Below are 55,576 nucleotides of genomic sequence, written 5' to 3' on the forward strand. Positions count from 1 at the left end.
ACCCGGGCCCCCCCCCCGCCGGGGGGGGGGGGGGGGGGGGGCGCCGCCGGGGGGGGGGGGGGGGGGGGGGGGGGGGGGGCGGGCCCCCCCCCCCCCCCCCCGCCCCGGCCGTGCCACGGCCGGAAGGTGATGCACATGGACTCGATCACGACCATGGTCAGCGTTCTGGTAGGCGCGTTTCCGGGCGGCCTCGACGAGGAGGCCTACCTGGCGGTGCCTAGGCCCCGAGTACCCGGGTCGTGTACTCGTTCTGGAGCACACGACTCGGGTCCACCCGGTCCCGTACCGCCAGGAAGTCGTCGAACCGCGGGTACACCTCACGCAGCGACGCCGCGTCCCGATAGTGCAGCTTGCCCCAGTGCGGCCGCCCGCCAAGCGACGCCGCCACCTTCTCGAACGCCCGGAAGTACGGCTCATAGGGTGCGCCCACGTACTGGTGGATGGCGAGGTAGGCCGATTCCCGCCCGTACCCGTGCGACAGCCAGATGTCGTCCGGCGCCGTGAACCGGATCTCCACCGGGAACTGCACCATGAACGGCATCGACGCCACGATGTGCTGCAGCGCGGCCAGCGCCTCGGGCAGCGCCTCGCGGGGCACGCCGTACTCCATCTCGGTGAATTTGACCCGCCGCGGCGTGCAGAAGACCCGGTCGGAACGGGCCGTGTAGGTGCGCTCGGTGAGCGCCCGGGCCGAGACCGCCTGCACCGTGGGCACCATCGCCGGGATGGCCCGGCCGAGCCGGCAGGCCCCGGCGTAGACCGTGTTGGACAGGAACTCGTCGTCCAGCCAGGCGCGGAACGGGCTCAGCGGCGCGTCGTCAAGCGGCACCTTGTTGTTCGTCTTGGCCTGGACCCGGTCGGTGTACGGGTACCAGTAGAACTCGAAGTGGTCGTTCCCGGCGATCCGCTCGTCCAGGCTGCCGAGCACGTCGGTGAGCAGCTCCGGTGCCTCGTGCGCCCGGAGCACGAACGCGTCCACGCAGCGCAGCGTCACCTCGGTGATCACCCCGAGCGCCCCGATCCCCACCCGGGCCGCGTGGAACAGGTCCGGATCGTCCGACGCCGAGCACCGCACGACCGCGCCCGACCCCGTGACAAGCGTCAACCCCTCCACGAACGTGGAGAGGCAGCCATATCCGGCGCCGGTCCCGTGCGTACCCGTGGAGATCGCTCCGGCGATTGTCTGCACGTTGATGTCGCCGAGGTTCGGCATGGCCAGGCCGTGCTTCGCCAACTCCTCGTTGAGCAGGAACAGATCGGTGCCGGCCTGCACGGTGACCAGCCGGGCCGCCCGGTCGACCGAGATCAGGCCGGTCATCTTCCGCAGGTCGACCTGGATGTCGTCGGCAAGCGCGGCGGCGGTGAACGAGTGGCCGGTGCCGACGGGCTTGACGCGCCGCCCTTCCGTGGCGGCATCCTGAACCAGTGCGGAGACCTCGTCGGTGCTGCTCGGCATCGCTACCCGAAGCGGCGTGACCTGCTGGTTACCTGCCCAGTTCGACCAGGGACGAGTCAGTGCCGGTGCGGTGCGGGTCAAGGCAGCCCCCCAGTGTCACGCTTAACGTGAGTTGAATTCATATCAGCACCAGGACGGAGAGTAAACACCTTGCGGCTTCTCGCTCGTTAAGCCGAGTAACCTTTGTTTTCTCTCTGCCGAAAGGGAGTTGCGACGCGTGTCGACAACAGCTGTCACCGCCGGACCCCTACGCCGTGTGCCCGTTCAGGGACGCAGCGTAGCGCGGGTTCAGCGCATGCTCGACGCCTGTGCCGAGCTTGTCGACGAGGTCGGATACGAGGGACTGACCACGACCCTGCTCGCCGAGCGCGCCGAGGTGGCCATCGGCTCGGTCTATCAGTTCTTCCCCGACAAGCGGGCCATTGTGCAGGCGCTCGCCCTGCGCAACATGGAGGCCTACCTCGATCGCCTGTCCACCCGGTTCGCCGCCGGGAACCTCGCCCAGTGGTGGGACGGGGTGGACGCCGCGATAGACGAATTCATCGGCATGCACCGCACCGTCGCCGGGTTCCGCACGCTGCACTTCGGCGACGTCGTCGATGTGCACCTGCTTGACGAGGAACGCGACAACAACGTGGTCATCGCCAACCGGATCGCCGAGGTGCTGCACGGGCAGTTCCAGGTCGCGGACACGCCCAAGCTGCGGTTCGCGCTGGAGATCGCGGTCACCACCGCCGACTCCCTGATCAAGCTGGCCTTCCGCCGCGATTCGGACGGCGACCCGCAGATCATCCAGGAGTCCAAGACGCTGATCAAGGACTACCTGCAGTCCCACGTCGGCATTTAACGACCTCAACGACACAATCAGGCGGGGGTACGACCACAGCCGCACCCCCGTCGTCCAAGACCTATCCCAGGAACGCGTGCCCCTCACCGCGATAGGTCGGCACCGTCGCGGTCACCGCGTCTCCTTCGACGAGGTGCAGTTCATTGACGTGTTCACACAGCTCACCGGCCTTGGCGTGGCGGAACCAGACCCGGTCGCCAGGGCTCAGTGAGTCGGCCGCCGGGCCGGTCAGCGGCGTCTGCACCTCGCCCGGCCCCTCGGTCCCGACGTAGTTGAGACCCTCCGGCAGCCACGGCCGGGGCAGCCGGCTCTTCTCCGCGGGCCCGGACGCCACCCAGCCGCCGCCGAGCACTGTCGCGATGCCGTCCGCGGGCCGCCGAACCACGGACAGGCCGAAGAACGCGGCCGGCTCCGGCTGCCACGCGCGGTACGCGTCGAAGAGCGTCGGGCCGTAGAGCCCGGATCCGGCGGTCACCTCGGTGACGGACGGGTCCTGCGCGGTGGCGGCCACGCTGCCGGTGCCGCCACCGTTGACGTACTCGAGGTCGGTCAGCGCGCGCACGGCCGACACCGCGGCCACCCGCCGGGGCAGCAGCTCCGCGCCGGACCGCTTCTGCATGGCCCGGATGATCGCGCCCCGGGCGGCCTGCCGTGGCGGTGCGTCACCCAGCCCGGCGATCTGCGCCTCGTAGGCCATCAGCCCGACCAGCCGGAAGCCCTTGCGCCGTGCCACGTGCTCGGCGAACCGGCCTGCCTGCGTGGCGGAGTGCACAGGCGAGCGCCGCACACCCACGTGCAGCCGCCCGCCGAGCGGCCGCCACGACGCGTCCAGGTCCAGGCAGAGGCGGATCTCCTCGCGCTGGTCCGGACCGGCGACCGCGTCCATCAGGTCCAGCTGCGCCGGGCTGTCCGCCATGATCGAGATCGCGGCCGCCAGCTTCGGGTCCGCGCCCAGCTCGGCGATCGACGGCCGGCTGACCGTCGGATAGGCGACCAGCACGTCGTCGCTCACACCGGAGCGGACCAGCCAGATCGCCTCGGGCAGCGTGTACGCCATCACGCCGGACCAGCCGGGCCGGGCCAGCGCCCGCTCCAGCAGCGCCCGGCAGCGCACTGATTTCGCGGCGACCCGGATGGGTTTGCCGCCGGCGCGCGCGGTCAGCGCGTCCGCGTTGGCGTCGAAGGCGGCCAGATCGACCACGCCGATCGGCGGGTCCAGGTGCGCGGTGGCGCGGTCGAGTCGCGCGCGCAGCGCTTCACGGTCCGAGGGGGGCACGTGCGTACGGTAGCGGTGTCCGACGGACAATGCGAGTCTCCTTCACGTATGGCTGACCCTCCGACGGGAGAACTCGGGGTATCGATCAGGGGAAACTGGGGGCGAGGGGTGACCTGCCCCGCGACTAGAGTGTTCTGCCGGGGGCGCCCAGCGAGGGGCCGGCACGCGGAGGTACGGCCATCGAGACTCAAGCGGGCGGACAGGTCGACCTGTCCGGGATGAAAGCGCTCCGATCGGTCATGCGCATCAGGCCGTTCCGGCGGCTGTGGATCGTGCTCGCGTTCGCCTCGCTCGGCGACTGGCTCGGCCTACTGGCCACCGCGATCTTCGCGTCCGCGCAGGTCACCGGCTCGGCGGCGAAGGGCCTGGTGTTCGGCTCCACGATCGCGGTGCGACTGCTCCCGGCGCTTGTGCTCGGCCCGGTGGCAGGCGTGCTTGCCGACCGGTTCGACCGCCGTCTCACCATGGTCGTCTGCGACATCCTCCGGTTCCTGCTCTTCCTGTCCATCCCGCTGACCGCGCTTGTGGTGGACAACCCCGGCCTGATCGTCACCTGGGCCGCGATCGCCACCTTCCTGATCGAGTCGATCACGCTGATCTGGATCCCGGCCAAGGAGGCCGCGGTCCCGAACCTGATCCCCCGCGCCCGGCTGGAGATCTCCAACCAGCTGTCGTTGATCACCACCTACGGGATCACCCCGGTGATCGCGGCGCTCAGCCTCTCCGGCCTGGACGCGTTCGTCCGCTCCGGCATCGTCCCGCAGCCGCCCTCGTGGGGTGAACCGGCCCAGCTGGCGCTCTACTTCAACGCGTTCACCCGCCTCGCCATCGCGATCGTGGTCTTCTTCGGCATCAAGGAGATCAGCGGCCGCGGCGACCGCCGTGACGAGGCGCGCGAGCAGGGCATGTTCGGCCAGTTCGTGGACGGCTGGAAGTACGTCGGCAAGACCCCGATGGTCCGCGGCCTGGTGCTCGGCATCCTCGGCGCATTCGGCGGTGGCGGCATCGTGATCGGCACCGCCCGCTTCTTCACCGCCTCGCTCGGCGCCGGCGACGCCGCGTTCTACCTGCTCTTCGGCACGCTCTTCATCGGCCTCGGCGCCGGCATCGGCCTCGGCCCGGTGATCATCCGCGACCTGTCCCGGCGCCGCTGGTTCGGCATGAGCATCGTGCTTGCCGCCGGGTCCGTGATGTTCCTGGCGTTCGCGATCCACCTGGCGATGGCGATCCTCGGCGCGCTGATGGTCGGCGCGGGCGCGGGCATGGCGTTCCTGGCCGGCACCACGCTGCTCGGCGGCGAGATCGGCGACGACGTGCGCGGCCGGGTCTTCGCCGTGGTCAACACCGGCACCCGCATGATCCTGATGCTCGCCATCGCGCTCTCCGGCGTGATCGTCGGCGCCGGCGGCTCCCGCCGGGTGGACATCGCCGGCCTGAGCGTCTCGTTCTCCTCCACCCGCGCGCTGCTGCTGATCGCGGGCGCGGTCGGCATCGTGGCCGGGATCAGCGCGTTCCGGCAGATGGACGACAAGCGCGGCGTGCCGGTGCTCGCCGACCTGTGGGGCTCGATGCGCGGGCGCCCGCTCTCCGCTGCCGAACCCCGGCACGCGGCCGGGCTCTTCGTGGTCTTCGAGGGCGGCGAGGGCGCGGGCAAGTCCACGCAGGTCAAGCAGCTCGCCGAGGCACTGCGCGCGCACGGGCGTACCGTGGTGGTCACCCGCGAGCCCGGTGCCACCGACATCGGCGCGGAGATCCGCAACCTGGTGCTGCACGGCTCGCCGCCGTCCCCGCGCGCGGAGGCGCTGCTCTACGCGGCCGACCGCGCCCACCACGTCGCCACAGTGGTCCGGCCGGCGCTTGCCCGCGGCGAGGTGGTGATCAGCGACAGATACATCGACTCGTCGCTTGCGTACCAGGGCGCGGGCCGTACCCTCCCTGTTGAAGAGATCTCCTGGCTTTCCTCCTGGGCCACCGGCGGGCTCAAGCCAGACCTGGTCGTGTTGCTCGACGTGGACCCGCAGGTGGGCCTGGCCCGCGCGGTCGGCCGCGGCGACGGCACGGACCGGCTGGAGAGCGAGGCGCTGGCCTTCCACGAGCGCGTGCGGTACGCCTTCCTCGACCTCGCCGCCGCCGACCCCCGCCGCTACCTGGTGCTCGACGCCTCCCACCCGCCTGACGAACTGGCCGGGGACGTCGTGGCCCGGGTGCTCGGAATGACCCGGGAATCCGACGATCTGGAGAGGACCGCCGCCTGATGGACGTCTTCGCGGCGCTTGTGGGCCAGGACGCGGCCACCGTGACATTCCGGCGTGCGGCCGCCGAGGCGGACGCGCTGGTCAGAGCCGGCCGGGGTCTGGGCGTGGAAGAGAACGCGCAGCCCGGTGCCCGTACCGGCGCGATGACCCACGCCTGGATCGTCACCGGCCCGCCCGGCTCCGGCCGGCTGGAGGCCGCGCGCGCGTTCGCGGCCGCGCTGCAGTGCCGGACCGGCGTCGGCTGCGGTGAGTGCCCCGGCTGCCACACCACGCTTGCCGGCAGCAACGCGGACGTGCGGATGGTGGTGCCGGAAGGACTGTCCATCGCGGTCGCGGACATGCGGGCGCTTGTGATGCGCGCCGGCACCGCCCCGTCCGGCGGACGCTGGCAGGTGGTCGTCGTCTCGGACGCGGACCGGCTCACCGAGGGCGCGGGAAACGCGCTGCTCAAGGCGATCGAGGAGCCCTCACCGCGGACCGTCTTCCTGCTCTGCACACCGTCCACCCACCCGGACGACATCTCGGTCACCATCCGCTCGCGCTGCCGCGTGGTGCCGCTGGTCCAGGCGCGGCCGGAGGCGCTGGCCGCCGCGCTCACCGAGGGCCAGGGCGTCGCGCCGGACGTGGCAGTGTGGGCCGCCGCGGCCGCGCAGGGCGACGTCGAGCTGGCCCGGCGGCTGGCCGGCGACCCGGAGGTGCGCAAGCGGCGCGAGGCGGTGCTCACCGTGCCCCGCAAGCTCACAAGCGTGGGTGCCTGCTTCGACGCCGCGTCCGCGCTTATCGAGTCCGCCGAGGCGGAGGCGGCCGCGCTGGTCGTCGCGATGGACGGCACCGAGCGCGCCGACCTGGAGCGCGCGCTCGGCGCGGGCGGCACCGGCCGCGGCGCCGCCGGGGCGATGCGCGGCGCGGCCGGCCAGCTGAAGGAGCTGGAGAAGCGGCAGAAGTCGCGGGCCACCAGGGCACAGCGGGACGCGCTGGACCGGGCGCTTGTCGACCTGGCCGGCTTCTACCGGGACGTGCTGGCCGCCCAGTTCGGCGCGCCGGTCCGCCCGGTACACGGCGACACCGAGGCGAACGCGAAGGCCGCGGCCGCGAAGTGGACCGCGGAGAGCACGCTGCGCCGCCTGGAGGCCGTGCTCAGCTGCCGCGAGGCGATCACGCTCAACGTCAAGCCGCGGATCGCGGTGGAGGCGATGATGCTGTCACTCTGGCGCGGATGAATAGATGTATGGTTTTCGATGTGATGGGATTTGCGATTCGCGCTAGCCCTGCGGGGTTGGGGATTACATCGGCGGCCGTTCACAGGTAATGTGCTCACCCGTAACGGAGGGCGCACATTCGGTGAGGGAGCCGTGAATGCCCCGCGAAATCGACGAGGCGTGGGTCGACGAGGCCATCGCGCGCTATCGCCGAATTCAGGCCGCACAGGCTGAGTTCGACCGGGCCGCGCAGGCGGTCGCCGTGACCGTCCGCTCCTCGGACGGCACGGTGGAGGTCGACGTCACCGCGGCCGGTGACATCACGGACGTGCGGGTGCTCGGCGCGCTGCACGGCCGCACCAACCGGGACCTGTCCGCCGCGCTCACCGGTGCGGTCACCGCCGCCACCGAGGCGGCGCGCTGGGCCAGGGAGAAACTCCGCGCCGAGGCCTTCGTGGACTACCCGTCCCTGACCGACTGAGCGGTCTCATCCGTTCCACGACTGAGGGAGCCACCGATGGAGAGCATGCGCGAGGCCGCCGACCGGCTCGACGACGCCGCCTCGACCCTCGACTCGGCGTACCGGAAACTCGTCGATGTGGAGACCGCCACCTGGATCAGCGTTGACGCGCCCGGCCGCCTGGGCGAGCTGCACCGCTCGCTGAGCACCCAGTGGACCCGCGTGGTGGAGGGGCACGCCCGTGAGGCCGCCTCCACCGCCGCCCGCCTCGCCGGAGCGGCCGAGTCGTTGCGCATCGCGGCGTCCGCCTACGCCGAGGCGGACCAGGTCGCCGCCGTCCGTTTCCGTTGATCCCATTACAACCGATTTATCGAGGCATTTCCTGAGATGGACCAGCTGGACGCCTTAGCCGAACCCGCCGCGGACCTGCTCCGGCGGGTCGACGACGCCCTCCACGCCCACGGCGCTCCCACCGAGCACCCGCTCTGGCCACTGCTGCGCCGCCTCGGCGCGCTCACCCTGCCGTCCGTCGAGGCGATCGTCGCGCTGCGCCCCGCCCCGCTGCTCGCCGCCGGCACGTCCCTGCGCCAGGTCGGCCGGGAGTACGCGGACGCCCGCGCCGCAATCGGCACACCCCGCGACTGGGAAGGCGCGGGCGCACAGGCCTTCGAGCGCTACCGGGCCGGACTCGCCGACCACCTGGCCGGTGGCGGCGCCAGCCTGGCCGGCCACCTGCACGCCACCGCGGACTACACGGCCGCGCTCGGCGCCTGGATCGCCGCGTCCCGTACCGGCCTCGCCTCGGTCCTCGCCGCGTCGCTGGCCTCCGCCGAGGCGGTCACGCTTGTCACGGCCTGCCCCGCCGCGTCGCCCGACCGCGAGCTGGAGGTGGCGACCGCAGCCGCAGAGATCGCCGCCCGGGTGCTGGCCGTCGTCGCGGACGTCGTCGAGACCGGCGAGTCACTTCACGCGGAGTGGACCGACCGCCTGGCCGGCATCGGCTACCACGAGCCCGGCGACGAGCCACCGTCCCCACCGGACAGCGGCATCCTGCGGGCCCGTTACTGATTCGCTGCGCGCGCCCGTGCGACGGATCGGGCCCGCCCGGCCTAGCGTGGTCCCATGGCGAAGACCGTGCAGAATCAGGCGAGCGTGCCCGACTTCCTGGCCGCCGTAACCGACGCCCGCCGCCGCGAGGACGCAGAGACCGCCTGCGCCCTGATGGCCGATGTCACAGGTGTCAGCCCGTCCATGTGGGGCACCGGCATCATCGGCTTCGGCGCCTACCGCTACGAATACGCCTCCGGCCGCAGCGGCGACTGGCCCGCCGTCGCCTTCTCCCCACGCCGCGCCGCGCTCACGTTCTACCTGATGCCCGGCTTCGACGGCTACGACGAGCTGCTGGCCCGCCTCGGCCCGCACTCCACAGGCAAGTCCTGCCTCTACATCAAACGCCTGGCCGACGTCGACAGCGAGGCGCTGCGCGACCTCATCACCGCCGCCTTCCACCACGTCAACGGCCGCACCCTCACCTCCGAGCCCCAATAGCCCCCGAAACCTCAGCCCCCGCAGATCGCCTCGCCGGTCGCGGAATCGAGCACGACGAACGAGCGCCGCTCGCCGGGCTCGAGTGGCCGCGGCGCGATCGGCCGGGCCGGCAATCCGTCGCTGTCACCGCATGCCCGGATCGGTCCGGAGACGGGGTGTCCGGACGCGGGCCGTGCGGGCTGCCCGAACGGCGGCAGGTACCCGGCCAGGAGCGAGAGGGCGATCAGCAGCGTGACCCGCGTGGTGGTGGCGGGGCGCGTCTCCCGGAGCGTGGAAGGTCTGTCGAGGTCGATGTCCGGCACAGCGCTGATGGTAAGCGCTGTATCGACGCGGGATGCCGGGCTGCGGCGAGGCCGAAGGGCGGGAAAGAAGGCGGCGGCGTCGCGGGCGGGGTGGCTGGTGCCAAGATCCGCTCCGGCCGTGACACCGCCGCCGTTTCCTGCACCCCCCGCAGGTCCTGTGAACACCCGTCCAACCGTCCGGGCGCGTGGTCGGTCACGGGCGCGGGCACTGTCCTGACTGGACAGACGCCGGAGGATGCCTGAACGTATCGACTGGGACAAATTGACGCGAGATTCGGCACTCCCCGATGCCCGGCCAACAACGTAGGGTGAGGGGATGGGGATGCTGTGTGCGGTGAGTTTCAACCGTTATGGGCGCCTGTATTACCTCGATCCGGGCGATTTGCGACCCGTCGTGGGCGATAAGGTGCTGGTGCCCACCGACGACGGGCCTGAGGTCGCCGAGTGCATCTGGGCGGCCCAGTGGGTGACCGAGGAGACCGACGGCTTCCCCCGGCTGGCCGGCCTGGCCACCGAGACGGACCTCCAACGCGACGAGAATCAGCGCCGTCGCAAGGCCGAGGCCAAGGTCGCCGCGAAGCGCCTGATCCGCGAGCACAACCTCCCGATGAAGGTCGTGGCGATCGACCACGTCCTGGAGTCGACGGGTGGCAACGGCGGCGCCCGCACCACCATCTACTTCACCGCGCCGCACCGCGTCGACTTCCGCTCCCTGGTCCGCGACCTCGGCGCCACCCTGCACTGCCGCGTCGAGCTTCGCCAGCTCTCCGCCCGCGACTCGGCCCGCGTCCAGGGCGGCATCGGCTCCTGCGGCCGTGACCTGTGCTGCGCCACCTTCCTCACGGACTTCGAGCCGGTGACCATCCGCATGGCCAAGGACCAGGAGCTCCCCCTCAATCCCCTGCGCATCTCCGGCGCCTGCGGCCGCCTCATGTGTTGCCTCAAATATGAACATCCTCTATATCAGAAGTTCCAGGCCACCGCCCCCGCCGTCGGCTCGCGCGTCACCACCGACCACGGCGACGGCAAGGTCGTCGGCCACAGCGTCCCCCGCGACGAGGTCACCGTCCGCCTCGACTCCGACGGTTCCCGCTGCTCCTGCTCCCGCGCCTCCGTCTGCGGCCCCCGCCAGGCCCACGACGCCACGTACCCGCAAGGCTCCTGAGGGCTTTCCGCTTCGGATAGTGATCAACTTCACTGGTAATATGCTGTTGATGCTATATTCTTCCGGTGGAGATTGACTGGTCCAGATCCTTCGACGCCTGGCTCGACGAACTCGAGCAGAGGGCGGCGCGCGGGCTCGGCAGGGCTCAGGAGCAACTCGATCTCGTTACCTCCCAGTTGGAATACCTCCAAGATCTGAAGGAAGTGCCGACCGAGGAGACCCCGACCCTCAAACGCGTGCGCCAGTCCCGCAGGCATGAGGTCTGGCGGCTGTCTCATCCCTATCGAGAGGACATCGCGATTCGCTTGATCGTCTGGTTCCCGCCCGAGGCGCCGCCGGTCATCGTGCTGTTCGCCAACAACAAGGCGATCATGGGTGACATCTTCTACGACAGCGTGGGCAGTCGAGCTGACCAGGTGATATCGGCTTTTCTGAAGGCGACGGACGGAGGCAGGGGATGAACGATCAGCAGCCGGATGCCCTGGTGGGGACCGAGGCGGCGCAGGCGCGGCTGGCACGGCTCAAGGCCCGGCGTGGTGCGTCCGAGCGAGTCGGCCGCATCCGCGGCGAGATGGCCGAGGCCGATCGTCAGTACGCCGAGAACCTTGCCTCCATCCGGAAGGCCGCCGACCTCACGCAGGTCGAGTTGGCCAAGCTCATGGGCGTCGCCCAGTCGGAGATCAGCCGCATCGAAAGCCGCCCCGACATGCTGCTGTCGACTCTCGCCGGCTATCTGGCAGCCGCCGGGGATCGGCCGCGGGTCGTGGTCACCATCGCGGGTCAGGATGTGGAGATAGACCTGTCCTCGCTGATCCGCCTGGAACGGCCTAGATCCTGATCGGCTGCTCTTCGGCGAGGTGGGGGCGGAGAGGAGTGGTGGGCTCGATCCAGGGGGAGTGGGCGGGGGCGTTGGGTGTGGCGGTCCAGCGGCGGTTCACCCTGCGGAGAGCGATGGGGTAGACGGTCAGGGTGCCGTCGGGGGCGATGTGCAGGCGGAGGAAGGACTTGGAGTCGTCGATGCTCTGGCCGGCGAAGAGTTCGTTCAGGTTGACTGTGAAGAGGCTCGCGATGACCAGGTAGAGCGCGAGCAGTTCGGTACCGGCGAAGCCCGCTATCGGGCCGTAGATGACGGCGGCGGTGACGACCTGCCACTCCCAGGTGGCGAGCGGGCTGTTCAGCCAGAGCCAGGTGCCGAGCGCGCCCAGGGCCACGTGCGCCAGGCCGTGCGCGATGCCGATCAGCCAGTGCTTGGCGTACCCCCGCAGACCGATCTTGGGGGGTTTCGAGAACGCGATCGTGGCGGCGAGGATGAAGGCGAGCATCAGGCCGAGCGGGAGCGTCAGGAGCTGTGGCGATGATTCCTCGCCGTGCACGGCGCCGCTCATGGTGAGCATGAGCAGGGTGTGCACGATGCCGATGAAGGTGGCGAAGCCCGGGTTCCGGTGCGGCAGACGCCAGAAGATCCCCCAGGTGTACGCCCGGGACTCCTTCACAGTCGGGAAACGCCCCTTGATCGCGTAGTCGCGGGGGGTGCTTGCATGCCGGACCAGCGTGTCACGCGGCGGCACCGTGATCGTCTCCGGCAGCGAGTGGGTGGCGACCAGGTAGGCGCCGCCGCCACCGCAGGTGATCAGCTCGCGGTCCGCGCCGGAGTAGCGCGCGTAGTGGTGCAGGTCGCCGCTGAGCATCAGGCGCACCTGCGCGCCGGTCGGGGCCAGCACCTTGCGCACGAAGTAGTCGACGGAGTCGTAGGCGCCCGGCCGGTCGGCGGCCTTGACCCAGGTGGGGGCCGGTACCGCGAGGATGATCCGGTCGTCCGGGTGGATGCGCTCCGCGATCTGCTGGAAGTACTCGAGCTGCGGGTCGTCGATGTAGGAGCCGGCCTGCTCGTCCAGCCCGAGCAGCCACCAGCCGTGCGGCAGCTTGACCGCGAAGTAGGAGCGGCGCTGCTCGGTCCGCCACCCGCCGAACTCCGCGTCGCGCTTGCGGGCGAAGAGCCGCAGGAACGCGGTCAGCCCGTCGTACCAGTCGTGGTTGCCCGGCACCGCGAACAGCGTCGGCTGTTCCCCCTCGGCCGGCGGGGCCGGCATCGCGGCCTCGTAGGGTCCCTTCGACCGGTTCTCGTACGCTTCGCCGCTTGCCGTCGGATAGACCTGGTCGCCGCCCATCACCAGCAGCCGCCCGCGTGGCAGCGGGTGGTCCACACCGTCCGGCCGCAACTCCGGCTGCGCCAGCAGGTAGGCGATCGAATAGGTGGAGTCGAACCCGTCACCCAGGTCCGCCACATAGTCCAGCCACAGCTCGTCGCCGGCGCTGTGGTCGTGGTCGGGCACCGGGCCGAGCGCGATCTGCAGTTCCCGTTTGTCCAGATAAGCCCCGAACAAGAACGCCAGCAGGGTACGCAGACCCGCGTTGATCAGCAGTAGCGGCGCGAGCCAGGGCACCGGCGCCTGCGGCGTGAAGCCGAGCTCGCGCGGATCGAGGGAAGCCGGGCGCGGCCTGATGCGCGGCTGCGCCTCGGCCGGCACCTCAGTGGGATCGACGGTCACGTATCAGAACTTAACCACGGTCAGCGCGCGCCGACGAACGCCCCGAGCGCCTGCACCGTGCGCCTGCGGATCGTCACCGGCCGTGCGTCACCCTCGGCCGGCGCGCCGTCCACAAGCTCACCGGCCAGCCAGGCGGCCAGCCCGCCGAGCACGAGTGTCAGCATCTCGAACACCACCACGCCCGCACCCGCGGCCCGCTGCGGATCGCCGACCCGGACCAGCCAGATCACCGCGAACATCGCCAGTACGCCACCGTTGATCAGCCCGTGCGCGGTGGCGAACCGCCGCGCACGCGTACCGGCCTGCAGGAACATGAGGTCGGCGATCCCGGCCAGCCCGGCGATCGCGGCGCCGAACAGCCCGCCGACCACCTGCCAGTACCCGGCCAGCGCCAGCAGCGACGGCCCGCCCATCAGGTGGAAGAGATCGAAGATGACGGCCGTCACGAACAGGCCCATCGGCACCATGAAGAGCATCAGGTGAACCGGGTTCCCCGAGACCTTCAGCCGGCTTTCCACGATCGTCACCCGCTCCCAGATCGACCTACGCGCAGTCGGTACCCGAGGCCGCATATACCAAAACTCGGGTACCGGTGTGACGCGCCACGCCTACATAGTGCACCTTCGGTGTCACTCCATGCTGCACGGACGCCCGTGTCCAGGCGGGCCGGGACCGCCGCTACCGCCGGTGCCCTGCCGGCCGCGCCCGCCGGGGAGATCTTCGGTTACCCGCCAGGGCTCTGGACCGGTCCACGGCGGAACCGGAAGGAAGGCCGCCCGCGGCCGACCGGGGCCCGCGGGAGCGTGCGGGCCGGACCACCCGCAGAGCGGGAAAATTGTTTACCGGTTTTCGGCTGCTGCGATCCAGGCCTCGTCGGCGGTGCGTTTGCGTTCCAGACCGTCGCGGCCGTCGTAGCGGAGGAAGGTGGGGAGCGCGGCGGCCAGCGCGACGGTGCCGAGCACGCACAGCACGCCGCCGGAGACGATCGAGCCGCCGACGCCGGTGACCTTGGCGACCAGGCCGGCGCGGGTGCCGCCGAGCAGCGGGCCGACCGAGTAGGAGATCATCTCGATGCCGGCGAGGCGGCCGCGCAGATGGTCCGGGATGGTCTGGCTCCAGATCGTCATCCGGAACAGGCCGGAGATCATGTCGGCCGCGCCGGCGAACGCGAGGGCCGCCACCACAAGCCACAACGAGTTCGCCAGGCCGGCGGCGACGATGCCGAGGCCCCAGCCGCCGGCGGCAAGCACCACCATCAGGCCGTGCCGGTGCACCTTCCCGGTCCAGCCGGAGGTGAGCGTGGCAAGCATCGATCCGATCGCGGGCGCGGCGTAGAGCAGGCCGAGCACCTTGGGGCCACCGAGGTCGTCCGCGAGGAACGGGTAGAGCGCGGACGGCATGCCGAAGAACATCGCGTTGATGTCGATCAGGTAGGTGCCGAGCAGTTCCGGGCGGCTGCGCGCGTAACGCAGGCCGTCGACGACGGACCTGATCGACGGGCGGTCCGCGGCGGGCGGCGGGGGCACGGCCTTGACCAGCCAGAGACAGATCAGCGAGACCACGAACGTGGCCAGGTCGATCGCGTAGACCCAGTGCAGGTCCACGGTGGCGATCAGGATGCCGGCCAGGCCGGGGCCGGCGAGCTGGCGCACCTGGCCGCTCAGCGAGTTCAGCGCGGTGGCGGCGGCGATCTTCTCAAGCGGCACCACGCGCGGGATCAGGCCCTCCATGGCCGGGCGCTGGATGCCTTCGAACGCGGCGGTCAGGCCGGCGACCAGGTAGAGCACCCACAGGTTGGCCTCCGGCTGCAGCGAGTTGATTAGCAGCACCAGCGCGAGCGAGGAGAGCGCGACCTCGCCGATAAGCACGAGTTTGCGCCTGTCGACGTAGTCGGCGAGTGCACCGCCGACGAACGACATCAGGATCAGCGGCACCAGCTCGCAGAGGCCGAGCAGCCCGACAAGCAGCGGATCATGGGTGATCTGGGCGACCTGGTAGGGGATCGTGACGAAGCTGATGAACGACCCGAGACCTGACACCGTGGAGCCGGTGAAGATCAGCCGGAAGTCCCGGGAGATCCGCAGCGGGGATAGATCCATCACGTTCCGGCATCATGCCCGATCCTCAGCGACCGGGCACGCGGTTTTTCACTTCATCACGAAGCGGCCGGTCCGTTCGAATTCGACCAGGTCATCGATGGTACGGGTGACTGTGCCCGGGATCGGGAACGGCGGCGCGGCGAGGTCCACCCACCTCGCGTCAAGGCTCTCGTCCGTCACGCGCTGCAGTTCCCCGTCCCACTCGTCGACCCGGAACCCGGTGACGAGGTGCTGGTAGGTGTGCCCCCACATGTTCGTGAACGTGTAGTCCGGGCCGGAGTACAGCGCGTAGGGCGTGATCGCCCGCGCGTTCAGCCCGGTCTCCTCCTGCACCTCACGCACGGCGCACTGCTCGATCGACTCGCCCAGCTCCATCGCACCGGCCGGCAACGCCCAGTGACCGTTGTCCGACCGCTGGATCAGCAGCACCCGGCCCTGATCGTCGCGCAGCACCGCGCGCGCGGCGATGAACATCAGGACCCGGTCCCCGGCCAGCTCACGAATCTGGCCCATATACGAGTCCGCCCACGGAATGCTGACCATGACCGAAGTTTTTCACAACGGCCGAGGGCTTCCGCACTGTGACCCCGGCCACTTAGTTTGAGTCACATGCGTAGCACGATGATGTCAGCGCCGTTGCTCGTCTCCCGCCTCCTGGAGCACGGCAGCACAGTGCACGGGACCGCCGACATCGCCACCTGGACAGGCGCCGGCTCGCGCCGGAAGAGCTATGCCCAGGTGGGTACGGAAGCCGCCCGGCTGGCCCACGCGCTGCGCGACGAACTCGGCGTCACAGGCGATCAGCGCGTCGCCACGGTCATGTGGAACAACGCGGAACACCTGATCGCCTACTTCGCGGTCCCGAGCATGGGCGCGGTCCTGCACACGCTCAACCCGCGGCTCTTCCCCGATCAGCTGATCTACATCGCGAACCATGCCGGGGACCGGGTGATCCTGGTCGACGACACGCTGGTCCCGCTCCTGGCCGCAGTGCTGCCCTCGCTGAAGACTGTCGAGCACGTGGTGGTCAACGGCTCCACCTCCGGCGTACCGGAGGGGCCGTGGCAGGTGCATTCCTGGGAGACGCTGCTTGCGGGGCGCCCCACGACGTTCGAGTGGCCCGATCTGGACGAGAACGATGCGGCCGCGCTCTGCTACACGTCCGGGACCACAGGCAACCCCAGGGGCGTGGCCTACTCGCACCGCTCCATCTGGCTGCACTCGATGCAGATCTGCACGCCGGAGGGCTTCGGGCTCACCTCCCGCGACAGGTACCTCGCGATCGTGCCGATGTTCCACGCGATGTCCTGGGGGCTGCCGTACGCGGCGTTCATGTCCGGCGCGTCGCTGATCATGCCGGACCGGTTCATGGCCGGCGCCGCGATCGCCCCGATGATCGCCACCGAGCGCCCGACAAAGGCCGCGGCCGTGCCCACCATCTGGACCGACCTGCTCACCTTCCTGGACGCCAACGAGACCGACACGTCCTCGCTGTCCGAGGTGATCGTGGGCGGCTCCGCCTGCCCACCCGCGCTCATGCACGCGTTCCAGGAGCGGTACGGCATCCAGATCGTGCACGCCTGGGGCATGACCGAGATGTCGCCGCTCGGCTCCGTCTCCCGCCCGCCGGCCGGCGTCACCGGCGACGACGAGTGGGCCTACCGCTACTCGCAGGGCCGGGTGCCCGCCGGCGTCGCGGCCCGGATCGTCGGGCCGCTCGGCGAGGTCATGCCGGCTGACGGCGAGTCCGTCGGTGAGCTGGAGGTACGCGGCCCGTGGGTCACCGCCGGCTACTTCAGCGACGACGAGACCGACCCGGACAAGTTCCGGGGCGGCTGGCTGCGTACCGGCGACGTCGGCACACTCTCCGCGGACGGCTTCCTCAGGCTCACCGACCGCGCCAAGGACGTGATCAAGTCCGGCGGCGAGTGGATCTCCTCGGTCGAGCTGGAGAACCTGCTCATGGCCCACCCCGCGGTCCTTGAGGCATGCGTGGTCGGCGTACCCGACGACCGCTGGGGTGAGCGCCCGTTCGCCACAGTCGTGCTCCGCGAGGGCGCCACGGCCGAGGCCGCGCAACTCCGCGACTTCCTGTCCGAGCGGGTCGCGAAGTGGCAGCTGCCGGAGCGGTGGGCGTTCATCCCCGCGGTCCCGAAGACGTCGGTCGGCAAGTTCGACAAGAAGCAGGTGCGCTCGTCGTACGCCACCGGCTCGCTGACGGTCCTGGAGATCGACTAGGCGTGCTGGCGGTCGTGCGGCCCGGCCGCGATCGCCTCGACCATCTTCTCGCAGAACGCCGGGAGGTCGTCCGGGTTGCGGCTGGTCACAAGTCCCCGGTCGACGTAGACCTCCTCGTCGACCCAGGTCGCACCCGCGTTCGCCAGGTCCGTGCGCAGGCTCGGCCAGGACGTCAGGATGCGCCCGTCCACCACGCCGGCGTCGATGAGCGTCCACGGCCCGTGACAGATCGCGGCCACCGGCTTCTGCGCGTCGAAGAACGACCGCACGAACCGCACCGCGTCCGCGTCCGTCCGCAGAAAGTCCGGGTTCGCGACGCCGCCCGGCAGCACAAGCGCATCGAAGTCCTTCTCGCCGGCCTCCGCCACGACCTCATCCACCGGGTACGTCTTCGACTTGTCCATGTGCTCCATCGCCTGGATCTCACCAGACTTGATCGACACCAGCACCGGCGTGCCACCCGCGTCGATCACCGCCTGCCGCGGCTGGGTGTACTCGACCTCTTCGAAGCCGTCAGTCGCCAGAAACGCGACCCGCTTCCCCTCCAGCACTGCACTCATGATCAGTTCGCCCCTTCCAGGTCCGGTGTCTCGCTCGCCCACCGGGTTCCCACCTACCCCGACCCGAAACCATCCCGACCCTGACCTGCCGCAACGCGCCGGTGGGGATTCGGGTGGAGGTGGTCTCGGCGCGTGACGTATATTGTGTGGGCGTTGCCGCCTTAGCTCAGTCGGTAGAGCGTGTTACTCGTAATAACAAGGTCGACGGTTCGATTCCGTCAGGCGGCTCGGTAACGTCAAGCCCCTGGTCACCTCGGTGACCAGGGGCTTGTTCGTTCGATATCCAAGCGCGCCCTCCCGGAGGCGCTTGACCACCGCGGTGTTCGCCTCGTCGTTCTGCGCAGCGCCAAGGATCTTCGGATCAACCGGCCGCGGCCCTTCCCGCTCTCGGTGGGCAGCGTGACGCGATCAGGAAGTAACGGCTGGAGATACACCCCTAGCGCCGGTAGCTCGCCCATTCGCTGGTCCAGACCGCGAGGTCATGCACCCACTTCTCAGCGCTCTGCCGGGACTTGGCCACCCACTTCGCGGCGTTCCTCGTCGCGAACTCGTCCAAGGCTTCCTGACCGGTCGACCAAGCGGGGAACCGGGCCAACCAGTTTTCCGCCTGTTCAGCGGTGTGGCCGCTACCGACCAGCCACTGCACCAGCAGTGCCAGCTCGACCCACGATGCCGCCCTTGTCGTGTAGGCCCAATCGACGATCCGCAGGCCGCTCGCGGCGATGATCAGGTTGGACGGATTGAGGTCGGAGTGGACGAGCATCTCGCCGGCCATCGCCGGGTGGAAGAACCCGAGCCGGGACTTGGCGCTGTGCCACTCGCCGGCCGGCGCGGGCGTCCGCTGAAGGTCTGTCAGCGCCCGCTCGAGCAGGTCGAGGTCGGGGCTGCCGGGCGACAGGTCGGGGTGGGCTCCGTCGAGGTGCTCGGTACCCACAAGCAGCCAGCCTTCCACTTCAAAGGAGCATGTGACCGCGGGCGGATATCGAAGGATTGCCGCCACTGACTCGTTCGCCTTCAACTCATAGCGCAGTGACCGGACGCCCAGATCGGTGGAAGCCGCCTTGATGAAAGCCCGGCCGTTCGGCCCGGTGACGGCCGCAGCGATCTCCGCGTGGTCTCCATCCGGAGCCGGGATCACGCTGTAGTCGCCCGCCATCCATTCGGAGATCTTCCTGGTCGCGGCTTCAGGCAGAACGTTCCAGTCACTGCGCACGTACTCACTCCTCGGCTAGGCGAATTACCGGCCCGGTTTCGGCGGGCGGTAGCTCTCCGCGTTCTGGCGCAGCTCAGCAGCGAGGAGCCCGGCCAATTCGTCCCACTGTCCGGCGGTCAGCCACCAGCCCGGATGCTCCAACGTAGCGATCACGGGAGCCATCCGACCGGGCGCCTCGCATCGCGCAGGGCCTCCACGCGTGCCAGGACCACGCGCTCGGCATATGCCATGCTGCCGTCGGGGCCGACCTCGGTGCCGACGATGCGTACCCATTCCAGCCGAGGGTGGTGCTGGCCGATCTCCCGCACGATCAGTACCAATGGTGAGACGCCTGAAACACCGAACAGGTCGGCCGGCCGGAGCTCCACCGTGTCACCAGGCGCTACCGGCATCACGACGGATTCGCCTTCCGTGGTCCTAGCGTCCGCGCCGAGAGTCGGCCCGCCTGGCATTCGTCGTACCAGATCACGCCACGCACTTCCCTGCTCGTCAGGGGCGCGGCAGCAGCGCGGCACTGCGCAGCTACCGCCGCACCCGGTCTGGGAGTACGGCGACCCGAGATGGAAATACGGCATCGCTGCACCGTCGGGGGCGCGGCGAATGGATGCGACCTTCTCAGTGGAGGAATCAACTGCCGCGCCATACATAGCCTTACCGCCGCCCACGATGATCAATAGGGGTTTGGCGTCCGGGACGTGTCCGGTTCGTACAGGTCTCTGTCCGCTCGTTTCCGGACATGCGGCGGACAGCCGCGCTCCCTGCACGGCCGAGGCTCGTAGGCTATGTCCGTGACTACAGACACGCTGCTCGTCATGACCGCAGCCCCCACCGGTGAGGACGCACGCACACTCGCCCGCTCTGCGGTGGAAGCGCGACTCGCGGCGTCTGCCCAGATCGTCGGCCCGGTCGAGACCGTCTTCTGGCACCTCGGCGAATTGGGAGGCGGCGAAGAGTGGCAGGTACTTCTACGCGTAACTGTGGAGGGCTACGCCGCTCTGGAGGAGCACCTGGTCAATGAACACCCGTGGGACAACCCAGAGGTCACAGCTCTCCCATTCACGCACGCAGCTCCGGCGTACGTGGCGTGGATCCAGCGGGCGACAACGGCACATCAGGCCTAGTGGCCGCGAGCTGCGCCTTGAGCCCTTTGCCGGATGTTCCAGGGAGGCGATCAGCAACTGCCGCGAGCCTCAGCCATGGCCGTGTCGATGCCACACCGTCGGCAAGCCCGAGCGCCTGACTCGCGAGCGTCTCCGCGTGCTCCGGTTCGCCGGCGTCCACGTATGCGTCAGCGAGCCACGACATGTAGAGGGCCTTGTCCCGTGCCTCGGTGTCCGGCATCGCGGAGAGGGTGCCCTCCAGCGCGCTGATCGCGCGGACCGGCCGTCGCAGGACGGACCAGCACCGACCGCGCATGATCTCGACCTCGGTCGCGTTTACCCAGGCCGACCAATCCGGCTCGTCGGCTCCGGCATCGACGACCGCCGCCGCTGCGTCGTCCATCATGCTGAGCGCGGCGTCGCACTCACCTCCCACCGCCATGGCCCAGGCACATCGCTCCACGAGGAGCGCTCGGACGCTGGCGGGCGTCTCCCCACCAATCGCCTCGCATGACGCTCGGGCCACTTCAGTGGCTGGCCGACGAAGGGCGAGGAGTTGGTAGGCCAGCAAGGCGAGGGCGTTGCCGGTCAGCGACGTGTCGTGCGCCTGTTCGGCGGCGGCCAGGCTCAGACGGTAGAGCCGCTCCGCCTCGGTCTGCCAGCCCGCGTCGAAGGCAGCCCATCCGGCCTGCTGCGCCTGCTCGGCGAGGATGCGCAGCAGCTGTTGGCCGGTGGTACCGGTGTAGTTGCCATGTTCGATCAGGGATTCGGTCGCGCCGACCTCACCGAGATACAGCTGGTACGTGCCGGCGCCACCGACGTAATCATCCAGGCGCCGCAGCCGGACGGTGCGTCGGCGTAGCCGCGTGATGTCGCCTTGGCCGACACGACCGGTGCGGTGGGCCGCGGGGCCGGGAGCGAGACCGCCGGCCATCGCAGCGAGTCCCAACTGCACGGCCTGGCGGCGAGGGACTGTGACGGTCTGAGCCAGTCGAATCAGCTCGCCACTAGCGCCGAGCGCATCGTCCAGCAGCCTCACCGTCTCCTCCGTCGGGGACGCCTTGCCCGTCTCGAAATCACTGATCTGCGTCTTGGAGCTAAGCGCTCGCCGGCCGAGGTCTCGCAGGGGGAGGCCACGCTGCTGGCGGAGATTGCGCAAGCGGGCGCGCCATTCCTCGTCAATGTCCACAGTCCGTCGCACGGCAGCCTCCCCGGTTGACGACTGAGCGCGGCAAGCCAGCATGCATCAATCTGCCGCTGATTCGCAGGCTACAGCGCGTGAGGAACCGGCGAGGGGACGTACCCGATCGGGTACGGTCCGTTCAAAGGCCCCGAGGTCAAGCAGTGCGGCCCCGCTGACCTCACTCTGCTTACGGGCGTCCCGGAACGGTCGTGCTGTGGGAGACCATGAAGCGTCGTCAGGAGGCCTTCTTCGCGGCGGCGTTGGTGGTCTTCTTGGCTTCTGCGGTGGTCTTCTTCGCGGCTGTGGACTTTGCTGCGGCGGCCCTCTTCGCTGGAGCCTTCTTGGCCGGGGTCGCCTTCTCCGCCGACTTTCGGGCGGCCGTCTTCTTCGCGGCGGCGGCGGGGGCGGCCTTCTTCGTACCCTCGCTGCTCTTCGGGTCTTTGCCGGTCTCTTCGCCGCGGGCGGCGCGGGCGCGTTCGACTGAGGCGCGGAGGGCGGCCATCAGGTCGGTGGCGGCGGGGGCGGCTTCCGCTTCCTCCTCGGGGGCGACCACCTCGCGGCCCTCGACCTTCGCGTCGATGACCTCCTGGAGGGCGGCCCGGTAGTTGTCGCTGTAGGCCTTCGGGTTGAAGTCGGCGGCCATCGAGTCGATCAGGGAGGAGGCCATGGCGAGTTCGGCGGGGCGGATCTCGATGTCGTCGTCGAGGAAGCCGAAGCCGGGTTTGCGCACCTCGTCCGGCCAGAGCATGGTGTTGAGGAGCAGTACGTCGTCGTGGACGCGCAGGGTGGCGAGTTGTTCCCGTTGGCGCAGCGCGACCTTGACGATCGCCACCCGGTCCGCGTCGCCGAGTGCCTCGCGGAGCAGTACGTAGGGCTTGGTGGCGGTGCCGTCCGGCTCCAGGTAGTAGGACTTGGCGTAGAGGATCGCGTCGACCTGGTCGGCCGGGACGAACTCCAGGACCTCGATCGCGCGGGACGTGGAGAGTGGCAGCTCCGCGAAGTCGTCGTCGGTGAGGACGACCATCTCGCCGCCGCCGATGTCGTAGCCCTTGGCGATGTCGTCGAAGGAGACCTCTTCGCCGTCGACCGAGCAGACGCGCTTGTACTTGATCCGGCCGCCGTCGTCCCGGTGGACCTGGTGGAACCGGATGTCCTTTTCCTCGGTGGCCGAGAACAGCCGCACCGCGATCGACACCAGGCCGAACGAGACGGCGCCCTTCCAGATAGCCCGCATGGTCCGCTCCCTAGCCTTGACCAGCCGGAACCCCCGCCCGACATTTGGCCCGGTAACTACGAGGATCGCACTGATCTCGACCTTCCGCGAGGTTTTGGGCCGAGCGCCTTTATTGCCATGGGGGTCGGAGCCGCAGCCCGGCCTTCACGGCGATAGAGGCGCTAGGCTGCTGAAATGGCGGCCGGGCCACGCCCGATGCTGGCCACGTCGGGCGAGCTGCCCGCCGGCGCCGGCTGGGCTTACGAGTTCAAGTGGGACGGCGTCCGCGCGCTCGCGGATGCGTCAGGCGGCGCGCTGCGCCTGGCCGCCCGGTCCGGCGCGAACATCACTGTCGCCTACCCGGAGTTGGCGCCGCTCGGCACGCTGCTCGACGACGCGCTGCTGGATGGCGAGATCGTGGTGCTGCACGAGGGGCGGCCGTCGTTTCAGCTGCTCGCGGAGCGGATGCATGTGCGCGATCCGGTGCGCGCGGCCCGCCTCGCGGTGACCCGGCCGATCACCTATCTGGTGTTCGACCTGCTTCGGCACGACGGCGTGGACCTGACCGGGCTCTCCTACGAGGACCGGCGTGACCGTCTGGAGTCGGTGCTTGCCGACGGGCCGCGCTGGAACGTGTCGCCGCGGTTCCTGGACGGGCCCGGCACCCAGTCGGCCGCGGAGGAGAACCGGCTGGAGGGCGTGGTGGCCAAGCGGCGCGCCTCGGTCTACCAGCCGGGTACCCGCTCGCCGGACTGGATCAAGGTCAAGATGGATCTGACGGGCGATTTCGTGATCGGCGGCTGGCGGCCGGGGGTGCGGAAGATCGGCGGGCTGCTGGTAGGTGTGCCGGGCCCGGACGGGTTGCTCGGTTTCCGGGGGCGGGTCGGCGGCGGGATCAGCGCGGCCACGGAGGCGTCCCTGCTGGCGGTGCTTGAGCCGTTGCGGTCCGGCGCATGCCCGTTCGACACGGTCACCCGCGACGATGCCCGGGGCGCGATCTGGGTACGCCCGACGCAGGTGGTCGAGGTCAAGTACGGCCAGCGAACCCTCGACGGCCGCCTGCTTTTTCCACGATATTTGCGTTTAAGGCCGGATAAATCGCCCGAGGAGGTGACAGACGATGCCTAGCCGCATGCTTGTCGAGGTGGACGGCCGCGAGGTGGAACTCTCCAACCTCGACAAGGTGCTCTACCCGTCCGCCGGCTTCACCAAGGCCGAGGTGATCGACTACTACACCCGGGTGGCGCCCGCGCTGCTCCCGCACCTCCGCGGCCGCCCGCTGACCCGGATCCGCTATCCCAACGGCGTCGCCGGCCAGGGTTTCTTCGAGAAGAACGCGCCGTCCGGCAAGCCCGGCTGGGTGCGCACAGAGACGCTGCCGGTGCCGAACTCCACGCACGGCCGAGAGACGATCGACTTCGTGGTAGTGGACGACCTGCCGACGCTTGTCTGGATCGCCAACATCGCCTCGCTGGAGCTGCACACGCCGCAGTGGCGGATCGGCGCCGACCCGGACCTGCTTGTGGTCGACCTGGACCCGGGCGAGCCGGCCGGGTTGCGCGAGTGCGCCGCGGTCGCGGTGCTTGTGCGCGACCGCCTCGGCGACGACGGCATCGCCTGCTACCCGAAGACCTCCGGGAAGAAGGGCATGCAGCTGTGCTGCCCGGTCGCCGGAACCCAGAATTCAGAGATCATTAGCGGGTACGCGAAGCGCGTCGCCGAGGAGCTCGCGCGCACGGTGCCGGGCGGCATCACGGCGAAGATGGCGAAGCAGCTGCGCCCCGGCAAGATCTTCATCGACTGGAGTCAGAACGCGGCGTTCAAGACCACTGTCGCGCCGTACTCGCTGCGGGCCCTGTCGTTGCCGACCGCGTCCGCGCCGCTGAGCTGGGGCGAGGTGGAGTCGTTCGCCATCGGGTCGGCGACCGCGCATCAGCTGTCCCCGTCCGAGGTGCTCGCCCGCCTCGAATCCGACGGTGACCTGCTGGCGGCGCTGCTGTCGCCGGGCCCGGAGGTGCCGGCCAGGTAGCGGTGGACCAGGTCCACAAGCTCGTTCTCCACGGTCTCGACCGGGACGGTCCGCGGGCTCGCCATCAACTTGTGCACGTTGATCTCCACGGTGAACAGGATCAGCCCGGCCGCGACGTCGAGATTGCCGACGCCGACGTCCGGGTGCCGGGCGAGCAGGTCGCGCAGCTGTTCGACGCGGGTCCGCTCGTGCCTGTCGATCGCCTCGACCAGGTCCCGGGAGACCGGCACCTCCTCAATCATGATCCGGAGCAGCTGCGGGTCGTCGTCGTGGTTGTCGATCGCGGTGCGGACCAGCGCCCGGACCGTGTTCCGCAGGCTGCCGGGGGTGAGGTCGAGCTGGTCGGGGTGGGTCCAGGTGCCGCGGTCGATGTGCCGGACCAGCAGCGCGGCCAGAATCGCGTCCTTGTTCGGGAAGTACTGGTACAGCGAGCCGATCGAGATCCGGGCGCGCTCGGCGATGCGGTTCGTGGTGCCGGCGGCGTACCCGTGCTCCGCGAAAATGTGAGCAGCCGCGGCGAGGATGCGCTCGCGGGTGAGCTCGGCGCGCACCTGGCGGGGCTTGCGACGTGGGTCGAGGCGGCGGTCGGCCGACGGCATGCGATGTCTCCCCGGTGCGGCGGAAAGCGAGTAGTCAGAAAGCTGAGCGATTATTCATAATACTCTCCTGAGCTGCTGAAACTCTATCGGGAGTGCTGACATGAATCGAGTCTCCACAGTCGCCGGCATCGAATCGATCATCGGTAGGCCGGTCGACGTGGTGATGCGGAAGCAGGTCGGCGCGCTCGACGAGGGCTGCCGGCGCGTGCTTGCCGCGGCGCCGCTGGCCGGTCTGGGCTACCTCGACGCCGAGGGCCGGCCGCACACCACTGTCGTCGGCGGCCGGCCCGGGTTCGCCGAGGTGGAGTCGCCGCGGCGGATATCGCTGCCCGCCGGCCCGCTCCCGCCGGTCGGCAGCGGAGTGTCGTTCGTGTTCCTGCTGCCCGGCGTCCGTGAGGTGCTGCGGCTCAACGGCACCGTGGCCGGTACGTCCGGCCGGCTCGTCGTCGACCTGGAACAGGTCTACGTGCACTGTGCCCGCGCGGTCGGGCGCTCCGGACTCTGGGAGACGCCCCGCCCCGCACCGCCCCGCCCCGGCGGCACCCCGGACGGGCCGCTTGCCGAGGCCCGGGTCGCCGCGTTCCTGGCGGCCACGCCGTTCCTGTTCGTCTCGTCCTGGGACGCGGACGGCGGCAGCGACACCAGCCCGCGCGGCGACAACCCGGGTTTCCTCCGGGTCCTCGACGGCCGGACGCTTGTGATGCCGGACCGGCGCGGCAACAAGCGGGCCGACACGTTCCACAATCTCCTCACCGACGACCGGCTGTCGATTGTCGCGCTGGTGCCAGGCCGTCTGGAGGCGCTGCACCTCAGCGGCCGTGCCGAGATCACCGACGATCCGGGCCTGCTGGCGACGATGGCGATCGGGGCGCAGGTCCCGCACGCGGCCGTCGTGTTCACCGTCTCCGAAGCGATCGTGCGGACGAACGAGGCCGTCGGCGCCGCGCAGGCCTGGGACCGGACGCGACACGTCGACCTGACAGCCGTGCCGGACCTCAACGCGCTGGCCACGGTCCACCTCGCCGGCAACATGCCGCAGAGCGCCGGGGGCCGGCTCATGCGGGCGGTCGCCCGGTGGCTCGACAGGTACCCGCGCTTCACCCGCCCGCTCACCGCGGCGCTGTTCAGCAGGGAGCTCAAGCGCGAGGGCTACGAGCCGGACCGGCAGCCGCCGCCCGCGCCCGGCCGGCCGGTCCGGGTCGCCGAGGTGATCCGCGAGACCGCCGACGCGACCACGCTGGTCCTGGAGGACCCGGCGGGCACGCCGTTCGACTTCCTGCCGGGCCAGTTCTTCACGCTTGTGCTCGACATCGGCGGCCGGACCGTGCGCCGGGCCTACTCGGCGTCGTCCGCGCCGGGGTCGGCGCGCGTCACGCTCACGGTCAAGCGCACGGCGGACGGGTACGCCTCCGCCCACGTGCGGGACGCGGTCCGGGCCGGCGACGAGCTACGCGTCCTCGGCCCGTCGGGTTCGTTCCACGTCGACGGTGCGCCCGCGGAACTCGTGCTGCTTGCGGCCGGCAGCGGCATCACGCCGATGATGAGCATCATCCGGTCCACGCTCGCCGGCGACGGCCGGATCACGCTGTTCTACGGCAACCGCACCGAGGCCGACATCATCTTCCGGGCCGCGCTCGACGAGTTGGCGCGGGAGCACCCGGGCCGGCTGACCGTGCGGCATCTGCTGTCCCGCCCGGGGCCCACCTGGACCGGGCGGCGGGGGCGGCTCGACCGGGAGACCGTCCGGGAAGCGCTTGCCGACGGCGCGCACTACTACGCCTGCGGCCCGGCCGGCATGCTGGCCGGCATCCGCGAGGTGCTCGACGAGGCCGCGGTGCCGTCCGGCCGCCGCCACGAGGAGACGTTCACCGGCGGCGCGGTGGCGGCCGGGGACGGCGTCGCGCAGAAGATGACGGTAGGCGACCTCGGCACCGTCACCGTCGCCGCCGGGCAGACGCTGCTCGACGCCGGCCTGGAGGCGGCGCTGCCCATGCCGTACTCGTGCACGGTGGGCAGTTGCGGCGAGTGCCGGGTGCGGCTGCGCGCCGGCGAGGTGAGGACGGCCGAGCCGAACTGCCTGAGCCGGGCCGACCGGGATGCGGGCTACGTGCTCGCCTGTGTCACGCAGCCCCGCACCGAGGTCGTCATAGAGATTTAGAACTCCGGCAGCTTCGGGCCGAGGATGTCGTCCGCGTCCGTGATCGTGTACGCGTACCCCTGTTCGGCCAGGAACCGCTGCCGGTGCGCCGCGTACTCCGTGTCGATCGTGTCCCGGGACACCACCGTGTAGAAGTGCGCCTGCCGCCCGTCCGCCTTCGGCCGCAGCACCCGGCCCAGCCGCTGCGCCTCCTCCTGCCGCGACCCGAACGTGCCGGACACCTGGATCGCCACCGCCGCCTCCGGGAGGTCGATCGAGAAGTTGCCGACCTTCGAGATGACAAGCGTGGAGATCTCGCCGGCCCGGAACGCGTCGAACAGCCGCTCGCGCTCCTTGTTTGTGGTCGAGCCCTGCACGATCGGCGCGTCAAGGAACTCGCCGAGCTGGTGCAACTGGTCGATGTAGCCGCCGATCACCAGCTTCTGATCGTCCGGGTGGCGGTCCAGCAGCGCCTTCACCACCGGCAGCTTGGTCCGGGCGGTCGCGGCCATCCGGTACCGCTCCTCCGCCTCCGCGGTGGCATAACTCATCCGCTCCGCGTCGGTGAGCGTGACCCGGACCTCCATGCACTCGGCCGGTGCGATCCAGCCCTGTGCCTCGATGTCCTTCCACGGCGCGTCGTACCGCTTCGGGCCGATCAGCGAGAACACGTCGCCCTCGCGGCCGTCCTCGCGCACCAGCGTGGCGGTCAGGCCGAGGCGACGGCGCGCCTGCAGGTCCGCGGTGAACCTGAAGATCGGCGCCGGGAGCAGGTGCACCTCGTCGTAGACGACCAGGCCCCAGTCGCGCGCGGAGAACAGGTCCAGGTGGGTGAACGCGCCGTTCCGCCGGGAGGTCAGCACCTGGTACGTCGCGATCGTGACCGGCCGGATCTCCTTGCGCTCGCCGCTGTACTCGCCGATCTCCTCCTCGGTGAGCGAGGTGCGCGCGATCAGCTCCCGCTTCCACTGCCGGCCGGCGACCGTGTTCGTCACCAGGATCAGCGTGGTCGCCTTCGCCTCCGCCATCGCGGCCGCACCGACAAGCGTCTTCCCGGCGCCACAGGGCAGCACCACCACGCCGGAGCCGCCGGCCCAGAACGTGTCGACCGCCTCCCGCTGGTACGACCGCAGCGTCCAGCCGTCCTGCGCGAGGTCGATCTGGTGCGCCTCGCCGTCCACGTACCCGGCGAGGTCCTCGGCCGGCCAGCCCAGCTTGAGCAGCGCCTGCTTCAGCCGCCCGCGCTCGGACGGGTGCACCGCGATGGTGTCGTCGTCGACCTTCTCGCCGAGCATGCCGGCCATCTTCTTCGACTTCGCGACCTCGATCAGCACCATCCGGTCCAGCGCGTGCAGCACCAGGCCGTGCTGGGGGTGGTTCATCAGCTGCAGCCGGCCGTACCGGTCCATGGTCTCGGCCACGTCCACAAGCAGCGCGTGCGGTACTGGGTAGCGGGAGAAGCGGATCAGCGCGTCCACCACCGCCTCCGCGTCGTGCCCGGCCGCCCGCGCGTTCCACAGGCCGAGCGGGGTCAGCCGGTACGTGTGCACGTGCTCCGGGGACCGCTCCAGCTCGGCGAACGGCGCGATGGCGATCCGGCACGCCTGCGCGTCCTTGTGATCGACCTCCAGCAGCAGGGTCTTGTCCGATTGCACGATGAGTGGTCCGTCAGGCACGTCCGTGACTCCCTCCAGGCGACCATCCAGTCTGTCACGCGATCAGCGCATGCGGGCAATTCACCGTGTCCCGTTGGTCACGTAGCTGTCACCCTCGATGTGGGTGCTCACCTAGCGGGCGGGGGTAGGCATGCGTCCTTCCGACGACGATTCCCGGGTGTCCAGGGCGACTGTGGTGGGCTACGCCACGCTCGGCCTGCTGCTGATCGGCTGGTTCCTGTACGGCCTCTTCATCGAACGTCAGGGCCTGGTGGAGTCGATTGGCGAGTCGCTCGGCTCCGCCGTCACCGCGCTGCTCACCCTCTCGATCATCGGTTCGGTCCGGGGCGGCTGACGGTCAGGACGGGAGGACCGCGGCGGTGATCCGGTGCAGCGCCATCGTGTGCAACATCTCGGTCCGCTCGTCCTCCGCACGCAGATAGCCCGCGCCGATCGACACCGGGCGGACCAGCCGCGTGGCGGTGGCGCCGTGCGCGTCCACGTAGCCGACCCAGACCAGCGCCTTGTCCCGGACCGCCTGCTGCAGCACGGCCAGCGCCAGCGTGTGCTCCTGCCCGTCGCCGTCCCGCACGGTCGCCGGCGCCCGCCGGGCCGCACGGGCTGCCGCATCGCCGCGCCGGATCTGCTCGATGATGCCGAGCAGCCGTGGCCGGGTCAGCCGGGACGCGATAAGCGAGTCCGACGCCTGCGCGCTGCCCAGCGGCACCCGGGCGGCCGCGCGCTTCGACTTCGGCCGGTTCAGCACTGTGGCGCCGGACGCGTCCTCCGGCACCGGCGCGTACCCGGCCTCGCGCAGCGCGGGCAGCAGACGCCCGGGCGCGTACGGGCTGCACAGCACGGTCGGGGCGAGCCGGCGCAGCGCCAACTGGACCAGCCGCTTGTCCGCCAGCGCCTCGGCCAGCAGCGACTCGTCATCGCTGCGCAGATAGGCCCCGGCGGTCCCCACCCGCAGCCCGCCGTGCTTACGCGCCACGTCGTCCACCAGGTACGTCAACGCCTGCGGCACCGGCGTCCGGGACCGCCGCTTGAACAGCGTGTGCAACTCGTCCGCGGAGTAGCCCGCGTCAAGCGCCCGCCGCACGCTCGCGGTGGTCAGCCGGTAGACGCTCGCACCGCCCGCCGACTCCGGGTCCGCCACCGCGTCCAGCTCCGCGGCCAGCGCCGGCTCCGGCGGGCCCGGCACCACCACCGACAGGTCCGCCTGGATCAGCACGTGGTCGACCGGCGCGGGCAGCAGGCCGTCAAGCGCGCGAACCGCCTCCGGGTCGCCCGGCGCCCGGTCCGCCTCCGCGCGCAGGCCCAGCGGGTCGTCCGCCATCGCCGCGTCCCGGGCCGCCGCGGACGTCTCCTCCTCGACAAGCAGCCGGCCGAACGTGGTCAGCGCGCCCAGCCCGGTCACGCCCAGCGCCGCGGCCTCGGCAAGCGCCAGATGCGCCGCACCCTCCCAGCCCCGGGTCCGCCGCGGCGAGCGCCACACCATGATCGACAAGATCTCGTCCCCGGTCGGCGCCGCGCCCGGCTCCAGACCGGCAAGCACCTCCATCACGACCCGCCGGTTCGTGGGCGCGCCCGGGCGATCGCCGTCCGGGGAGAGCGCGTTGAGCGGTTTGTCCCGGTCGTCGCGCTGGCCCGGCTGGATAACCTGGCGGGGCATGGCCAGCCAGGCGCCGGCCAGGTTCGCCCAGCGCTGCGCGAGCGACATGGCCCGCCACAGGTCGTAGGACACGGTCGGCAGCCAGATCTGCTCACCGGCCGGGCCACCCACCCGGCGGCTCTTCGCGGTCGCGGCCTCCGAATCGCCGAGCAGGCCGGCCGCGTACGCCACCTCCAGCAGCAGGATCGACGTGCCCTCGTCCACTGCTGCCGACTTGGCCAGTCGACGGATCTCCCGCACGCCCAGGCCACCGGCGCGCAGCACGGCCGGCGGCTCGGCCGCGACCGCGTCAAGCAGCGCCTCCACGCGGCGTACCGTCTCCATCGCCTGACCCGCGCCCGCGGAATCCGCCGCCTTGAGATCGCGGCCGATCGGCGTGATCGCCGGAGGCCGGGCGCGCAGCACGCCGAGCGGGCCGGTGTCCCGCCGCAGCAGCAGGCCGATCTCCCGGGGCAGCTCCACGGTCTCCGCGGACACCGGCACCAGCAGTCCCTGCTCCACCAGACGGCGGACCGGGCCACCCGGCTCGTCCGTACCCTCGTCGTCCAGGTCCGTGTCCGGAATGCCGATCGCGGAGCCCGGCGTCACACCGGCCAGCGCGGCCGCGGACACCGTACCCACCGGCGGGCCCTCGGCCAGCCGGTCAAGCACCGCGCGGGCGGACGGCGACGCGGCCAGCACGGCCCGCCGCAGCTTCGCCGGGTCCGCACAGAGCGCCTCGGTACGCGGGTTCAGCTCCGCGGCCGGGTGACCCAGACCCGCCGGGTACGGCGAGGACACGTCGTCAAGCGCGGGCGTCAGCTCCAGCGCGTCGTCCGGGCCGTAGAGCAGGAACAACGCGCGCAGCTCGGCCAGCGCGCCCGGAACCTCGGGCAGGTCCGGAGCCATCGCCAGGATCGCGGCGGCCGAGGTACGCCCGTCCGCGTCCCGGGTCAGCCGCGCCGCGTCCAGGATGAGCAGCGTGAACTGGGTGAGACCTTCCAGCGCCCGGGCCGTGGACACGCGGGACTGCGCGCGGGCGGCAAGCGCGGACACGTCGACGGGAACGGGCACGGTGAGATCCGGACGGCGGCGCAGCAGGTCGCTCAGCTCTTCGTCCGTACGGGAGCGCAGGTGATCCGCGAGTGAGGTGGTCATCGTCCTTCAACGCTATCCGGCCGCGCCCGGCGCAGGAGATCCATGGGACGATGATCCCCGGACGAGGCCCTCGGTGGGAACATCTTCGCGGGCCATATCGACAGGCGGAGGAGCAGCACATGGCACAGCGGCCGGCGAATGAGCAGCCTCAGGAGAAGGTGCGTTCCAAGGAGGTTAAGCCCGGGCACCTCGCGGTGTCCGAGTTCGCCTCCGACCGCCCGGGTGCGAACTCTCCGTTCGGTGACGACCAGACGCTCCCGCTGCCGGTCGAGCGCCTCACGTACCACCGCAGCGACTCCGGGCACTGAGGTGCTCGCGGTCGGCTTCGACCTGGACATGACGCTCATCGACTCCCGGCCCGGCATCGCGGCGAACTACCGGGAGCTGTCCGCGCGCACGGGCGTCCCGGTCGACGCCGACCTCGCGGTCAGCCGGCTCGGCCCGCCGCTGCGCACCGAGCTGGCCAACTGGTTCCCGCCGGACGCGGTCGAGGACGCGGTCACCACGTTCCGCGCGCTCTACCCCGACCACGCGGTCACCCCGAGCCTGCCGATGCCCGGCGCGCTCGACGCGCTGCACGCGGTGCGCGCCCGGGGCGGACGTGTGGTAGTGGTCACATCCAAGCTCGGCCGACTGGCCCGGCTGCACGTCGAGCACCTCGGCCTGCCGGTCGACGAGATCGCCGGCGACCTGTTCGCCGAGGGCAAGGCGACCGCCCTGATCGAGCACGGCGTGCGCGTCTACGTGGGCGACCACACCGCCGACATGGTGGCGGCGACCACGGCCGGCGTGCCCGGCGTCGCGGTCGCCACCGGCCCGTGCGCGCCGGACGAGCTGACCGCGGCCGGAGCGGTCACTGTGCTCACCGGACTCGCGGAATTCCCCGGCTGGTTGGCCGATCATCTCGACCGTTGAGTGACAGCGGGGCGGCCGGGATTGCGGTTGGTCCGTAACCGTGCGGTCAGTAGCCTTGTGGGCACAGGGCGGCACACGGCCGCCCGTTGTCCAACGGAGTTGAGGTCCGCGGTGCCTACGGGTCGAGTGAAGTGGTACGACGCGCAGAAGGGCTACGGCTTCGTCACAAGTGATGAAGGCGGCGATGTGTTCCTGCCCAAGGGCGCGCTCCCCGCTGGCGTCACCGAGCTCCAGGGTGGGCAGAAGATCGAGTTCGGTGTCGTTGACAGTCGCAAGGGCGCCCAGGCGATGGGCGTCACACTGCTCGAGGCCCCGCCCTCCGTCGCCCAGTTGCGGCGCCGCCCCGCCGAGGAGCTGCACGGCCTCATCGAAGACATGATCAAGGTGCTGGAGGCGAAGATCCAGCCGGACCTGCGCCGCGGCCGCTTCCCGGACAAGCGGAGCGCGCAGAAGGTCGCCCAGGTCGTGCACGCGGTCGCCCGCGAGCTGGAGATCTGACCCTGTTCCACATGGAAAGGGCCCCCGTCGTGGGGGCCCTTTCTCATGCCTCAGTGTCGTGCGGTGCGGCTCCACGCGCCCCGGCGCTTCGAGCGATCAGGGCGCCGTGAGCGTCGGCACGCTCGGCGTGAACCCCGCCGCCGCGGCCCGCCCGAGCAGCGCGTTGATCGCCTCGTAACCCTCGTCGCCCAGATCCGCGGTGAACTCGTTGACGTACAGCCCGATGTGCTGCTGCGCCACCGCCGGATCCATCTCCTGCGCGTGCGCCATCACATAGTCGTGGCTGGCCGCCGGATCGGCCCACGCCTGCCGCACCGACTCCCGGATCCACGCGGTCGCCGCCACCGGATCGACGGTCCCGCGCCGCGCCAGGATCGCGCCGAGCGGAATGGGCAGCCCGGTGTCCGACTCCCACCACTCACCCAGGTCGACAAGCGACCGCAGCCCGTGGTTCTGATACGTGAACCGCGCCTCGTGGATCACCAGGCCCGCGTCCCACCGCCCCGCGGCCACCCCCGGCATGATCTCGTGGAACGGCACGACCTCCACCTTCGCCGGCTGCCGCTCACCGGCCCAGAGCCGGAACAGCAGGTAGGCCGTCGTCCGGTCACCCGGCACCGCCACTGTCGCGCCGGTCAGGTCCGCCCGGTCGTCGTTCACCAGCAGCAGCGGCCCGCACCCACGGCCGAGCGCCCCGCCGCACGGCAGCAACTCATAGGTGTCGAGGAGCCACGGCAGCGCCGCATACGACACCTTGACCAGGTCGAAATCGCCACGCTCCGCCGCGGTGTTCGTCACGTCCACGTCCGCGAACGTCACCTCGAGCGGCGGTGCGTCCGCTACCAGACCGTGGGCCAGCGCATGAAAGACGAACGTGTCGTTCGGACACGGCGAATACGCCACAGACAGCGGGTTCATCCTGCCACCGTAACCATCCGCAGCCCCGGCCACGATGTGGCCTTCATCCTGCTCTTCCCACTCCCGCGGTGGTCCGGCCCGCATGCTCCCGCGGGCCGCGGCCCCGCGGTGGTCAAGAAAAACCGCGGCACCTCCCGACCGCCCGGCCGGCGCGACGCCCTCGGCCGGTCGGAGAAGCGCCTCGGCGGGTCGGGAAAGTCCCCTCGGGCCGTCCACCGGGCCGTGTCGCTGGTGCACGGTCTCGACGGAATCGGAGAAGCCGCCCTGTGGCGACCGTCGGGCTGCGCGGTCGCCTGCACAAATCAGGCGGGTGACGGCTGGTCCTCGGGCTCGGCGGTCAGGGTGACGGCTGGTCGCCGGTCTCGCCGGGCTCGGCGGTCAGGGTGACGGCTGGTCGCCGGTCTCGCCGGGCTCGGCGGTCGGAGTGACGGCTGGTCGCCGGTCTCGCCGGTCAGGGTTGCGGCTGGTAGTCGGGGTCGGCGGTCAGGGCTGCGGCTGGTCGCCGGGCTCGGCGGTCAGGGTGGCGAAGGTGGTGGTGAGCGCGGTCAAGGCGGCGGGAAGGTTCCAGGCGGCACGGTCGCGGGGGCCGACCGGGTTGGAGATCGTGCGCAGCTCCGCGAAGGCGATGCCGGCGGCCCGGGCGGCGACGGCCACGCCGTAGCCCTCCATCGCCTCGACCAGCGCGGACGGGTGCCGACCGGCGAGCGCGGCGGCGCGGTCGGCGGTGCCGGTGACGGTGTTCACGGTGAGCACGTCGCCGGAGAGCGCACCGGGAAGCGAGTCCTGAAGCAGCGTGGTCAGCCCGTCGTCCGTGATCACCACGCTGCCGCCGAAACCGAGTTCCTCGATCGGCAGGTAGCCGTCCGGCGAATCCGCCCCGAGATCCGCCGCGATGCTGCGGGTCGCGATCACCGTGTCGCCCACGGCGGCCCGTCCGTCGAACGCCCCGCCGATCCCGGCGGAGATCACCGAGGCGTAGGGCCGTCCCGCCGCCTCGGCCAACGCCAGTAGACGCGCGGTACCGGCCGCAGCCTCCGCCGACCCGACACCGACCACGGCCACCAAGATCTGCGTGTCGACGCCGTCCGCCAGATGCCCGCCGGCAGTCGCGTATTCAGCGTCTGCCTGCAGCCCTGCGTCAGCGTGCTGCCCGGCGTCAGCGTGCTGCCCGGCGTCAGCGTGCTGCCTCCCGGCGTCAGCAGGCTGCCCGGCTGCAGCGGGCTGCGCCACATCAGCCTGATGTCCAGCGGCAGCGGGGTGGGGGAGGCCGGCGCGGACGGCGGCGGCCTCCGGCTCGACGGCGGTTACGACAAGCAGTGGGCCTAGCAGCGGGAGCGGCACCTGTTCATCATCCCCTGTCCGGGCCGTCCGGGCCCGGAGCGCGGCTCTGGCCGGACGGGCGGTAGACGTGGAAGCCGGGCGGCGGCTCCCGTTGATCATCGACCCGGGTCGGCGGGTTGTCGATCCGGGTGGGCGGCAGGTCGGGGTCGTGCGCCCGGTCCGCGCGCAGCGGCGGGTTCAGGTCGCGCGGACGTTCCGAGGCGCCGGACGGGTCAAGGTCGCGTGGACGCTCGGAGGAGCGCACCGGGTTCAGGTCGCGTGGCCCGGCCGGGCCCCCGGGGGAAGCGGACGGCGCGGACACGGTCGGCACGGCGGCCTCCTGACCGCGCTTCCAAGGCTGCCACCAGCGCGGCCTCCCGGCACCGGTCACCGCAACGCCGCCGGCCCCGCCCGCAACGCCGCCGCCCGCGCCCGCAACGCCGCCGCCCGCGCCCGCAACGCCGCCGCCCGCGCCCGCAACGCCGCCGCCCGCACCGCCGGTCGCCCTAGCACCGCCGGCAGTACCGCCGGCCGTTCCTGCGGTGCCGCCGCCGACCCCGCCCACGCCCGGACCGCCCGGGACGCCGGGTGGGCCGGAGCCCGCGGTCCGGGTGCCGCCCGCGTGCTCGGCGCGCGTGTCCGCGCTGCCGCTCCGGTAGGGCGACGGCCGGCGCACGGGTGGCGCCCACGGGTCGGACGGCGTCAGGTCCTCCGGTGCGCGGCGCGGAACGGGCCGCTGAGCGGCTTCCGGCGCGCGTCCCGGACCGGGCGGTGCGAGCGCCTCGTCCGGGCCGTCTGCGGGGCTCTCCGGCGTACCCTCGAAGGGTTTTGCGGAAAGTTCAGGCGTGCCGAGAGGCGCGGCAGGCATGCCGGTGAGTCGTTCGCCGCGGAGGCGGGTGACGGTCCAGGCGGCGCGGCCCGCGGAGAGCACGGCGAAGATTGCGGGTACGGCGAGGCCGGAGCGCAGGCCGAGCGGGATGAGCGCTATCGCGCCGCCGCCGACCCAGGCCAGCATCAGGATCGTCTCGGAGTGGGCGAACGCGCTGGCCCGCATCCGTTCGGAGATGCGCTCCTGGATGGTGGCGTCCACGGTGAGCTTGGCGATGCCGGACATCGCGGCGGTGACAAGCGCGAGCAACGCCAGCATGCCGAGCGTCGGCCGGATGACTGTGAGCACGGCGAGCCCGGCCACGATGACCAGGCCGGTGGACTGCAGCCAGAGCGGGCGGTGGATGCGCAGCCGGGTGCCGGCGGCGGTAGCCAGGAACGCGCCGATGCCGAGCGCGGCGCCGATGGTGGCGAGCGCGGCCTGGTCGGTGACGGTCCGGCCGAGGAGTTCGGGGACGAGGTCGTCGCCCTTGATCGCGAACGCGGAGAAGAGCAGCAGGAAGCCGTAGACCGCGCGCAGCGAGGCGGCGCCGACAAGTGAGGCGGTGACGAGCGTGCCCTCAAGCGCGCGCGGGCCGCGCCGGCGTACGCCGAACAGGGCGGTGATCGGCCGGGGGACGGACTCCGGCGGCTCCGAGTCGGCCTTGGGCGGCAGCCGGAGCGCGATGATCATGCCGACCACGAAGATCACGGCGGCCACCCGCATCGGCCACTGCGGTCCGGCCCAGACCGCGGCCAGGCCGATCGGGAGCACGATCGCGCCGGCGATGGTGCCGAAGATGCTGCCCCGCGCGCCGGCCTGGGAGAGGCTCAGCCCGGCCGGCAGCAGCCGGGGCACCGCGGCGGAGCGCGCCACGCCGTACGCCCGGGAGAGCGCGAGCACGCCGAACGCGGCCGGGTAGAGCGCGATGCCGTCCAGGTTGTCGGAGATCGTCCAGGCCAGGAATGCCCGGCCGAGCATTGTGGTGGCGAGCGCGTACCGCCGGCCGTGCCGGAAGTGGTCGAGCAACGGCCCGACGACCGGGGCGAGCAGCGCGAACGGCACCATGGTGATCAGCAGGTAGAGCGCGACCTTGCCGCGCGCCTCGCCGAGCGGTACCGCGAAGAAGATCGTGCCGGCCAGCCCGAGCGTGACGAGCGTGTCGCCGGCGATTGACGCGGCGTGCAGGTCCATCAGGCGGATCATGCCGGTCTCGCCACCGGCGCCTCTGGCCCGGACCACGCCGGCATGACGGCCTGCCCACCGGGTGCCGGTGAGCACGCCGTGGAAGAAGAGCCGGACAGTCCGGATCATCAACCCGAGGAATTGCATGCCTCCCATCCTGGCCCATCCGGACCAACTCCGCCCCACGCGGCCGGGCCCGGAACGGGGTCAAGTGGTAGGGATGCCGATGGGTAGGCAACAATGGACGGGTGAGCAGGATCGCCGCCCGGGCCGCAAAACTCGACCAGGTCTGTGCCGAGGCCATCGACATCGCGCGCGACGCGATCACGGATGTGGATGCATCCGAGGTGGGCGAGCACCTGGAGGTGATCGCCGAAGGGGACCGGCTCGTCACCCATCTCTTCGACTGCCATCTGGCCGGCTATCGCGGCTGGAGGTGGGCGGTCACGGTGACGCGCGTCTCGCGCAGCAAGCACGTGACGGTCTGCGAGACCGTGCTGCTCCCGGGTCCGGACGCGTTGATGGCCCCCGGCTGGCTCCCGTGGAACGAGCGCCTTCAGCCCGGCGATCTCGGCGTCGGCGACCTGATGCCGACCTCGCCGGACGACGACCGGCTGGCCCCGGGCTACGTCGAGTCGGACGATCCGGCGGTCGAGGAGGCCAACTGGGAGCTGGGCCTGGGCCGGCCGCGGGTGATGTCCCGGTTCGGCAGGCAGGACACCGCCCAGCGGTGGTACGAGGGCGACCAGGGCCCGGAGGCGCCGATCTCGGTGGCGGCCCCGCGTGCGGCGCGCTGCGGCTCGTGCGGGTTCTACCTGCCGCTGGCCGGCGCGCTGCGTCAGGCGTTCGGCGTCTGCGGCAACCTCTACGCGCCGGACGACGGCCGTGCGGTGAGCATCGACCACGGCTGCGGCGCGCACTCGGAGACGCTGCAGGACGCGGACGCGCACGTCGAGGAGCTGCCGACGATCTACGACGACAGTGAGGTCGAGGCGGTGGCGGTAAGCCGCGCGCCGGGCTCGGTCGAGGGCGACGAGCCCGCCGAGCCGTACGGTCACGGCTGAGTCTTACGCCGCCTGCTCCGGTGGGCGTCGTGCCGCATCATCGTGGCCGTGCCCGGGAAGCCGAGCAGGAACCCGGCGAGGCAGATCCACAGCCAGTCGGCGCGGCCGGTGGAGTCAAGCCAGTCGCGGAAGAAGAGCATCAGGACCAGGCCGGTGACGGCCCAGGCGATGGTGCCGCCGAGCGCGAACGGGACCATCGGCGGGTCGATCGGTCGGGGGCGGGGCCGCTTTTCGGGCTCGCCGGGAACCCCGTCACCCGGCGTCATGTCGGACGTCGGCAGCGGAACTGGGGATCGGGCCACTCTTCAAGAGTACGTCCAGCGTGACAGCCGCCAGGTCAGCGGTACGTATCAGAAACATTTGTGACCTTATGCGGACTCACTGTGTTTGGGACCATGACCCACTCAAGTCCCGAACATCACCAGTGAGGTACCCATGGCCGGTTCACCGGCGGAGACGACGACGCCCGCCAGCGGCTTCGACCGATTCTTCGAGATCACCGCGCGCGGCTCAACGCTGAGTCGCGAGATACGCGGTGGTTTCGCCACCTTCTTCACGATGGCCTACATCGTGGTGCTCAACCCCCTGATCCTCGGCGCGGCGGTGGACGGCGACGGCGCCTCACTTGCCATCCCGGCGATCGCCGCAGTCACCGCTCTGGTCGCCGGCCTGATGACGATCCTGATGGGTGTGGTGGCGCGCTTCCCCCTCGCGCTGGCCGCCGGTCTGGGCGTGAACGCGCTTGTCGCCTACGAGATCGCCCCGCAGATGACCTGGGCCGACGCGATGGGCCTGGTCGTCATCGAGGGCGTGATCATCGCCATCCTGGTGCTTACCGGTTTCCGGCAGGCGGTGTTCCGCGCCGTGCCGACCGAGTTGAAGACCGCGATCGGCGTCGGCATCGGCCTGTTCCTGGCGCTGATCGGCTTCGTCGACGCGGGCTTCGCCCGGGGCTCGGCCGGCTCGCCGCCGCTGCTGCTCGGCATCGGCGGTCAGCTGGTCACCTGGCCGGTGCTGGTCTTCGTGATCGGTCTGCTGATCACGCTGGTGCTGATGGTCCGCAAGGTCAAGGGCGCGATCCTGATCGGCATCCTGGGCGCGACGGTGCTGGCGCTGATCGTGGAGGCGGTCGCGAAGGTCGGCCCGGCGGGCGGCCCGGCCGGCAACCCGCACGGCTGGTCGCTCAACGTGCCGACGCTCGACAAGGACTGGTCGATCGCGCCGGACCTGTCGCTGCTCGGCAACTTCAACGTGTTCGACTCGTGGGGCCGGGCCGGCGTGCTGGTCTGCCTGATGTTCGTCTTCACGCTGCTGCTGACGGACTTCTTCGACACGATGGGCACGATGGTCGCGGTCGGCCAGGAGGGTGACCTGCTCGACGAGGACGGCAACCCGCCGCGTACCCGCGAGATCCTGCTCGTCGACTCGATCGCGGCGGCCGCCGGTGGCGTGGCGAGCACCTCGAGCAACACGTCCTACATCGAGAGCGCGGCGGGCGTGGGCGAGGGCGCGCGTACCGGTGTGGCGAGCCTTGTGACCGGCGCGTTGTTCCTGGTGGCGGTGCTGGTGTCGCCGCTTGTGCAGATCGTGCCGTTCGAGGCGGCGTCCGCGGCGCTCGTCGTGGTCGGCTTCCTGATGATGACCGCGGTCCGCACGATCGACTGGACCGACTGGGAGATCGCGATCCCGGCGTTCCTGACAATCGTGCTGATGCCGTTCACCTACTCGATCTCGAACGGCATCGGCGCCGGCGTGATCACGTACGTGCTGCTCAAGGTGGTGTCCGGCAAGGCCAGGGCGGTGCACCCGCTGCTGTACGGCGTGGCCGCCCTCTTCGTCCTGTACTTCCTTCGCGGTCCGATCGAGGCCGCGATCCTCTGATGAGCGGGCGCCGGGGGGTACGGTTCTCCGAACCCTCCGGCGTTCACTCACGCGGAGCGCGGTGAGGGCGATCATATTCGTAGTAGTTAGCCAGGCTTATTAGCTAGGCTAAGGAACGTGACGGAGCGGGACTGTGATGGTGGAGCGCACGACAGCGCTGCAACAGGCCCTGGGGCTGCGCGAAGCGATCACCCGGCTCAACCGGCGACTGCGCCAGGCGCGGCCCGTCGGGGACCTGACCATGGCGCAACTGTCCGCGCTGACCAGCCTGGAGCTGGCCGGGGCGCTCAGTCCGCGCGAGCTCGCGGACGTCGAGCGGGTGCAGCCACCGACGATGACCAAGATCATCGCGAAGCTGGAGGACCGGGGCATGGTGCGCCGCGATCCTCATCCCACCGACGGCCGGCAGGTCATCCTGCGAACGACCGAGCAGGGTCGGCTGGCATACGACCAGGTGCAACGGGCGCACAACGAGTGGCTCGCTGACCACCTCGCCGTGTTGTCGCCGGAGGATCTGGAGACCCTCAGGCGAGCTGCCGAGATCATGCACCGGGTCGCCAGGGCCGCCTGAGACACGCCTCGTCACACCGGCAGCACCACCACGCCGCGAGACGAGGGAGGCGCACGAACCCGTGCGGGCAACTCTGAACACCACATTCCGGTCCCTGGCCGTCCGTAACTACCGGCTGTTCGCCACCGGGCAGCTGGTGAAGCTGATCGGCGTCTGGATGATGTTCACGGCCCAGGACTGGCTGGTCCTGGACCTCTCCGGCAACTCCGGATCCGCGCTCGGCATCGTCACCGCGCTCCAGTTCCTGCCGGTCCTGCTGCTCACGCTCTACGCCGGGAAGCTCGCCGACAGGTACGACAAGCGCCACATCCTGATCGGCGCGAACGCCGCCTACGCGGTCCTCGCGGTCGTCTTCGCGATCCTTGTCGCGTCCGGCGCGGTCGAGCTGTGGCACGTCTTCGTCTTCGCCGGCCTGCTCGGCACCGCCAACGCGATCGAGACGCCGGTCCGCCAGTCGTTCGTCTCCGAGCTGGTCGGCATGACGCTGCTGCCGAACGCGCTCTCGCTCTCCGCGGCCACGTTCAACATCGCCCGGGTCAGCGGTCCCGCACTGGCCGGCCTGGCGATCGCGACGCTCGGCATCGGGCCGGTCTTCCTGATCAGCACGGTGCTGGCCATCTCGCCGGTCTTCTCGTACCTGCGGATGAACGCCGGCGCGCTGGTCCGTACCGGGCTCACCACCGGCAAGAACGCCAAGGGCAGCGTGCTCGACGGCCTCCGCTACGTGTGGACCCGCGGCGACCTGCTGCTGGTGATCGTGGTGATGGCCGTGGTCGCGATGATCGGCTTCAACTTCCCGGTGACGCTTGCCGTGCTGGCCAAGGTGTCGTTCGGCGCCGGAGCGGCCTCGTTCGGGCTGCTCACCACCGCGCTCGCGCTCGGTGCGCTGGGCGGGGCACTGGCCGGGAGCGCCCGGACCGCGCGGCCGTCGATCTACTCAGTGCTGCTGCCGGGTGTGGCGTTCGCGGCGCTCGAGGTGCTGGTCGGCTTCGCACCCACCTTCTGGGCGGCCGCGCTCCTGCTCGTACCCACCGGTTTCTTCATGATCTTCTTTGCGCAGGCCGCGAACCAGCGCGTGCAGCTCGGCACGGACGCGGCCTACCGCGGGCGGGTGATGGCGCTCTACGTGCTTGTCTTCCTCGGCACCACGCCGATCGGGGCGCCGCTGGCTGGCTGGTGGTCGGAGCTGTTCGGCCCGGCCGTGAGCATCGCGCTCGGCGGCGCGGTCTCGCTTGTCGCGGCGCTGGCAGCCCTGGCCTGGCAGCTGCGCCGGTCCGGCGAGCGGCTGCGGCTCACCTGGCGCCCGATACCCCGGCTGTCGGTGGTCGCCCCGCGCGTCACAGCCGCCGAGCCGAACGTGACAGTTGCATGACGGACAGTTCCACGAATGCAGGCTCGCGTTCGTCCATCACCCGATCGGAAGAATTGCAGTCAGCCAGGTGGCTCATTTTTGTCAAGAACCCCCCAAATCCGTAGTGATCATTGCCACTGCGCGCCTACCGTCTGCATCGTGAGCGACAAGCACATGGTGGTGCTGGCACTGCTGCTCATCGCGATGTTGTGCCTGCCCATCCTCCTGGCCCTCTACGCCAACGGCACCGGCGACCACCTCCGGGGCCGCTGGCGCCCGGCTGCGCGAGCCACCCGTCGGTCCCTGCGACGCATGACGGTGCGTGACTGCGTCATGCACGATCGGCTCAACGATGACTGGGACGGCATTCCCGCCGCCCGGCCGAGTCCCGCGATCGAGAACCTCGAAGCCGACCTGCGCCGCCTCTACCGCGACCGTCTCGGCATCGCCACCCAGTCGCTGGTCTGGCACATCGCGGTCCTCCGCGCGTACGACACACGGCTGCGCCTCGCCAGCCAGTGCCTCGGCGTGCCCGAGCACATGGAGGCGCTGACCGGCATGGACCTGGAGATCGAGCGGCTGCGCATCGAGCACGAGCTGGAGGCCGCCGGTCTGGTGCTGCGCCCGGCGCGTTAGCGTCGGGCGTGCGCGTCTTCGCCGGCATCTACCCTCCGGAGGAGGCGTGTGCCCACCTGGCCGCGCGCGTCGGCACGCTCCACATCAGCTCCGCCGGTCTCGACACCCGGCTCGCGTCCCGTGTCCAATGGCACGTCACGCTGGTCTTTCTCGGCGAGATCCCGGACGGCCGCCTCCCCGAGGTCGACGCCGCGCTGACGACCGCCACCCACTCCACCGGCACGAAGCCCGCCCGCCTCCGCATCGCCGGCGGCGGGCGCTTCGGCCGGGGACGCCTCACCATCCTCTGGGCCGGCCTCACCGGCGAGGTCGACCGACTCACCCGCCTCGGCGAGACCACCCGCCGCACGCTCGCCCGCGCCCACCTGCCGTTCGACAGCCGCCCGTTCCGCCCGCACCTGACCCTCGCCCGCTCCGGCGACCGGGTGGACCGCCTCCAGGTCGACGCGGACCGCGCCGCCCTCGACGCCTACGAGGGCCCCGAATGGCCAGTCACCCACCTCCGCCTGATGCGCAGCCAGCTCACCCCCACCCCGCTCTACACCGAACTCGCCCGCTACGACCTCTAAATTCCTCGAACCCCCAAGGCGAAGAGCCTGCTGTCCCGCTTCCGCGGTGGTCACGTTCCGCGCGCTCCCGCGGCCGCGGATCCGTGGCTGGTCACCGAAACCCCACGTGCGCCCCAGCCCGGCCCTTGTGCCCGAACGGTGTGTGGCCCGCCTGTGGCCCGCCTTCCCGGAACCGCATCAGCCCCGCCGACGGCGATGATCACGCAGGGGGGTTCCCGACCACGGCGAGGCCGGCTCCGAGCGACGTCCGGAGCGCCAGCGGAGCCCGGCGCTCCGGTTTGCCCGCGGGAGCAGCTCTGTTGCCCACTCGCGTGCGGCGGCCTGGGACCTGACGATCGAAGGCTGGCATCGAGGCCGGGAGTGTGGCGGTTTGTTCCGGCTGGTCGGCGGTCTCGCGGCACGCGGGGGCAGCACGGCCATCGTCTAAGCGGCGGTTGGTCAGGGGCAGCACGGTCATCGTCGAAGCGGCGGTTGGTTAGGGCGGCCTCGGCCTGGGTGGTCGCAAGGGCTGGCACCGAGGCCGTGAGCTGGCGGGAGGGGCGGCTGGCCTCGGCCTGGGTGGTCGCAAGGGCTGGCACCGAGGCCGTGAGCTGGCGGGAGGGGCGGCTGGCCTCAGCCTGGGCGGTTGCAAGGGCCGGCACCGAAGCCGGGTGCCGCCGAAGGATCAGTCGATCTTGGCTTTCATGTGTCGCCGCGCCAGGGCAATGGTGGCTCGGGCGCTTCGCGCCGAGATGGGTTCGTTGTTCGGGATCTCACGTCCATCTGGAAGGATCTTGACGTAGGACTTTCTGGTCTTTCGGCGTCGAGATGAGCGTGCAGGTAGGCACTCATATAGCGAAATGTCCGGCGCGTAGCGCTCGGACCTGGGCACTGACCGCGGATCTCCACATGACGCGGGTCGTGAGCGTGGGCTGTGTCCTGACATATGCGGATCCGGTGTTGCTTTGCGTTCATGCCCGGCCTTGAGAGCTGCCGAAGTGCCGCGACAGACCCGCACACCTGCGGAACTCGCGGCCTCGGTGCCGGTCCTTGCGCCCACCCATACCGGAGCCGCCTCGGCCCGGAGCCGCCTCGGCCCGGAGCCGCCTCGGCCCGGAGCCGCCTCGACTCAAGCTGCTTCGACCCAAAGCCGCCACGACCGGCAGCGGCCGAGGCGACGGCAGTGCTGCTCTCGACCTCCGCAACCACAACGACCAGCCGAAACCACTCACCACGCCCAGCCGATTCGATCGTCGGTCCCCAGGCGACCCGAATGGGCAACAGAGTCGGGAGCGTGCGGGCCGGACCACCGCGGGAGCGGGAAAGGCAACAGATCGTGATCTGTGCTTCGGGGCCGGTTCGGGGAAACGAACGGCGGCGCGGAAGAGGATCCGCGCCGCCGTTGCGTGAAGCTGAAGGGTCAGCTGGTCTCGCGGGCCGCCGGGCCGCCGCCGAAGAGGACGTCGTCCCAGCTGGGGAGACGCTTGCGGGGCTTGCCGGAGGCGTCGGCGGACTCGGGCGCGCCCTGGCCGGTGGCGGTACGGCGGGGGCGCAGCACCGCGAGGGACGGGACGGCCGGCACCTCCTTCGGCAGGTCGGCGTCGTCGTCGAAGGCGGAGCCGGCGCCGCCGCCGAGCAGCGCGGCCGCGCCACCCACGGTCGGAGCGGAGCGGGGGCGGATCGACTCGGTAAGCGAGGCCGGGTCGAGCGAGCGGCCGGAACTCTGGCCGAGCGGGCGGTCGAGCGAGGCAAGCAGCGCGTCGCGGCCGGCACGGATCGGGTCGCGGGCGATGAGCTCGCGGTTCGGGCGCTTCTCCTGTGAGGTGCCGGGGAGGCCGTGACCGCCGCGGCCGGGCTCGGAGCGGCCGGGCATCGGCAGGCCGTGGCCGCCGCGCTCGGGTGCGGGCTCCTGGCCGAGGATCGGTGTCGGGCGCTCGGCGCACAGGTATTGCGCCATGTCGTCGTGCGGCGCGACCACCTGGCGGGACTTGTCGAGGTCCCACGAGGCCTGCGCGGTCGCCTTGCCGGACGGCCAGGTGGCGACGATGCGCCACGTGCCGTCCTCGCGCCGGTACGCATCCCAGGAGATCTTCTCGGTGTCGATGCCGTGCTGGGCGAGGCGGCCGTCGACGACCTCGGCCAGCGGCGCACCGCGCTCGGAGGTCTTGAGCCGGGTCCGGCGTGCGTGCTGGGCGAGCATGGCCCGCTCCTGCAGCACCGGCCCGGCGTAGCGGAGCACACGGTCGACCGGGACGCCGGCCACGCGCGCCACCTCGTCGGCGGACTCGCCGGCCCGGATCCGGGCCTGGATGTCGCGGGGGGCTAGCGTGGCCCTGATCTCGGTCGCGGTGCCGGCGACGGCGAGGTTGGCCCCGCCGGGCTCGGCGTGAAGCGCACCGGAGATGCGCTCGTCGAGGGGGAGCGCCAGGAGTCGGCCGACTTCGTCGGCGAGCACCAGGGCCTGGCCGTCCTCGGAGAGGGCGACGAAGCGAACAGGCCGCATTGTGGAGCCTCCGTCCCGTCCGTGTCGCTGAACCGAGTATGGCTGCGCCGAGAATCACGTGTGGATGCGCTGGCCGTGCCCCTAGCACACAGTGCGCGGAGCCTTTCCCGGACACGGTACGCCGAATGGGCCTCTGATGGGAGTTAGCCACGCGGTGTGTCGTTTGACCAGCTCGAATTGATCACCTCAAGCGGCCAAATTACGCTAAAGGCAGACAAATAACTACTAAAGCCGCTCCACCACATAGTCGATGCAGTGCGTCAGGCGCTCCACGTCCGCCGGGTCCACGGCCGGGAAGAGCGCCACCCGCAGCTGGTTGCGGCCCAGCTTGCGGTAGGAGTCCGTGTCAACGATCCCGTTCGCCCGGAGCACCGCGTTGACCGCGTCCGCGGACACCTCGGGGGCCAGGTCGATCGTGGCCACCACGTTCGACCGGATGGCCGGGTCGGTCACGAACGGCGTCGCCACCGAGGACCGCTCCGCCCAGCCGTAGATGATCGACGCGCTCTCCGCCGTGCGCTTCGCGGCCCAGGCCAGCCCGCCCTGCGACAGCATCCAGTCGGTCTGCTCGGCGGCCAGGAAGATCGTGGAGAGCGCGGGCGTGTTGTACGTCTGCTCGAGCCGGGACTGGTCGATCGCGGTGACCAGGTCCAGGAACGCCGGGATGTACCGACCGGACGCCTTGACCGACCGGGCCCGCTCGATCGCGGCCGGGGAGAACAGGCCGAGCCAGATGCCGCCGTCCGAGCCGAAGCACTTCTGCGGCGCGAAGTAGTAGACGTCGGTCTCGGCCACGTCCACGTCCAGGCCGCCGGCGCCGGAGGTGGCGTCGATGAGCATCAGCGCGTCCGGGTCGGCGCCGGCCACCCGGCGTACCGGCACGGACACGCCCGTCGAGGTCTCGTTGTGCGGGATGCCGTAGACGTCTACGCCGGCCTCCGCGACAAGCGTGGCGGCGGTGCCGGGGTCGGCCGTGCGCACCGTCGGGTCGCCGAGGAACGGCGCGTCCCGCACCGCCTTCGCGAACTTCGCGCTGAACTCGCCGTGCGTGGCCAGCTGGGCGCGGTCGCGGATCAGGCCGAACACCGCGGTGTCCCAGAACGCGGTGGCGCCGCCGTTGGAGAGGATCACCTCGTAGCCGTCAGGAAGCGAGAAGAACTCGGCCATGCTCCGGCGCAGGCGCGCGACCTCGTCCTTCACCGTCTTCTGCCGGTGTGACGTGCCGAGGTACGTCCGGGACACGCGCGACAGCGCCTCCACCGCCTCGGGCCGGACCTTGGACGGGCCGCAGCCGAACCGCCCGTCCTCCGGGAGCAGCGAGTCTGGGATGCGGATCGGCGACGTGTCTGCCACGGTGATCGAGTCTTCCTTCCGGGGGTCTGTCTGGGAACTGAACGATCCCACATCGCCGGAGCGCACGAAAAGCCGAAATACGCCGACTACCGTGCACGTCATGTCCGAGCTCGCCGGCATGCGCCGGGAATACCGACCCGATCGTGGCCTGCGCCGCGACGACCTGGCCGCCGACTGGACCACGCAGTTCGCCAGGTGGTTCGCCGACGCCCAGGCGTTCCCGCTTCCGGAGCCGAACGCGATGGTGCTCTCCACCGCGGACGCGGACGGGCGGCCGAGCAGCCGCACCGTGCTGCTCAAGGACGTCGATGCGCGCGGCTTCACGCTGTTCACGAACTACGACTCCCGCAAGGGTACGGAGGCGGCCGCGAACCCGTACGCCGCGCTGCTCTTCCCCTGGCACCCGATGCACCGCCAGGTCCTGGTCAGGGGTGCTGTCGAGCGGGTAAGCGCGGCGGAGACCGAGGCGTACTTCGCGACCCGCCCGCGCGGCTCCCAGCTCGGCGCCTGGGCCAGCCCGCAGTCCTCGGTGCTGAGCGGCCGGGACGATCTGGACGCCGCGTTCGAGCGGGTCGCCGCGCGGTTCGAGGCGGACGTGGAGATCCCGCCGCCGCCGCACTGGGGCGGGCTGCGCGTGGTGCCGGAGAGTGTCGAGTTCTGGCAGGGCCGGCCGAGCCGCCTGCACGACCGGCTTCGTTACCGGCGCGTAGGGCAGGAGTGGGTGGTGGAACGGCTGGCTCCCTGAGCCCGCGTTAACCCCTAGCTGGCTAAAGTTCGTCCATGACTTCTGTCGCGCACCAGTCCGGGGCCGTCGCCGAGCCGCTCTCCGGTACACAGTGGACCATCGCCGCGGACGGCCACGAGGCCGTCGTCGTCGAGGTGGGCGGTGGCCTGCGGTCGTACCGGGTGAACGGCGTGGACTACGTGTCGGGCTACGCCGACGACGAGCTCGCGGCCGGTTGCGCGGGCCAGATCCTCGCGCCTTGGCCGAACCGCATCCGGGACGGGAAATACTCGTTCCAGGGCACGCAGCACCAGCTGTTCCTCACCGAGCCGACCCGTGCGAACGCGCTGCACGGACTTGTCAACTACTCCCGCTGGCACGCGGTGGAGCAGTCGGCCGACTCGGTGACGCTTGAGTACCTGATGCCGGCACAGCCCGGCTACCCGTGGCCGCTGCGGCTGCGTACCACCTGGCAGGTGAGCGCGGCCGGGCTGAAGGCGTCGCACGAGGTGAAGAACCTGGCGGCGCAGCAGGTCCCGTTCGGGTTCAGCGTCCACCCGTACCTGCAGATCCCCGGCCTGCCGGTGGACGAGCTGACGCTTACGCTGCCCGCCCGCAACCGGCTGATGGTCGACTCGCGGCTGCTGCCGGTCGGCGCCGCGAAGGTGGCCGGTACCGAGTACGACTACACGGAGGGCCGCCGGATCGGCTCCGCGGTGCTCGACACCGCGTTCGGCGACGTGATCCACGCGGAGGACGGCACGTCGACCGTCGTGCTGACCGGCGGCGGCGCCGAGGTGCGCGTCTGGGCGGACGGCGAGTTCGGCTGGTGGCAGGTCTTCACCTCGGACACGCTCGGCGGCGACCGGCTGCGCAAGGCCGTCGCGATCGAGCCGATGACCTGCCCGCCGGACGCGTTCCGGTCCGGCCGCGGGGTGATCGTGATCGAACCGGGCGACACCTGGCGGGGCGTCTGGGGCGTCACGCCGGTCCCGGCCTCCTGAGTCGCGGGCATGGAGTTCGCCGAGGTGGTGCGCAAGCGCCGGATGGTCCGCAACTACGATCCGGACCGCCCGGTCCCGCCGGCCGTGGTGGAGCGGCTGCTTGCGCACGCGGTCCGCGCGCCCTCGGCGGGCTTCTCCCAGGGCTGGGGCTTCCTGGTGCTGGAGGACCCGGCCGACCGGGAGCGGTTCTGGACCGCGACCAGCCCGAACGGCGGCGCCATGAGCAACTGGCTGGCCGGGATGAGTCGGGCGCCGCTGGTCGTGGTGCCGCACTCGAACCGCTCGGCCTACCTCGACCGGTACGCGGAGCCGGACAAGGGCTGGTCGGACCGGGACGAGAAGCGCTGGCCGGTGCCGTACTGGGACGTGGACGCCGGCATGGCCTCGCTGATGATGCTGCTGAGCGCCGTGGACGAGGGTCTTGGCGCGTGCTTCTTCGGCATTCCGCCGGAGCGGACGGGCGCGTACCGGGAGGCGTTCGGGGTGCCCGGGGAGTTCGTGCCGGTGGGCGCGCTGACGATCGGATACCGTGCCCCGGATCGTCGCTCTCCGTCACTGAAACGGGGACGCCGGCCGCAGACCGAGGTCATTCACCGCGGTCGCTGGGGTGGGTGATTCACATCCCGGTCGGACCACGGCTTACGGGGACGAATCAACCGCCGGTCCGGGTCGCTAGGCTGACTACCGCCAGGCCGGCAACGGCGTCAGGTGAGGGGAGCGTGCCGTCGTGATCTTCAAGGGGGTTCGGGACGGTCGGCCCTATCCGGAGCACGGGCTCACGCTGAAGCAGTGGGCGGAGATCCCGCCGAGGCCAATTCGGCTGGATCAGCTGATCACGACCAAGCGCGAGCTCGCGCTGGACAAGCTGCTGGCGGAGGACTCGACGTTCTACGGCGACCTGTTTCCGCACGTCGTCCAGTGGAACGGTGGGATGTACCTGGAGGACGGGCTGCACCGGGCGCTGCGTGCGGCCCTGCAGCAGCGCAACCAGATCCACGCGCGGGTGTTCCTGTTCAGCGAGTTCAGCGAGATTCCGGCGGGCTAGGCCAGTCGCGGGGGTCCGTCATCCCAGGATGGAGGACTCCCGCAGGCCGGTCATCTGCCGCTCGAACGACCTGGTGGAGAGCCACAGCTTGTAGATCAGCCCGGCCTCGAAGATCAGCAGCAGCGCGCCGGTGCAGACCGTGACGATCGCGGTCTGGTTGATCAGCGGCCCGACGATGAACACGAACATCTGGAACTCGATGCCGCTGACCAGGTGCGGGCGGATCCGGTAGCGGCGCAGTACGTTCCGCAGGCCGATGAACCGGCCGTACCGGGAGCGGAATTCGCCGTTGATGTCCCCGAGCGCGGCGTCGTCCGCCTCGCCGGCCGGGAGGGCGTCTATCGCCTCCTCCACCCAGCGCAGCTCCGCGCCGTCGTCCAGCCCGGCCGCGCGCCGCGCCGCCGCCATCTTCAGCCGCATGTCCGCGCGCACCTTGGTCATCTGCGCGCCGTTGAGGTAGCGGAACATGTTGATGAACAGCACCAGCCCGCCGAGGCCGAGCCAGTAGTCGTCGCCGGTCGCCGCCCACTGCCCGCCGAACAGGCCGGCGGTGCAGGTCAGATCCTTGATCCGGTCGCAGACGAAGTCGAGCCAGGCGCCGAACGCGGACCCGTCGCCGCGCAGTCGCGCGACCTTGCCGTCCATGCAGTCGAACACGAAGCTCAGGTGGAACAGCAGCGCGCCGACGGCCAGCCAGGGCCGGGTCGCCTGCCAGAACGAGACCGCCGCGCCCGCGCCGAGCAGGAACGCGACAAGCGTGAGGCGGTTCGGCGTGATCCAGCGGAAGCGGGCCACCCGGCGCACGATCGGCGTCGCCACCGGGTCGACAAGCAGCACGGTCCACCAGGCGTCCCGGTCCTTCAGGGTGGCGCGGACCTGACCGGCGGTGAACGTGCTCAAGATTCGGACCCTTCGGGATAGTTAACAACAGAAGACCCAAAACCGACTATAAGGGTACGCCGGAGTCTCGATTCGCGCCTGTCGTACCCCACCCGTACCGTCTAGGGCAGGTAGCAACAGCGCTGAAAAGGGCGGGTGAGCCGCGATGGGCGGCAACAAGGGAATTGACCAACCGACCAGTGAAATGCCAGCTCAGCAGGTTGATGGGGTGACGGCGCCGGTGGCTCCCGAGCCGGAGCGCAGCAGCCGGGGCGTCTTCTGGGTGGTGGCCGTCCTGCTCGTGGCGCTGGTGGCCGGCCTGATCGGTGTGCGCGTGACGGGTCTGCTGCCCAGCCTGACCAACCCGTTCGCCGAGCAGGAGACGGACCGCAGTCAGCCGCCGCTGCTGCAGTCGATCCAGGACTTGAGTCGGTACGTGGCTGCCGAGGGCAACTTCCAGGTGGTGGTGGACACCCAGCGCAACCGGGAACACGTGCCGGACTTCCTGCTCAACGAGCGCACGCTGTTCGTCGCGGCCGGCTCGGTCGAGGCCTACGTCGACTTCAGCTCGATCTCCGACGACGCGATCGTGGTCTCCGAGGACGGCAAGACCGCCACGATCACGCTCCCGGCCCCGCAGCTCGGCGAGACGAATCTCGATCAGGAGCGCAGCTACGTCTTCTCCGAGGAGAAGGGCCTGCTGAACCGGATCGGCGACGCCTTCGGCCAGGATCCGAACAAGCAGCAGGCGATCTACGTGCTCTCCGAGGAGCGCATCGAGGCCGCCGCCCGGGAGAGCGAGCTGCCCCAGCGCGCCCAGGAGAACACCACGAAGATGCTGGAAGGGCTGCTGCGGTCGCTCGGCTACGAGAAGGTGACAGTCACCTACACCGCGCCGTGAGCATGGCGAAGGCCGCCGGGGAGACCCCGGCGGCCTTCTGCGTCAGCGTCAGTACGCGGCGGTGTGGCGATCCTCGTTCGGCACCAGGATCCACAGCACGATGTAGACGATGAACTGCGGGCCGGGCAGCAGGCAGGACAGCACGAAGAGCAACCGGGTCAGGCCGGCGCCGAGTCCGAAACGGCGCCCGAGGCCGGAGCAGACGCCGGCGATCCAGCGGTTGTCGCGCGGCCGGGTGAGACGGCGAGGCGACGAAGCCATGGTGCTCAACTCCTCAGTTCGTGGCACGTGGTGATGTGCCGATGACTAAACGGTACGGAGTGGAGTCCACCCCGCCATCCGTCTGGAAGGGGATCTCTCCCCTGATTCCCGTAGGGAGTCGCCACTAAGCGGCCGATATCGGGTTGATGTGGCGTGACACTCGCACTGCTGGCGGCCGCGGAGGCCGTCGAGACCGCCCGGCGCGACCGGCTCAGAGCGCGATTGCGCCGCGCCGGAGCCACCGAGATCGTGGAACCCGGCACGGCCGCCGAGCTGTCCACGCTGCTGCGCAACGGCGACGGGCCGGTGCTGATCGTCGCCGCGGACCTGGTCGCACACGACGCGGTGCTGTGGCACCTGGCCACCGAGCCGGGCGACAGGTCGACGGCGCTGGTCCGCAATGGTGACGGACCCCACCCGGTCCAGGTCGACGGTGACGGGCTCCGCCCGGCCCAGACCGACGGTGACGGGCTCCGCCCGGTCGGGGACGGCGGCGGGCACGGGCTCCGCCTGACCCAGGCCCGCGGCGTGATCACAGGGGTGGCAGCCACCGGGCCGGTCGTGTTCCTGGGTGCGGTGCGGGTGGCGGGCCGGGACCGGCAGCGCGCGGCCGCCGCCGCCGAGCTGATCGGGCACGGGGACGACCTGGTCGACGGGTTGGTGGGTTCGTGGCTCCGGGCCGGCGCGCGGCTCCACGCGTACCCCCTCAGGCTCTTGATCGCCCGTCGGTGCCGGACCGGCGAGGCGGCGACCCGGGCCGAGACGGAGATCGCCGGGGTGGACGAGGAGCGGGCACGGCTGCGGCTCGCGGTGAAAGAGCGCGACGACTTCGTCGCCACGTTCCTGGTGAGCAGCTGGTCGCCGGTGCTGACCCGGATCTGCGCCCGGCTGGGGCTCACACCCGGCGGCGTGACAGCGCTTTCGGTGGTCTGTGCGCTCGGCGCCGCGCTCGGCTTCGCGCAGGCGTCCCGGCCCGCGATGATCGCCGGCGCGGTGCTGCTCTACCTCGGGTTCGTGCTCGACTGCGTGGACGGGCAGGTGGCCCGGTTCACCAGGCGGTTCACGCCGCTCGGCGGCTGGCTGGACACGATGGCGGACCGGGCCAAGGAGTACGTGGTCTACGCCGGTCTGGCCGCCGGCGCGGTGCGGCTCGGGCACGACGAGGGCTGGTGGCTCGCGGTGGCGGCGATGACGCTCCAGACCGTCCGGCACACCACCGACCACTGGTACGGCGTGCTGCACGACGCTGCGGTCCCGTCCGGGCCAGTACCGGGCGGTCGCCTGGCGCAGCCGCCGTCTCCCGCCCTCACCAGGACCGGTGGGGCGCTAGGGCGGCTCTCCGACCGGGTGATCGCGGACGGGCGGTCGCCGCTCTACTGGCTGAAGCGGATCGTGGTCTTCCCGATCGGTGAGCGGTGGGCGCTGATCGCGGTGCTTGCCGCGTTCGCCGGTGGCCGGGTGGCGCTGCTGGCCGTGCTCGGCTGGGGCGTGGCCGCGCTGGCGTACACGCTGACGTTCCGCGGACTGCGCTCGCTCGCCATGCGGAGGTCCGTGTCGGCGACCGGGGACGCGTGCCGGCAGCGGGACGACGGGCCGCTCGCCCGGCGGCTCCCCGCCCTGGCCGGCCGGCTCGACTGGCTGGTCCCGGCGGCGCTTCGGCTGATCGAGTACGCGGCTCTGATCGGCGCCGCCGTGCTGCACCGGGTGCCGCCGCAGCTGGCGTTCGTGCTGCTCCTTGCGGTGGCGATGCACCACTACGACCTGGCCGCGCGTCCGGGCTCGCGGTGGTCGCCGCGCCTGGAGCCGGGCTGGGACGGGCGCGCGCTTGTGGCAGTGGTTTTCGGCGGCGTGGCCTTCCCGGTGGTCGCGGTCTGGACCCTTGGCGTGCTGTCGTGGCGGGTCGTCACCACCCGTACGCGCCAGGCCCGGCTTCCCGCTCAGGGCGGGTCGGCGCGAGATGCTGAGCGCGCGTTCGCGGCAGGAAGGCAGGCCCGCTGATGGGGTCCGTGATCAGTGTCGTGGTGCCGATCTACAACGTGGCGCCGTATCTGGTGGAGTGTCTGGAGTCGATCGCCGCACAGACCTACGAGGATCTCGACGTGGTGCTTGTCGACGACGGTTCCACTGACGGCAGCGGGCGGATCGCCGCCGGGTTCGCCGCGCGCGACGCCCGTTTCCGGCTGGTCACCCAGGAGAACGCCGGGCTCGGCGCGGCCCGCAACACAGGAGTCCGGCACGCGGGCGGCGAGCTGCTGCAGTTCGTGGACAGCGACGACGTGCTGCCCCGGCACGCGCTTGAGGTGCTGGCCGCCGCGCTTGAGCGGACCGGTTCCGACTTCGCCACCGGGAACACGCTGCGGCTCGATTCGCGCGGCCTGGGGCCGTCCCGCATGCATCGGCGGATCTTCACGCACACGCGGTTGCGCACCCACGTCAGCCGGGACCGGGAGCTGCTCGGGGACCGTACCGCCTGGAACAAGCTGTTCCGCCGGGAGTTCTGGGACCGGCACGGGCTCGCGTTCCCGGAGGGCGTGCTCTACGAGGACACGCCGGTGATGGTGCCGGCGCATGTGCTCGCCGGAACCGTGGACGTGGTGGATGTGCCGGTCTACCACTGGCGGCGGCGGGAGGGCGGCGAGCGGTCGATCACGCAGCGCCGGGAGGAGCTGCGGAACTTCGTGGACCGGGTGGACGGGGTGGACCGGGTCAGCCGCTTCCTGGCGGGCGTTCCGGGGCTGCGGCGCGCGTACGACGCGTCCGCCGTGCGCGCCGACCTGGCGCACTATCTGCGCGTGCTGCCCGAGGCCGGTGACGAGTACGTCGCGCTGTTCCTGGACCGGTGTGGCGACGTCCTGGCCCGGGTGCCGGCGCGGGACCTGGCCGCGCTGCCGGCCGCCATGCGCGTGCAGTGGCACCTGGTCCGGCAGCGGCGGGTGCCGGAGCTGTTTGAGGTGATCCGGGCGAGCCGGGACGGCGGCGTGCCTGTGGTGCGGCGCGGGCTGCGGCGGTACCGGGCGCTGCCGTACCTGGACGCCGGACTGCCGTATCTGCCACGGCGGCTGTACCGGGCCGGCCCGTCGCGGTTGCGGCGGCTGATCGCCCGGCTGGCCACCGTTCCGCCCCGCCTCCACCCGGCCGAGGCCCGGATCTTCGTCGATATCGTCGCCGCCGCGAGAGATTCGTCCCGATAAATTCCCTGCAATGCGCGCAAAACGGTCAGGTGTGCCATTTCTGTAGTGGGGTAATTACTCCGCGA

55 protein-coding genes, 1 tRNA gene and 1 pseudogene are annotated in these 55,576 nt (G+C 71.0%); 33 read left to right on the plus strand and 24 right to left on the minus strand.

Annotation, left to right across the window (positions count from 1 at the left end; translation table 11 throughout):
* Positions 1-217: 217 nt before the first annotated feature.
* Positions 218-1,537 carry a D-arabinono-1,4-lactone oxidase gene (locus ACIA8K_RS08005; protein WP_396056223.1) on the minus strand — a complete coding sequence of 440 codons (1,320 nt, stop codon included), beginning with the start codon at positions 1,535-1,537 and terminating at the stop codon, positions 218-220.
* 136 nt (positions 1,538-1,673) lie between these two features.
* On the opposite strand from ACIA8K_RS08005, the gene ACIA8K_RS08010 reads away from it, so the two are divergent.
* The gene (locus ACIA8K_RS08010; protein WP_396056225.1) at positions 1,674-2,303 is read left to right on the plus strand and encodes a TetR family transcriptional regulator; all 630 of its coding nucleotides are present in this window, start codon (positions 1,674-1,676) and stop codon (positions 2,301-2,303) included.
* A 61-nt stretch (positions 2,304-2,364) separates the two neighbouring features.
* On the opposite strand, the gene ACIA8K_RS08015 is transcribed toward ACIA8K_RS08010, so the two are convergent.
* Complete coding sequence (locus ACIA8K_RS08015; RefSeq protein ID WP_396056227.1) at positions 2,365-3,579, minus strand: amino acid deaminase/aldolase; 1,215 nt, start codon at positions 3,577-3,579, stop codon at positions 2,365-2,367.
* 239 nt (positions 3,580-3,818) lie between these two features.
* On the opposite strand from ACIA8K_RS08015, the gene tmk reads away from it, so the two are divergent.
* From tmk to ACIA8K_RS08045, 6 genes are all read left to right on the plus strand, one after another.
* On the plus strand, positions 3,819-5,834 hold the full coding sequence (gene tmk, locus ACIA8K_RS08020) for a dTMP kinase (RefSeq protein WP_396056229.1): 2,016 nt from the start codon (positions 3,819-3,821) through the stop codon (positions 5,832-5,834).
* A complete protein-coding gene (locus ACIA8K_RS08025; protein ID WP_396056720.1) occupies positions 5,831-7,054 on the plus strand; it encodes a DNA polymerase III subunit delta' in 1,224 nt (407 codons plus the stop codon). The genes tmk and ACIA8K_RS08025 overlap by 4 nt, the downstream gene beginning before the upstream one ends.
* Positions 7,055-7,190: 136 nt before the next feature.
* On the plus strand, positions 7,191-7,514 hold the full coding sequence (locus tag ACIA8K_RS08030; RefSeq protein ID WP_396056231.1) for a YbaB/EbfC family nucleoid-associated protein: 324 nt from the start codon (positions 7,191-7,193) through the stop codon (positions 7,512-7,514).
* A gap of 36 nt (positions 7,515-7,550) precedes the next feature.
* Positions 7,551-7,844, plus strand: a complete 294-nt coding sequence (locus tag ACIA8K_RS08035; RefSeq protein WP_396056233.1) for a hypothetical protein — start codon at positions 7,551-7,553, stop codon at positions 7,842-7,844.
* A 36-nt stretch (positions 7,845-7,880) separates the two neighbouring features.
* Positions 7,881-8,561, plus strand: coding sequence for a hypothetical protein (locus tag ACIA8K_RS08040; protein ID WP_396056235.1), 681 nt, complete (start codon positions 7,881-7,883; stop codon positions 8,559-8,561).
* Between the two features lie 54 nt (positions 8,562-8,615).
* A complete protein-coding gene (locus ACIA8K_RS08045) occupies positions 8,616-9,041 on the plus strand; it encodes a DUF1801 domain-containing protein (RefSeq protein ID WP_396056237.1) in 426 nt (141 codons plus the stop codon).
* Positions 9,042-9,052: 11 nt separating this feature from the next.
* On the opposite strand, the gene ACIA8K_RS08050 is transcribed toward ACIA8K_RS08045, so the two are convergent.
* Positions 9,053-9,343 carry a hypothetical protein gene (locus ACIA8K_RS08050; protein ID WP_396056239.1) on the minus strand — a complete coding sequence of 97 codons (291 nt, stop codon included), beginning with the start codon at positions 9,341-9,343 and terminating at the stop codon, positions 9,053-9,055.
* A gap of 316 nt (positions 9,344-9,659) precedes the next feature.
* Between ACIA8K_RS08050 and ACIA8K_RS08055 the strand changes: the two genes are divergently transcribed.
* The 3 genes from ACIA8K_RS08055 (at position 9,660) to ACIA8K_RS08065 (ending at position 11,346) form a co-directional block, all read left to right on the plus strand.
* Positions 9,660-10,508: a stage 0 sporulation family protein gene (locus ACIA8K_RS08055; protein ID WP_396056241.1), complete on the plus strand. Its 849-nt coding sequence runs from the start codon at positions 9,660-9,662 to the stop codon at positions 10,506-10,508.
* A 65-nt stretch (positions 10,509-10,573) separates the two neighbouring features.
* The gene (locus tag ACIA8K_RS08060) at positions 10,574-10,969 is read left to right on the plus strand and encodes a hypothetical protein (protein ID WP_396056243.1); all 396 of its coding nucleotides are present in this window, start codon (positions 10,574-10,576) and stop codon (positions 10,967-10,969) included.
* Positions 10,966-11,346 (plus strand): helix-turn-helix domain-containing protein, encoded by a 381-nt coding sequence (locus ACIA8K_RS08065; RefSeq protein WP_396056245.1) that lies wholly within the window; start codon positions 10,966-10,968, stop codon positions 11,344-11,346. The genes ACIA8K_RS08060 and ACIA8K_RS08065 overlap by 4 nt, the downstream gene beginning before the upstream one ends.
* On the opposite strand, the gene ACIA8K_RS08070 is transcribed toward ACIA8K_RS08065, so the two are convergent.
* The 4 genes from ACIA8K_RS08070 to ACIA8K_RS08085 all read right to left on the minus strand — a co-directional run bounded on the left by ACIA8K_RS08070 (position 11,336) and on the right by ACIA8K_RS08085 (position 15,699).
* Positions 11,336-13,057, minus strand: coding sequence for a metallophosphoesterase family protein (locus ACIA8K_RS08070; protein WP_396056247.1), 1,722 nt, complete (start codon positions 13,055-13,057; stop codon positions 11,336-11,338). The genes ACIA8K_RS08065 and ACIA8K_RS08070 overlap by 11 nt on opposite strands.
* Positions 13,058-13,077: 20 nt before the next feature.
* On the minus strand, positions 13,078-13,584 hold the full coding sequence (locus tag ACIA8K_RS08075) for a DUF2231 domain-containing protein (protein ID WP_396056249.1): 507 nt from the start codon (positions 13,582-13,584) through the stop codon (positions 13,078-13,080).
* Positions 13,585-13,896: 312 nt separating this feature from the next.
* Positions 13,897-15,156, minus strand: coding sequence for an MFS transporter (locus tag ACIA8K_RS08080; RefSeq protein WP_396056722.1), 1,260 nt, complete (start codon positions 15,154-15,156; stop codon positions 13,897-13,899).
* A gap of 48 nt (positions 15,157-15,204) precedes the next feature.
* Positions 15,205-15,699: an NUDIX domain-containing protein gene (locus ACIA8K_RS08085; RefSeq protein ID WP_396056251.1), complete on the minus strand. Its 495-nt coding sequence runs from the start codon at positions 15,697-15,699 to the stop codon at positions 15,205-15,207.
* Positions 15,700-15,765: 66 nt separating this feature from the next.
* Between ACIA8K_RS08085 and ACIA8K_RS08090 the strand changes: the two genes are divergently transcribed.
* The gene (locus ACIA8K_RS08090) at positions 15,766-17,394 is read left to right on the plus strand and encodes a fatty acid--CoA ligase (RefSeq protein ID WP_396056253.1); all 1,629 of its coding nucleotides are present in this window, start codon (positions 15,766-15,768) and stop codon (positions 17,392-17,394) included.
* Here the strand turns inward: ACIA8K_RS08090 and ACIA8K_RS08095 are convergent.
* Entirely contained in the window at positions 17,391-17,954 is a 564-nt protein-coding gene (locus ACIA8K_RS08095) for a type 1 glutamine amidotransferase domain-containing protein (RefSeq protein ID WP_396056256.1), read from the minus strand. The two genes, ACIA8K_RS08090 and ACIA8K_RS08095, sit on opposite strands and share 4 nt — an antisense overlap.
* A gap of 155 nt (positions 17,955-18,109) precedes the next feature.
* On the opposite strand from ACIA8K_RS08095, the gene ACIA8K_RS08100 reads away from it, so the two are divergent.
* Positions 18,110-18,182: transfer RNA gene (locus ACIA8K_RS08100), tRNA-Thr, on the plus strand.
* Between the two features lie 208 nt (positions 18,183-18,390).
* Here ACIA8K_RS08100 and ACIA8K_RS08105 read toward each other — a convergent pair.
* The 3 genes from ACIA8K_RS08105 to ACIA8K_RS08115 are packed head-to-tail and all read right to left on the minus strand — an operon-like array spanning position 18,391 to position 19,535.
* Positions 18,391-19,167, minus strand: a complete 777-nt coding sequence (locus tag ACIA8K_RS08105) for a phosphotransferase family protein (RefSeq protein WP_396056258.1) — start codon at positions 19,165-19,167, stop codon at positions 18,391-18,393.
* 24 nt (positions 19,168-19,191) lie between these two features.
* Positions 19,192-19,320: a hypothetical protein gene (locus ACIA8K_RS08110; protein ID WP_396056260.1), complete on the minus strand. Its 129-nt coding sequence runs from the start codon at positions 19,318-19,320 to the stop codon at positions 19,192-19,194.
* On the minus strand, positions 19,317-19,535 hold the full coding sequence (locus tag ACIA8K_RS08115) for a hypothetical protein (RefSeq protein ID WP_396056262.1): 219 nt from the start codon (positions 19,533-19,535) through the stop codon (positions 19,317-19,319). Before ACIA8K_RS08115 ends, ACIA8K_RS08110 begins: the two co-directional genes overlap by 4 nt.
* Positions 19,536-19,979: 444 nt before the next feature.
* Here ACIA8K_RS08115 and cutA point away from each other — a divergent pair, with 444 nt between their 5' ends.
* Positions 19,980-20,288: a divalent-cation tolerance protein CutA gene (gene cutA, locus ACIA8K_RS08120; protein ID WP_396056724.1), complete on the plus strand. Its 309-nt coding sequence runs from the start codon at positions 19,980-19,982 to the stop codon at positions 20,286-20,288.
* Here cutA and ACIA8K_RS08125 read toward each other — a convergent pair.
* Complete coding sequence (locus ACIA8K_RS08125; protein ID WP_396056264.1) at positions 20,224-21,468, minus strand: helix-turn-helix domain-containing protein; 1,245 nt, start codon at positions 21,466-21,468, stop codon at positions 20,224-20,226. The two genes, cutA and ACIA8K_RS08125, sit on opposite strands and share 65 nt — an antisense overlap.
* Positions 21,469-21,685: 217 nt before the next feature.
* Positions 21,686-22,684 (minus strand): Ku protein, encoded by a 999-nt coding sequence (locus ACIA8K_RS08130; protein WP_396056266.1) that lies wholly within the window; start codon positions 22,682-22,684, stop codon positions 21,686-21,688.
* A 174-nt stretch (positions 22,685-22,858) separates the two neighbouring features.
* On the opposite strand from ACIA8K_RS08130, the gene ligD (ACIA8K_RS08135) reads away from it, so the two are divergent.
* Both ligD (ACIA8K_RS08135) and ligD (ACIA8K_RS08140) read left to right on the plus strand, forming a co-directional pair.
* Positions 22,859-23,791, plus strand: coding sequence for a non-homologous end-joining DNA ligase (gene ligD / locus ACIA8K_RS08135; RefSeq protein ID WP_396056268.1), 933 nt, complete (start codon positions 22,859-22,861; stop codon positions 23,789-23,791).
* A complete protein-coding gene (gene ligD, locus ACIA8K_RS08140) occupies positions 23,784-24,692 on the plus strand; it encodes a non-homologous end-joining DNA ligase (RefSeq protein WP_396056270.1) in 909 nt (302 codons plus the stop codon). Before ligD (ACIA8K_RS08135) ends, ligD (ACIA8K_RS08140) begins: the two co-directional genes overlap by 8 nt.
* Here ligD (ACIA8K_RS08140) and ACIA8K_RS08145 read toward each other — a convergent pair.
* Positions 24,596-25,291, minus strand: a complete 696-nt coding sequence (locus tag ACIA8K_RS08145; protein ID WP_396056272.1) for a TetR/AcrR family transcriptional regulator — start codon at positions 25,289-25,291, stop codon at positions 24,596-24,598. The genes ligD (ACIA8K_RS08140) and ACIA8K_RS08145 overlap by 97 nt on opposite strands.
* A 100-nt stretch (positions 25,292-25,391) precedes the next feature.
* Here ACIA8K_RS08145 and ACIA8K_RS08150 point away from each other — a divergent pair, with 100 nt between their 5' ends.
* Positions 25,392-27,449 (plus strand): pyridoxamine 5'-phosphate oxidase family protein, encoded by a 2,058-nt coding sequence (locus ACIA8K_RS08150; RefSeq protein WP_396056274.1) that lies wholly within the window; start codon positions 25,392-25,394, stop codon positions 27,447-27,449.
* Here the strand turns inward: ACIA8K_RS08150 and ACIA8K_RS08155 are convergent.
* Positions 27,446-29,104, minus strand: a complete 1,659-nt coding sequence (locus tag ACIA8K_RS08155; RefSeq protein WP_396056276.1) for a DNA repair helicase XPB — start codon at positions 29,102-29,104, stop codon at positions 27,446-27,448. The two genes, ACIA8K_RS08150 and ACIA8K_RS08155, sit on opposite strands and share 4 nt — an antisense overlap.
* A 157-nt stretch (positions 29,105-29,261) precedes the next feature.
* On the opposite strand from ACIA8K_RS08155, the gene ACIA8K_RS08160 reads away from it, so the two are divergent.
* Complete coding sequence (locus ACIA8K_RS08160) at positions 29,262-29,438, plus strand: hypothetical protein (RefSeq protein WP_396056278.1); 177 nt, start codon at positions 29,262-29,264, stop codon at positions 29,436-29,438.
* A 3-nt stretch (positions 29,439-29,441) separates the two neighbouring features.
* Here ACIA8K_RS08160 and ACIA8K_RS08165 read toward each other — a convergent pair whose 3' ends face one another.
* Positions 29,442-31,895 (minus strand): helicase-associated domain-containing protein, encoded by a 2,454-nt coding sequence (locus ACIA8K_RS08165; protein ID WP_396056280.1) that lies wholly within the window; start codon positions 31,893-31,895, stop codon positions 29,442-29,444.
* 119 nt (positions 31,896-32,014) lie between these two features.
* On the opposite strand from ACIA8K_RS08165, the gene ACIA8K_RS08170 reads away from it, so the two are divergent.
* The 3 genes from ACIA8K_RS08170 to ACIA8K_RS08180 all read left to right on the plus strand — a co-directional run bounded on the left by ACIA8K_RS08170 (position 32,015) and on the right by ACIA8K_RS08180 (position 33,308).
* Entirely contained in the window at positions 32,015-32,203 is a 189-nt protein-coding gene (locus ACIA8K_RS08170; RefSeq protein ID WP_396056282.1) for a hypothetical protein, read from the plus strand.
* A 1-nt stretch (position 32,204) separates the two neighbouring features.
* On the plus strand, positions 32,205-32,810 hold the full coding sequence (locus ACIA8K_RS08175; protein WP_396056726.1) for an HAD family hydrolase: 606 nt from the start codon (positions 32,205-32,207) through the stop codon (positions 32,808-32,810).
* 111 nt (positions 32,811-32,921) lie between these two features.
* A complete protein-coding gene (locus ACIA8K_RS08180) occupies positions 32,922-33,308 on the plus strand; it encodes a cold-shock protein (protein ID WP_396056283.1) in 387 nt (128 codons plus the stop codon).
* Between the two features lie 96 nt (positions 33,309-33,404).
* Here the strand turns inward: ACIA8K_RS08180 and ACIA8K_RS08185 are convergent, their stop codons facing one another.
* From ACIA8K_RS08185 to ACIA8K_RS08195, 3 genes and pseudogenes are all read right to left on the minus strand, one after another.
* Positions 33,405-34,226, minus strand: coding sequence for a 1,4-dihydroxy-6-naphthoate synthase (locus ACIA8K_RS08185; protein ID WP_396056285.1), 822 nt, complete (start codon positions 34,224-34,226; stop codon positions 33,405-33,407).
* 483 nt (positions 34,227-34,709) lie between these two features.
* On the minus strand, positions 34,710-35,666 hold the full coding sequence (locus ACIA8K_RS08190) for a futalosine hydrolase (protein WP_396056287.1): 957 nt from the start codon (positions 35,664-35,666) through the stop codon (positions 34,710-34,712).
* 643 nt (positions 35,667-36,309) lie between these two features.
* Positions 36,310-37,755 (minus strand): annotated as a pseudogene (locus ACIA8K_RS08195) (MFS transporter); the annotation flags it as partial.
* Between the two features lie 92 nt (positions 37,756-37,847).
* Between ACIA8K_RS08195 and ACIA8K_RS08200 the strand changes: the two are divergent.
* Positions 37,848-38,663, plus strand: coding sequence for a DUF3027 domain-containing protein (locus tag ACIA8K_RS08200; protein WP_396056289.1), 816 nt, complete (start codon positions 37,848-37,850; stop codon positions 38,661-38,663).
* On the opposite strand, the gene ACIA8K_RS08205 is transcribed toward ACIA8K_RS08200, so the two are convergent.
* Positions 38,654-38,929 (minus strand): DUF2530 domain-containing protein, encoded by a 276-nt coding sequence (locus tag ACIA8K_RS08205; RefSeq protein WP_396056728.1) that lies wholly within the window; start codon positions 38,927-38,929, stop codon positions 38,654-38,656. The genes ACIA8K_RS08200 and ACIA8K_RS08205 overlap by 10 nt on opposite strands.
* Positions 38,930-39,098: 169 nt before the next feature.
* Here ACIA8K_RS08205 and ACIA8K_RS08210 point away from each other — a divergent pair, with 169 nt between their 5' ends.
* From ACIA8K_RS08210 to thpR, 5 genes are all read left to right on the plus strand, one after another.
* The gene (locus ACIA8K_RS08210; protein WP_396056291.1) at positions 39,099-40,544 is read left to right on the plus strand and encodes an NCS2 family permease; all 1,446 of its coding nucleotides are present in this window, start codon (positions 39,099-39,101) and stop codon (positions 40,542-40,544) included.
* Positions 40,545-40,680: 136 nt separating this feature from the next.
* Positions 40,681-41,115 (plus strand): MarR family winged helix-turn-helix transcriptional regulator, encoded by a 435-nt coding sequence (locus ACIA8K_RS08215; protein WP_396056293.1) that lies wholly within the window; start codon positions 40,681-40,683, stop codon positions 41,113-41,115.
* Positions 41,116-41,176: 61 nt separating this feature from the next.
* Positions 41,177-42,487, plus strand: coding sequence for an MFS transporter (locus tag ACIA8K_RS08220; protein ID WP_396056295.1), 1,311 nt, complete (start codon positions 41,177-41,179; stop codon positions 42,485-42,487).
* A 138-nt stretch (positions 42,488-42,625) separates the two neighbouring features.
* Positions 42,626-43,102, plus strand: a complete 477-nt coding sequence (locus tag ACIA8K_RS08225; protein WP_396056297.1) for a hypothetical protein — start codon at positions 42,626-42,628, stop codon at positions 43,100-43,102.
* 8 nt (positions 43,103-43,110) lie between these two features.
* Complete coding sequence (gene thpR, locus ACIA8K_RS08230) at positions 43,111-43,671, plus strand: RNA 2',3'-cyclic phosphodiesterase (RefSeq protein ID WP_396056299.1); 561 nt, start codon at positions 43,111-43,113, stop codon at positions 43,669-43,671.
* A gap of 1,399 nt (positions 43,672-45,070) precedes the next feature.
* On the opposite strand, the gene sepH is transcribed toward thpR, so the two are convergent.
* Positions 45,071-46,153, minus strand: coding sequence for a septation protein SepH (gene sepH / locus ACIA8K_RS08235; RefSeq protein ID WP_396056301.1), 1,083 nt, complete (start codon positions 46,151-46,153; stop codon positions 45,071-45,073).
* 225 nt (positions 46,154-46,378) lie between these two features.
* Positions 46,379-47,506, minus strand: a complete 1,128-nt coding sequence (gene serC / locus ACIA8K_RS08240) for a phosphoserine transaminase (RefSeq protein WP_396056303.1) — start codon at positions 47,504-47,506, stop codon at positions 46,379-46,381.
* A gap of 100 nt (positions 47,507-47,606) precedes the next feature.
* Here serC and pdxH point away from each other — a divergent pair, with 100 nt between their 5' ends.
* The 4 genes from pdxH (at position 47,607) to ACIA8K_RS08260 (ending at position 50,279) form a co-directional block, all read left to right on the plus strand.
* Positions 47,607-48,251 (plus strand): pyridoxamine 5'-phosphate oxidase, encoded by a 645-nt coding sequence (pdxH, locus tag ACIA8K_RS08245; protein WP_396056305.1) that lies wholly within the window; start codon positions 47,607-47,609, stop codon positions 48,249-48,251.
* A gap of 35 nt (positions 48,252-48,286) precedes the next feature.
* Positions 48,287-49,234 carry an aldose 1-epimerase family protein gene (locus ACIA8K_RS08250; protein ID WP_396056307.1) on the plus strand — a complete coding sequence of 316 codons (948 nt, stop codon included), beginning with the start codon at positions 48,287-48,289 and terminating at the stop codon, positions 49,232-49,234.
* 9 nt (positions 49,235-49,243) lie between these two features.
* A complete protein-coding gene (locus tag ACIA8K_RS08255; protein ID WP_396056309.1) occupies positions 49,244-49,849 on the plus strand; it encodes a nitroreductase family protein in 606 nt (201 codons plus the stop codon).
* A 112-nt stretch (positions 49,850-49,961) separates the two neighbouring features.
* On the plus strand, positions 49,962-50,279 hold the full coding sequence (locus ACIA8K_RS08260) for a type II toxin-antitoxin system VapB family antitoxin (RefSeq protein ID WP_396056311.1): 318 nt from the start codon (positions 49,962-49,964) through the stop codon (positions 50,277-50,279).
* Positions 50,280-50,297: 18 nt separating this feature from the next.
* Here ACIA8K_RS08260 and ACIA8K_RS08265 read toward each other — a convergent pair whose 3' ends face one another.
* On the minus strand, positions 50,298-51,179 hold the full coding sequence (locus ACIA8K_RS08265) for a CDP-alcohol phosphatidyltransferase family protein (RefSeq protein ID WP_396056313.1): 882 nt from the start codon (positions 51,177-51,179) through the stop codon (positions 50,298-50,300).
* A 208-nt stretch (positions 51,180-51,387) separates the two neighbouring features.
* On the opposite strand from ACIA8K_RS08265, the gene ACIA8K_RS08270 reads away from it, so the two are divergent.
* Positions 51,388-52,059 (plus strand): DUF4230 domain-containing protein, encoded by a 672-nt coding sequence (locus ACIA8K_RS08270; RefSeq protein ID WP_396056315.1) that lies wholly within the window; start codon positions 51,388-51,390, stop codon positions 52,057-52,059.
* A 48-nt stretch (positions 52,060-52,107) separates the two neighbouring features.
* Here the strand turns inward: ACIA8K_RS08270 and ACIA8K_RS08275 are convergent, their stop codons facing one another.
* A complete protein-coding gene (locus ACIA8K_RS08275; protein ID WP_396056317.1) occupies positions 52,108-52,320 on the minus strand; it encodes a PspC domain-containing protein in 213 nt (70 codons plus the stop codon).
* Positions 52,321-52,473: 153 nt separating this feature from the next.
* Here ACIA8K_RS08275 and ACIA8K_RS08280 point away from each other — a divergent pair, with 153 nt between their 5' ends.
* Positions 52,474-54,318 carry a CDP-alcohol phosphatidyltransferase family protein gene (locus tag ACIA8K_RS08280; protein ID WP_396056319.1) on the plus strand — a complete coding sequence of 615 codons (1,845 nt, stop codon included), beginning with the start codon at positions 52,474-52,476 and terminating at the stop codon, positions 54,316-54,318.
* Entirely contained in the window at positions 54,318-55,511 is a 1,194-nt protein-coding gene (locus ACIA8K_RS08285; RefSeq protein ID WP_396056321.1) for a glycosyltransferase family 2 protein, read from the plus strand. The genes ACIA8K_RS08280 and ACIA8K_RS08285 overlap by 1 nt, the downstream gene beginning before the upstream one ends.
* Positions 55,512-55,576 lie beyond the last annotated feature (65 nt).

The sequence above is a fragment of the Catenuloplanes sp. NPDC051500 genome, assembly GCF_044454585.1.
Lineage (GTDB): Bacteria > Actinomycetota > Actinomycetes > Mycobacteriales > Micromonosporaceae > Catenuloplanes.

What these genes read in the sequence shown, in the direction of transcription:
- ACIA8K_RS08185 (WP_396056285.1), bottom strand. Translation starts at nt 34,226, where the DNA reads ATGAACCCGCTGTCTGTGGCGTATTCGCCGTGTCCGAACGACACGTTC.
- ACIA8K_RS08215 (WP_396056293.1), top strand. Translation starts at nt 40,681, where the DNA reads ATGGTGGAGCGCACGACAGCGCTGCAACAGGCCCTGGGGCTGCGCGAA.
- ACIA8K_RS08095 (WP_396056256.1), bottom strand. Translation starts at nt 17,954, where the DNA reads ATGAGTGCAGTGCTGGAGGGGAAGCGGGTCGCGTTTCTGGCGACTGAC.
- ACIA8K_RS08080 (WP_396056722.1), bottom strand. Translation starts at nt 15,156, where the DNA reads ATGGATCTATCCCCGCTGCGGATCTCCCGGGACTTCCGGCTGATCTTC.
- ligD (WP_396056270.1), top strand. Translation starts at nt 23,784, where the DNA reads ATGCCTAGCCGCATGCTTGTCGAGGTGGACGGCCGCGAGGTGGAACTC.
- ACIA8K_RS08285 (WP_396056321.1), top strand. Translation starts at nt 54,318, where the DNA reads ATGGGGTCCGTGATCAGTGTCGTGGTGCCGATCTACAACGTGGCGCCG.
- ACIA8K_RS08045 (WP_396056237.1), top strand. Translation starts at nt 8,616, where the DNA reads ATGGCGAAGACCGTGCAGAATCAGGCGAGCGTGCCCGACTTCCTGGCC.
- ACIA8K_RS08055 (WP_396056241.1), top strand. Translation starts at nt 9,660, where the DNA reads ATGGGGATGCTGTGTGCGGTGAGTTTCAACCGTTATGGGCGCCTGTAT.
- ACIA8K_RS08205 (WP_396056728.1), bottom strand. Translation starts at nt 38,929, where the DNA reads ATGACGCCGGGTGACGGGGTTCCCGGCGAGCCCGAAAAGCGGCCCCGC.
- ACIA8K_RS08030 (WP_396056231.1), top strand. Translation starts at nt 7,191, where the DNA reads ATGCCCCGCGAAATCGACGAGGCGTGGGTCGACGAGGCCATCGCGCGC.
- tmk (WP_396056229.1), top strand. Translation starts at nt 3,819, where the DNA reads ATGCGCATCAGGCCGTTCCGGCGGCTGTGGATCGTGCTCGCGTTCGCC.
- ACIA8K_RS08275 (WP_396056317.1), bottom strand. Translation starts at nt 52,320, where the DNA reads ATGGCTTCGTCGCCTCGCCGTCTCACCCGGCCGCGCGACAACCGCTGG.
- pdxH (WP_396056305.1), top strand. Translation starts at nt 47,607, where the DNA reads ATGTCCGAGCTCGCCGGCATGCGCCGGGAATACCGACCCGATCGTGGC.
- ACIA8K_RS08190 (WP_396056287.1), bottom strand. Translation starts at nt 35,666, where the DNA reads ATGATCAACGGGAGCCGCCGCCCGGCTTCCACGTCTACCGCCCGTCCG.
- ACIA8K_RS08090 (WP_396056253.1), top strand. Translation starts at nt 15,766, where the DNA reads ATGCGTAGCACGATGATGTCAGCGCCGTTGCTCGTCTCCCGCCTCCTG.
- ACIA8K_RS08210 (WP_396056291.1), top strand. Translation starts at nt 39,099, where the DNA reads ATGGCCGGTTCACCGGCGGAGACGACGACGCCCGCCAGCGGCTTCGAC.
- sepH (WP_396056301.1), bottom strand. Translation starts at nt 46,153, where the DNA reads ATGCGGCCTGTTCGCTTCGTCGCCCTCTCCGAGGACGGCCAGGCCCTG.
- ACIA8K_RS08255 (WP_396056309.1), top strand. Translation starts at nt 49,244, where the DNA reads ATGGAGTTCGCCGAGGTGGTGCGCAAGCGCCGGATGGTCCGCAACTAC.
- ACIA8K_RS08165 (WP_396056280.1), bottom strand. Translation starts at nt 31,895, where the DNA reads ATGACCACCTCACTCGCGGATCACCTGCGCTCCCGTACGGACGAAGAG.
- ACIA8K_RS08040 (WP_396056235.1), top strand. Translation starts at nt 7,881, where the DNA reads ATGGACCAGCTGGACGCCTTAGCCGAACCCGCCGCGGACCTGCTCCGG.
- cutA (WP_396056724.1), top strand. Translation starts at nt 19,980, where the DNA reads ATGACCGCAGCCCCCACCGGTGAGGACGCACGCACACTCGCCCGCTCT.
- ACIA8K_RS08035 (WP_396056233.1), top strand. Translation starts at nt 7,551, where the DNA reads ATGGAGAGCATGCGCGAGGCCGCCGACCGGCTCGACGACGCCGCCTCG.
- ligD (WP_396056268.1), top strand. Translation starts at nt 22,859, where the DNA reads ATGGCGGCCGGGCCACGCCCGATGCTGGCCACGTCGGGCGAGCTGCCC.
- ACIA8K_RS08085 (WP_396056251.1), bottom strand. Translation starts at nt 15,699, where the DNA reads ATGGTCAGCATTCCGTGGGCGGACTCGTATATGGGCCAGATTCGTGAG.
- ACIA8K_RS08130 (WP_396056266.1), bottom strand. Translation starts at nt 22,684, where the DNA reads ATGCGGGCTATCTGGAAGGGCGCCGTCTCGTTCGGCCTGGTGTCGATC.
- ACIA8K_RS08065 (WP_396056245.1), top strand. Translation starts at nt 10,966, where the DNA reads ATGAACGATCAGCAGCCGGATGCCCTGGTGGGGACCGAGGCGGCGCAG.
- ACIA8K_RS08150 (WP_396056274.1), top strand. Translation starts at nt 25,392, where the DNA reads ATGAATCGAGTCTCCACAGTCGCCGGCATCGAATCGATCATCGGTAGG.
- ACIA8K_RS08145 (WP_396056272.1), bottom strand. Translation starts at nt 25,291, where the DNA reads ATGCCGTCGGCCGACCGCCGCCTCGACCCACGTCGCAAGCCCCGCCAG.
- ACIA8K_RS08170 (WP_396056282.1), top strand. Translation starts at nt 32,015, where the DNA reads ATGGCACAGCGGCCGGCGAATGAGCAGCCTCAGGAGAAGGTGCGTTCC.
- ACIA8K_RS08250 (WP_396056307.1), top strand. Translation starts at nt 48,287, where the DNA reads ATGACTTCTGTCGCGCACCAGTCCGGGGCCGTCGCCGAGCCGCTCTCC.